Below are 43019 nucleotides of genomic sequence, written 5' to 3'. Positions count from 1 at the left end.
TCCCCTGGCTTTCGTCCATGAGCGTCAGTTATGGCCCAGCAGAGCGCCTTCGCCACTGGTGTTCTTCCCGATATCTACGCATTTCACCGCTACACCGGGAATTCCCTCTGCCCCTACCACACTCTAGTCTTGTAGTTTCCATTGCTGAAATGGAGTTAAGCTCCACGCTTTAACAACAGACTTTCAAAACCGCCTGCGGACGCTTTACGCCCAATAATTCCGGATAACGCTTGCCACTCCCGTATTACCGCGGCTGCTGGCACGGAATTAGCCGTGGCTTATTCATCAAGTACCGTCAGATCTTCTTCCTTGATAAAAGAGGTTTACAGCCCAGAGGCCTTCATCCCTCACGCGGCGTTGCTCCGTCAGGCTTTCGCCCATTGCGGAAAATTCCCCACTGCTGCCTCCCGTAGGAGTCTGGGCCGTGTCTCAGTCCCAGTGTGGCTGATCATCCTCTCAGACCAGCTACTGATCGATGCCTTGGTGAGCCCTTACCTCACCAACTAGCTAATCAGACGCGAGCTCATCCTCAGGCGAAATTCATTTCACCTCTCGGCATATGGGGTATTAGCGGCCGTTTCCAGCCGTTATCCCCCTCCTGAGGGCAGATTCTCACGCGTTACTCACCCGTCCGCCACTAACCCGAAGGTTCGTTCGACTTGCATGTGTTAAGCACGCCGCCAGCGTTCATCCTGAGCCAGGATCAAACTCTCCGTTGTAGATCAAGTCCTTTCAACTGATTTGGTAAAAACCTAAAATCAACAACTTACGTTGCTTCTTTCATCAATCTCAACTCGATTTGCTCATCACCCGTAAAAACCCACTGGCGCAGGTCTCACAGTTGGAGCCCCTTCCTCTGACAGAAGGTTTCAAAGAGTGCAAACTGAAATCTCTTTCCGTCTGACTTTCCCGAATCTCAGATCCGGTCGCGCTCGCCTCTCCCATCGGCACACCAGCTCCTGTTCCCTCGTGAGAAGGCAACAACAGCCAACCAACAGGCGCGTCACGCTTTGTTTCTTTTTGACGGGACCTCACACCTTCACTGCTCTGTTCGTCACACACCGATTGCTCGGCTCTTCCACTGGCTCCAACACCCTCCCTCTCAGGCGGTGCAGGCTCCCAGCTTCAGCATGACGCAGTGAAAGCGTCAGTTCCTAAACTTTTCGGTTGTCCAGGTGCTTCCGCTTCCTCCCCCTCTCGGGAGCTCTAGGCGGAACGTCGCCTCCCGGCGACTCAGAAAACTTACAACACCGTCGGCTCTCGCCTCCTTCTGCCATAAGCCTGCTCGCTTTCGGGTTTCCCCTTGCGCGCAGTCCAAAAACATAACACCCCCTCTGACCGCTGAGCAAGGATCAGGCCACAAGCGCCTCGGCCCACGGCATGAAACGGGCAAGGGTGTCCGGTCGATCGGCCGCCAGCACAGGGAAGTCGGCCGTTGAGAGATCGGACCCGGCGGCGATGGCCTCCGGCGATCGCACCAACCAACGGATCGGACAGCCGAGCTCGCTGAGCACCAACCAGGCGGCGGCCAGATCCCAAATCTTGGGAGTCGCCTCCAGGGCCGACACCGTCTGGCCCATGGCCACACTCACCAGATTGAGGCTGGCCACGCCGAGCAGGCGGATCTTGCCGGGGAAGCGTTGGTTGGGCAGTTTCTGCAACACCCCGATCGAGCGGCTGCACAGCGACGCACAACCGGCGGGGTGGCTCTGCCGGGACGGAGGCTGGAGCAAGCGGCAATTGCGCCAGGCTCCCTGACCACGGATGGCCACGATGCGTTGGCGCAGCGGCGGCACATCCAGCACCGCCAGCACCGGGATACCACCCTCAAAACGTGCCAGGGAGATGGCCCAATAGGGGATGCCGGCGGCAAAATTCGTGGTGCCATCGAGCGGATCCACCACCCAGTAAGCATCGCTCCCTGGCACGGTTTTGTCCCCTTCTTCGCTGAGGACTCCCTCGCCGGGATACAGCTGGGCCAATCCCTCCACCAGGGTGGCGTCACTCCAGCAGTCGCAGGCGGTGATCAGGCTGCCATCCGCTTTGAGATCGGAGGCCATGTGGCCAAAATCGGCGCGTTGGCGCTCGGCCACCCGATCGAGCAGGGCGTCCAGACCAGGACTGAGATGCGGGGCCGGGAGGGTGGTGGGATCAGCGTTCATCCGAGCTCGAGGGCCAGCACCTTGCTGAGGCTCCTCCCCGTATCCTCCCTGAACTGACGCAGGTTGACGCGGCTCAGCAACAGCAAAGCCGCAAAAGCCACAGCCGCCTCCGCACTGAACACGAGCGCGTAGGGGGCATAGGTGGAGGCTGGCAGGTCGAAGACCTGTTGCAGCGCCCGAGCCAGATCGAACAAACCACCCCCCACCACCTTGCCGAGGGCCCTGGAGAGGGCCTGGGCCAATCCCCAGACGCCCACAAAGGTGCCCGCCGCTTCCGGCAGGGTGAGATCCAGCATCAGCACCAGGGCGCTGTTGGTGCCGATGCCCGCCGCCAGACCAAACAGCAGCATCACCAGCTGAAGCACCGGCACCCGGCCCACCAGGCCCGCCAGGGCCAACAGCACGAGGCTGGCGAGAATCAGCTGACAGCCCAGCCGGGCTGTGGCCAACTTGCCAAGCCTTGGCACGATCCAGAGGCCGGCGAGCAACAGGCCCACCAGCGTGCCCATGCCCCAGAACGCATTGAGGGAGGCCGTGGCGGCTATCGGCATGCCAAACACGTCGGCGCCATAACTTTCCAGGATGGGGTCCTGGAGAAACAGCGCCAGGGTGAACAGCACCAGAAAGGAGAAAAACACCAGCACCTGACGGCTGGACGTGATCAGAGCCCAGGTCTGGGCGAGGGTGATGGCGTCATCGCGGCGCTCGCTAGCCAAACCAGACGGGTCCCTGACGCCACCGGGCTCCAGCCCCAAGGTGGCGACCACCGTGAGGGCCAGCACCACCACCACCACCTTGGCCATGAATCCCAGCAACACAGGCTCCAGAAGGGCTGGATCGGTGATGCCATCCAGCCCGCGCAGGTTGAGGCTGATGGCGATCGCGCCGATGACGATGCCTACCGTGAGCAGGCACCAGATGATGCCCACCGCCCGGGGCCGCTCCACTTCGCTGGTGCGATCGATCACCAGGGCGAGGTAGGGGGTGGTGGCCAGAGAAATGGCCAACCCATAGCAGGCAAACAGCCCGCACAGGCCAGCGATCCCAAGGCCCAACTCCGGCTGGGAGGCGCTGTCCAGCAAGCGACCCACATGAAAGATCAGAGGGATCGACAGCACGGCCAGTCCACAGAACAGCGCCGTACCCAGCCAGATGTAGGGCGTGCGATGGCGGCCCCCAACCGGATGGGCATCCGAGATCTGACCAAACAGCACCCGGGATGGGGCAACAAACTGCTCAAAAGCCAGAGCGCCTCCAACCAGCAGGCCAGGAAAGCCGAGCTCACTCAGCATCACCCGGTTCAGCAGGCCAGCAAAAACAACGGCCAAACAGCCAAGGCAGCCCTGAAACAGCCCCAGACGCAGGGTATTAGCCAGGCCCAGAGTCGGGTGCTGACCAGCCAAAGTGGCGCTCACCGGCTCAAACCGCTCCTTGGGAGGCAGCCTGACAGGCCGGGATCAAGGGAGTGGGTTCCACGGGCACATCGGAAGCACCGACTGGCTTCGCAGCAGGGAGAGACTGGGGCGTACAGCTGGCCACCTGATCGAGACCAGTTCGGCGACGCAGCTCTGCCAAGCGCTTGTTGTAGTCGGTGATGGCATTGGAGTAGCGCACCTCGGCTTGGGTGAGATCACGCTGGTTGTCCACCACCTCCCGTTGGGTGGTGACACCGGCCTGGAAGCGCAGACGGGCCAAGCGCAGCGATTCCCGGGCTGAGATCACTTCCCGGGAGGTGGTGACGATGTTGCGGTTGTTCTTTTCGAGCTCGTAGAAGCTGGTTTCCACCTCTTGACGGATGCCGTCACGGCGCTGGGCAAAGCGGAAGGTGTTCTCCTGCGCGAGCTGCTTGTTCCGCCGCGACTGGGCTACGGCGGCACCGCCGTCAAAGAGCCGCCAGCTCAGGTTGAGCCCGAGGGCCGTTTCGTAATTCGTGCCATCTGCGCCGGGCTGAGCCGTGACAACGGACTCGTTGCCGTTGAAGACATTCCCGGTGAAGCCGGCAAAAATATTGAGTAATGGCTGAACGGCTCCCAGGGCCGCATTAGCCTGGCTGTTGGCGATCGAGATGTCGAGCAGGGCCTGATCGAGCTCTTCGCGGAAGGTGTAGGCCGCGATGATGCTCTCCTGCAAGGAGGGCTGCCAGACCCCGAACACCCGGGCTGGATCCTTGGCGGTTGGGGTGACGTTCTGGGGCAGGTCCAACAGGGCCGCCAGCGTGCGGCGCGCAATCGCCTGGGCCGCCAGGGAGTTGGTGAGCAACTGCTGGTCGCGGGAGAGCTGGGTTTCGGCCTCCAGCACCTCCAACTTGGTGGCCACCCCGGCCTGGAAGCGGGCCTTAGCATCCCGCAGGCTCACGATCGAAGCCCGCACCGACTCCTGGCCGATCCGCACCTGATCATCGGCCTGCTGCAGATCGAAGTAGATGGACGCCGTCTGCAGACGCAGATCCCGCAGGGCGATCACGTATTGGAACTTGGCCTTTTCAAACTGATCACGGGCCGCCGCGATCGTGGGGACCCGCTCGGGATTGATCAGGGACCACTGGGCCGTCAGAGAGGCACCGAGGGACCAGCGATCCGTTGCTGAAATCGATGTGGTGCCAGAGGCACCATTTGAACGCGCCTGCCCCTTGGTGAAGGTCGGCAGCGAGCTCGCTTGCAAGTTGAGGTTGGGATACCACTGAGCAATTTGGGCCCGCAGGTTGCTCTGGGCCTGATCCACCTGGCTGGCGATCGCCTTGAGATTGGGATTGTTCACCTCTGCCAGATTTTCGACCTCCAGCAGACCCAGGGGCCGCAACTCGAGGATTCGCACCTGCTCCGGTTTGGCCGGCAGGGCCAAGGAGGCTGGAGCTGGAAGGTTGTCCAGACCTGGAGCCAGCTGGGTGGCTGCCGGCGTCACCAGGGTGGGATTGACTTTGGGGCGGTACCCCCGCACTTGGGTGGGGCTACCGCCCCGAGGCGTTTCAGGGGCGAGGGGCAACGGCGTGGCCGCGTTCGCCTGAGACGGGGGTGAAGCAGCTGAATCCTGGGCCTCAGCGGCAAGCGCCACCATCGGAGCCCCCAGCAGGCCGATGAGCGCGAGTCGAGAGATGGATTTGGACACGCCTGATACAGCCTGACGAGTAGATCTTAATGAGATCGAAAATTCTCATCGAAACAGGAGGCCACAAGGTCGTCTGCACCCCCCAGCTGCCGGATCGGCACCGGCAGTTGGCGCTCCAGCTCAGCAAGGGTCAAGTCGTCCAGGAAAACTGGCTCCCCCTGGCGCAGCATCACGGCCGGCAGCAGCAGGGCCTCGCCCAGATCGCGACCCGACAGGCCTGCCAGCAGATCCGAACCCGTCAACAGGCCCGTCACCACCTGCTCCTGGCCCCAATAGGGGCTGGGTAAGCCATGCAGGATCAATTCCAGGCCGTCCACAGCATTCAGCCGGGCCACCACAGGCTCGAGCGCTTCGGCCACCAACTGGCCCACCACCCAGCTGAGGCGCCGCGGCCGGGGCAAGGCCTGCGGCAGGTTTTGGGTGGCCTCATCAAGCGCTTCCAGAAAGGCGCGAATGCTGCCCACGCCGTTTTCCTGTTGGGGCAAATCCTCATACTCCGCCCGGGGCGGTAGGGGCAGGCCGGCCATCAAGTACCACTCATCCGACAACCAGGCAAAACGGCTGCCAATGTCTTGCTGGAACTGTTGCTGCAGGGGTTCCACCAGGGCGATCACCTGGCGCGCGGCGTGGCGGTTGACGGGCACCAGCGCATCCCCATCGGGACGAAAGCGGGTGAGGCCCACCGGCACCACCGCCACCGAGAGCACCGCGGGCCACTCCCCAGCGGCGAACGCGGCCAGGTCGTGCAGGGTCTGCTGCAACGCCGGGCCGTCGTTGATCCCCGGGCACACCACCACCTGGGCGTGGATCTGCAGATCCCGCTGGGCGAACCAGCCCAACTGCTCGAGCAGCAAGCCAGCCCGTGGATTCACCAGCAAGCGGCTGCGCAACTCCGGCTCGGTGGCATGCACCGAAACAAACAGGGGGGAGAGCCGCTGCTCCTCAATGCGCTGCCAGTCGGCGGCGGTGAGGTTGGTGAGCGTCAGATAGGAGCCGTAAAGAAAACTGAGGCGATAGTCGTCGTCTTTGAGGTAGAGGCTGCTGCGGCGCCCTGGCGGCTGCTGATCGATGAAACAGAAGGGGCAGGCGTTGTTGCACTGCTTGAGCCCGTCGAACAGGGCCTCGGTGAAGCCCAGGCCCAGGCCTTCGTCGAGATCCTTCTCCAGCTCCACCGTGTAGCGGGTGCCATCGGAATCTTCCACCTCGAGGGTGAGCTCCTCCTCACCCACCAGAAACTGCAGGTCGATCAGATCCCGCGGGCGTTTGCCGTTGATGCTGAGCAGCCGATCGCCGGGCTGAAAGCCGAGCTCTTCACCGATGGAGCCTGGCTCCACCGTGGCCACCACGGCTGGGGCCGGCAACCGGGGGGACGTGCCATCAAGGGCAGCCAGGGCAATCCCCGCAGAGGGCTCATTCCACACGGCGGGAGGGGGTGTGCAAAGGACTAGCCATTCACTCTGGCGCCCAACCAGATCAGGATGCCAACGCCGAACAGCAGCCGGTAGATCACAAACACCCAGGTGCTGTGGTGCTGCAGGAAACGCAGCAACCAGGCAATCGCCAGCCACGACACCACCGCCGCGGCCACGATTCCCACCAACATGGGCACCACGCCGCCGCCGGCGGGGGCACTGAAGGCCTCCTTCAACGACACCAGTCCGGCCAGGGTGATCGCCGGGATGCCTAATAAGAAGGAAAAGCGGGCCGCCGCCGGGCGCTGCCAGCTGTCGAAGAGAGCAGCGGTGAGGGTGCTGCCGGAGCGGGAGACGCCGGGTACCAGCGCCAGCGCCTGGGCTAGACCCACCCACAGACCATCACGGGGCTGCACCTCGTCGAGCTGCCGGCGGCGGCTGCCCACCCATTCAGCCCAGGCCAACAACAGGGCCATCACGATGGACACGACCGCGATCGAACCCATGCTGCGCAGCGGCGAGTTGTCGTAACCCGGCACCCAGAGCTTCAAAGCCAGACCCGCCAACACGATCGGCACGGTGCCCAGGGCGATGGCAACCCCCATGCGGGCGGAGGGATCGCTCCATTGGCCATAGCGGAAGGCCCTGGCCACCCCGCGCAGCACCTCAGCCAGGTCGGCACGGAAATAGCCGAGCACCGCCGCAATGCTGCCCAGTTGGATCACGGCAGTCACCGCCACCCCTGGATCCCCCCAGCCCAGCAGCACCGGCACCACCTTGAGATGGGCCGTGCTGCTGATCGGCAAAAACTCCGTCAGCCCCTGCACCACGCCGAGGATGAGCGATCGAAAGCAGGCTTCCCAAATCCCGATGATCGGGGCGGTCAGATCCGGAAGAACGGCAAACAGGGCCATGCGGTGCCGGGCAAACTCGGCCGACCCTATGGCCGGAGCCCCCGCTCGACCCCTTAAGGTTGGACAACTTTCTTTACATCCCTTGGTGGTCGGGGCCCGTCCCAGCGCACAGTCTCCGGCTCTGGGCCAACCGCTTGCCGCGGTGGGCAACGGGTTTTTGGCGTCGACGCCATGGGCCAGCAATGGCGCCTGGGCGTGGCTCCAGGCGCCTCACAACCCTGGACTGATCCTGATCAGCGGCGTGTTGGTCACCCTGCCGGTGTTCCTGCAGGCCCCTTGGGTGCGGCTGGCCCCCTTCAGCGCTGCGCTGTTCACCGTGCCGCTGCTGGCTTTTGCCCTGGCGCTGGCCCACCACCCCAGCCCCCGGATCCGCCGCAGCGGCGAGCTGCTGGTGGGGTTCTGCGGCAGCTGGCTGGGGGGTTGTCTGTTCTGGGGGTGGGTGCGGTTGCATCCCCTTTGGCATCTGCCCATTGAGGCCTTCGCTCTGCCGCTGGCCCTTGCGGGGCTGCAGGGACGCTGGAAGTTGGCCTGCGGCTTTTATCTGGGCTCCCTGATGGGGACGGCCTTCACAGATGCCGCCATGGCGGCCACAGGCGTGATGCCCTTTTGGCCCCAGGTGCTGAGTGCCAGCCCTGCGGATGCGCCTCTGCTGCTGCAGGCCGCCGCCCAGCAGGTGCTGGCTCCCCTGCCCCTGGCCCTGGTGTTGCTCTGCGGGGCGCTGTTGCTGCAGGCCTGCCGCTGGCTCTGGCAGCGGGGGCCGGTGGGGCGCATCACCGCCTCCGCCCTGGCCACCACCCTCGCAGTAGACGCCCTGTTTCTGCTGGCGGCCCTACTGGCGCCCAACCTGAGCGGGCTGATCTGAAGATCTGCAAAATCCTGGGGCAGCCAGCCCAGGGATCCAGGCTCAGCTCTGTAACGTTGAACTCTGGTGGCTTTGACCACCTCCCGTCCCGTAGTTCAACGGAGTGTCGTGATGAAACGGCTGGTTGCCTGGCTGATGAGTGGGGTGGTGCTGGCCGGCCTCCTGATCACGTTGTTGATTCCCCCCGCCGCCTATGCCGCCGACCGGCGCAACCTGGCCGACGACAAAATCGCCGAGCGGGCCGGCAAGGTGGACCTCAACAATTGCTCCGTCCGTCGCTTCCAGGATTATCCCGGCATGTATCCCACCCTGGCCGGCAAGATCGTCCTGGGTGGTCCCTATCAGAGCGTCGATGATGTGCTCAGCCTGGATCTGACCGACCGTCAGAAGGAACTGTTCAACAAGTACAAGGACAACTTCACCGTCACTGAGGCATCGATTGCCCTCAACGAGGGCGACGACCGCATCAACGATGGCCAATACCGCTGAGCCCTAAGCTCACTGCCACCTTGAAAGCCGTCGGGGCCTTCCGGCGGCTTTTTTAGTGCCGGTCCTTGCCGGATGCCTTCAGCCGCCATGGCAGAGCAGTTCTGGGATGTGGTGGTGGTTGGCAGCGGAGCTGCCGGCCTGATGGCCTGCCTGGAGTTGCCCAGCCATCTACGCGTTCTGCTGCTGAGCAAAGACAGCGATCCCGGTAGCACCCCCCGATCGGCCAGTCGCTGGGCCCAGGGGGGCATCGCCGCCGTGACCCGGCCCAACGACAGCTTCGCCAGCCACATCGCCGACACCCTGAGTGCCGGCGCCGGCCTGTGCGACCGGGCGGCCGTGGAACTGCTGGTGCATGAGGCTCCTGCCTGCGTGGAGCGCCTGCTCCAACTGGGGATGGCCTTTGACCGCGACGGCGATGGCCTCAGCACCACCCTCGAAGCCGCCCACAGTCACCGGCGCGTGCTGCATGCCCAGGACCGCACCGGCGGCGCCCTGGTGGATGCCCTAGAGCGGGAGGTGCTGAGGCAGCCCCTGCTCGAGCAGCGCAAGGGTGTGGTGGCGCTACAGCTCTGGATGGAGCACGGCCGCTGCGTGGGCCTGCAGGTGCTCGAAGGCAACAGGATCCACTGGCTGGGGGCGCGGGCCGTGGTGCTGGCCACCGGGGGAGGCGGCCACCTGTTTGCCCACACCACTAACCCGAACCTGGCCAGCGGCGATGGGGTGGTGATGGCCTGGCAGGCAGGAGCGGTGGTGCGCGATCTGGAATTCGTGCAATTCCATCCAACAGCCCTGATGCTGCCGGGAGCCCCCCATTTTCTGATCTCCGAAGCCGTGCGCGGTGAAGGGGCCCACCTGGTGGATGGGGCGGGCAACAGCCCTGTGGATGGCCTGCCGGGCGGTGATCTGGCCCCCCGGGACGCCGTCAGCCGAGCCCTGGCCCGGCGCATGCGGGCGCTGGGCGTGGACCATCTCTGGCTGGATTTGCGGCCCGTGGGCGTCTCCCGACTGGAGCAGCAGTTCCCCACAATCCTGGGGCGCTGCCGCGAACTGGGGCTCGACCCCACCCGCGCACCAATCCCCGTGGCGCCCGCCGCCCACTACTGGATGGGGGGCATCTGGACGGATCTGCACGCCGCCACCAGCCTGCCCGGGCTCTACGCCGTGGGGGAGGTGGCCTGCACCGGCGTACATGGCGCCAACCGCCTGGCCAGCAACTCCCTGATGGAGTGCCTGGTGTTTGCCCGGCAATTGCGAACCATCCACCTGCCGCCGGCACCAGACCAGCCCCGCCCAACCCAACACGACACCAGCGGGGAACAGGATCTGCCCGAGATGGCCGGGCTGGGCCTACCCCAGCTGGGGGCCTTGGAAGCCCAAATCAGCGCCCTACGGGACCTGTGCTGGCAGGTGGCGGGCGTCGAACGCAGTGCCCACGCCTTGGCGCCTGCCCTCTTGAACGTGCGCTGCCAGCGCCAGCAACTGGAAGCCGGCCCTGCCTGGCAGCAACTCCAGGCGCTCGCGCCTGGCCAATCCCTTCAGCTCGCCGCCGCCGAGCTGCCAGCTCTGAAAAGGTTGCAGGAGTTGCATCAGCGCCTGGTGCTGGCCGGGCTCTTGGTCGAAGCCGCCCTCTTTCGCAGCGAGAGCCGCGGCGGGCACCACCGCACCGATGCCCCCGCAGCCCAGCCCTTCTGGCAGCGCCACACCGACCAGCGACAACACCAACCGCCCTCCACATCGCCCCTGCTCTGAGCAGGGTTAGGGCACCCGCCCGGTGTATCCAGAGAGCTGGGCCAGCTGGGCCAACGACTTCACACCGGAATCGAGCTTGCCGTTGATCTCCCAGCTGGGAAAACCCTCGATGTTCTTGGTGTCGCAGAGGGCTTTCTGGCTGTTCTGACCATCAGCGGCACATTCCACCAAGGTGAGCTTGGCAGTGGCCTCCTTGCCGAAAAGCTCCTTCTGCTCGTGGCAATGGGGACACCAGTAGGCCGTGTACATCACGGCGCCGATGCGGGTGAGATGGTCGGCCAAGCCGATCGCCTCTGGGCTGCTGGCGGTCTCCACGACAGGGGGCACGCCGGCGCCCTGCACCGCCGCGGGACGATCCACCGAGGCAGCCCAGCCCAGGCCGACCATCGCCACCAGGAGGGCCACAATCACAGCCCGGAACACAACTTGGCCGCGGTCGTCCCATTCACCGCCCACCAGGCTGATCACAAACAGCGCCAGGCTCAGCGTGGCCGACAGCACGCAGAAGAAACAGAAGGCCTGGATCTTCACCACCATCAGCCCCATCAACAGCAGGCTGAACACCGCCATGCCCGTGCTGAGCAGCAGCAGCCCCCACCAGCTGCGCTGGGCCAGGGCGGCGCGGGAATCACCGCGGAGCACCAGCGGCAACACCGCCAGCACCAGCACGGCCACGTAGGCCAGGCAACCAAACAGGGAGAGGGGCTGGCCCAGCAGGCTGCCCCAGGCGCTGTTCAGCACCTTGTCGCAGCCTTCGGCCCCACCGGGACAACTCAGCGGGCCGAGCAGCCCCCAGCGCTTGAGGGTGATGGCACCGGTGTCGATGGCGCCGATGGTGGCCAGAACAGCCATGGCCACCCGGGCCCAGCGACGGGCCGGATCGCTGCGGCGCCGGGTGGAATTGAGGCGCTGGCTGAGGCGGGTGGAGGTCACGGCGACGGCTGCATTAGCAGCATTCTCGCAGCCCCATCCGCCCACGCCCCCATAGGGTGGAAGGTCGGCTGCCCGGGCCGCTGGGGTCAGATGGATCAGCAAATGATGAGCAAAAAGAACGTTGCCTTCGCCCACCTGGGCTGCGAGAAGAACCGGGTGGATACCGAGCACATGCTCGGTCTTCTGGCCGAGGCCGGCTACGGGGTGAGTGCTGATGAAACCGACGCCACCGTGGTGGTGGTGAACACCTGCAGCTTCATCCAGGAGGCGCGTGAGGAGTCGGTGCGCACCCTGGTGGAGCTGGCAGAGCAAGGCAAGGAGCTGATCATCGCCGGATGCCTGGCCCAGCACTTCCAGGAGGAGCTGCTCGAATCGCTGCCCGAGGCCAAGGCGATCGTGGGCACCGGCGACTACCAGCACATCGTTTCGGTGCTGGAGCGGGTGGAGGCTGGCGAACGGGTGAACCAGGTGAGCGCCAACCCCACCTTCGTGGGCGACGAGCACCTGCCCCGCTACCGCACCACCAGCGAGGCGGTGGCCTACCTGAAGGTGGCGGAGGGCTGCGACTACCGCTGCGCCTTCTGCATCATTCCCCACCTGCGCGGCGACCAGCGCTCCAGGCCGATCGAGAGCATCGTGGCCGAGGCCCAAGCACTGGCGGCCCAGGGAGTGCAGGAACTGGTGCTGATCAGCCAGATCACCACCAACTACGGCCTCGATCTCTACGGCAAGCCCCAGCTGGCTGAGCTGCTGCGGGCCCTGGCAGAGGTGGAGATCCCCTGGATCCGGGTGCACTACGCCTACCCCACCGGCCTCACGAGCGAGGTGCTGGCGGCCTACCGCGAGGTGCCCAACGTGCTGCCCTACCTGGATCTGCCGCTGCAGCACAGCCACCCCGAGGTGCTGCGGGCGATGAACCGCCCCTGGCAGGCCGAGGTGACCGGCGGGGTGCTGACCCGGATCCGCGAGCAGCTGCCCGAGGCGGTGCTGCGCACCACCTTCATCGTGGGCTTCCCCGGCGAAACGGAGGAACAGTTCCAGCATCTGCTGGATTTCGTGGCCGAGCAGCAGTTCGACCACGTGGGTGTGTTCACCTTCTCGGCTGAAGAGGGGACACCCGCAGCCGAGCTCCCGGATCAGGTGCCCGCCGAGGTGGCCCAGGAGCGCAAAGACCGCCTGATGGCCCTGCAGCAACCCATCGCCGCCGCACGCAATGCCGCCTGGGTGGGCCGCATCGTGGATGTGCTGATTGAGCAGGAGAACCCCAGCACCGGTGAAATGATCGGGCGCTGCGCCCGCTACGCCCCCGAGGTGGATGGCGAGGTGCGGGTGTTTCCCGGCGAAGGCGGCCTCTGTGCCTCTCCAGGCACACTCGTGCCGGTGCGGCTCACGGCCGCCGACACCTACGACCTGATCGGTGAGGTGGTGGGTGCCCGGGCGATGGTGGATGAAGCCCAGGCCTCGCTGCGGGGCGGGGCTTGAGATGGCGTAAGCATCAACGCACCACCTTTCTGGTGGCCTCAGGGCTAAGCACGGCCGGATCATTTGCCGGTCTCACCGCCAAGGGCTGGATCCTGATGGATGGCAGCGGCAACCCGATGGTGCTGGCCCTGCATTTCGCTGCCCTGGCCATGCCGACGTTGCTGGTCAGTGGCCCGGCCGGCGTGGTCACCGACCGACTGGGCTGCGAAGCCGTGCTGATCCGCTCCCAGTGGGGGCTGTTCGGGGCCGGCATGCTCGGAGCCATTGCCATTCCCCTCAGCGCTGGGGCTCTGCAGATCGGCCTGTTGCTGCTCAGCACCTTGCTGGTGGGCGTCGCCAGCGCCTACGAGCTCACCGCCCGCAACAAATACTGCGCCCTACTGGTGGACGGTCCTGGCCAATTGGCGCCCTACATCACCAGCTTTTCGGTGGTGTTCAACGTGGGCAAGCTGATGGGCCCGCCCCTGGGGGGCTGGCTGCTGGCCTGGACGGGGGCGGGACCGGCGCTGGCGATCGATGCCGCCACCTACCTGCTGCCCATCGCTTCAGTGCTGTGGCTGATCAAGCCCAACCGAACCCAGGAGCACCGCAGCGTCGCCGGTGCTGGCAGCAGCCTCAGGGCCGCCTGGACAGGCAGTGGGCCGGTTCTGCGGCACGTGTTGCGCTACACAGCGCTGGCCTGCCTGGTGGGATTTTTTCACCCAGGCCTGGCGCCGCTGATGGCCCGGGATCTCCTGGGTCCATCCCCCCAGGCCCTGGGCCTGTTCACCAGCGTGCTGGCCGCCGGCAGCATCAGCGGCGGACTCGTGCTGCAACGGCACAGCCGCTGGCTGAGTCAGCGGCCGGCCCTGCTACTGGGCAGCTGCACGGTGGTAACGGCCGCCGCCCAGCTGGCCATGGCCCGCTTCAGCGAACCAGCCACAAGCAGCCTGGGGCTGGTGGCCACCTTTGCGATCGGAGCCGGCACCGCCTGCCTGCTGTCGGGGGTGAACCTGATCAGCCAGGTGGGGGCCCCCATGGCGATCAGAGGCCGCATGGCGGGGCTGGGCCAGATCGCCTTCCTCGGCGGTGGCGGGCTGAGTGGATTGCTGGCGGCCACCCTGAGCCTCACGCTGGGACTGCGCGGCACGTTTGCCCTACTGGGAACAGCCGGGCTGGTGGTCGGCTTGATCGAACTGCGCCAGCGGGGCCGATTGCGGCTGGAACTCAGATCAGCTTGATGCCGCGCAGCACGATCGAGGCGGCGATGGCCACGGCCAAACCACCACCAACGAGGCCCAAATAGATCGCGACACCCATGGCTGCCCTGTCAAAGGTTCAGCCATTACAGCAGAAAGCGGGCACCATCAGCCCTTCCGTGAACCACCTAGGCTTAGCTCCATTCGAGACGCATCCCAGCGCAGTCCAAGCGCCCTGGTTCAGCCCCTTTCCAGCTCTGCTGCCTGTATGCGCACCCTGTTTGCCTACCCCGAGTTCCCGAAAACCTTCTGGAGCTACGAAAAAATCCTCGAGCTGATCGATCGGAAGGTCCTTCTCCCCCCGCTCGGCTTGGTAACGGTGGCGGCCCTGCTGCCCCAGAGCTGGGAGATGAAGCTGGTGGACCGCAATGTGCGCGAGGTCACCGATGCCGAGTGGGACTGGGCAGAGCTGGTGGTGATCTCCGGCATGATCGTGCAAAAGGGCGACATGGCGGTGCAGATCGCCAAGGCCAAACAGCGCGGCATCCCGGTGGCCGTGGGCGGCCCGTTTGCGAGTTCAACCCCGGATGCGCCGGAACTCGATCTGGCCGATTTCAAGATCCTCGACGAGGGCGAAATCACCCTGCCAATGTTCATTGAAGCCCTGGAGCGGGGCGAACGCCAAGGCCGATTCAGCTCCGATGGGGTCAAGCCGGACGTCACCGGAACGCCGATCCCGCGCTTCGACCTGCTCGAGCTGGACGCCTATTCGGAAATGTCGGTGCAGTTCTCCCGAGGCTGCCCCTTCCAGTGCGAGTTCTGCGACATCATCGTGCTGTATGGCCGCAAGCCACGCACCAAAGCGCCAGAGCAACTGGTTGCTGAGCTCCAGTACCTCTACGACCTGGGCTGGCGGCGCTCCGTATTTCTGGTGGATGACAACTTCATTGGCAACAAGCGCAACGTAAAGCTGTTGCTGCCGCTGCTGCGCCAGTGGCAGATCGACCACGGCTACCCCTTCAGCTTCGCGACCGAGGCCTCGGTCGACCTCGCCGCTGACGACGATCTGATGCAGATGATGGTGGAATGTCGCTTTGAGAGCGTCTTCCTCGGCATCGAAACCCCCGACGAATCCAGCCTGGAAACCGCCGGCAAACTTCAGAACACCCGCAGTTCCCTGGAGGATTCGGTCAACAAGATCACGTCCTATGGCCTGCGGGTGATGGCGGGGTTCATCATCGGATTCGATGGCGAAAAAGAAGGGGCTGGGCGCCGGATCGTTGAATTTGTGACGCGCACCGGCATTCCCCACGCGATGATGGGCATGTTGCAGGCTCTCCCCAACACAGCCCTCTGGCATCGCCTTGATAAGGAAGGGCGGCTGATCGAAGGCAAAGCCGCCGCGAAAGGTGTCAACCAGACCAACCTGCTCAACTTCATTCCCACGCGGCCGATTCGTGATATCGCCAATGAATACGTGGATGCCTTTGGCGCGCTCTACGAACCGAATGCTTTCATTGATCGCGTTTATTCGTATTTCCTGAAATTACCGCCCCAGAAATACAAGGAGCTCATCGTTCCGGGCAGCCGTCCGTCGAAGCCTCCCAGCTGGATTGATCTACGCGCTCTCGGCATCATTCTCTGGCGCCAGGGGGTGAAGCGGAACACGCGGGTGCGCTTCTGGAAAGCCCTCTATGGCATGGCGAAGCACAACCCCAAGCGCTTCACCGGTTTCCTTTCGATCCTGGCCCACAACGAGCATTTCCTCGAATACCGCGCCATCGTGCGCCGCGAAATCGAGGAGCAACTCGCCACCCTGCCGCCCGATCCGCCCAAGGCTCCGGCTGAACCCAGCCGCGAATTACAGCCGGCCTAACTGGCCTCAAGCACTCAGTCCTGCACGCGTTCAGTCCTGCACATAGTCGAGGCCCTGCTCCAGGCAGGCCTCGGCGCGCTGGAGTTCTCGGCCGAGATACAGGGCGTGATCCAGGCGGCTCAGGGGGTGGGGGCCAGATCCCTCCGTGAGGGCAATTCCCAGCTGCTTGGCGGATCGAGCCCGATACACGGCCACCGGCCGGCGGGGACCGCCGCCACGGCAGCTCAACACCTCACCGGTGTCTGGATCGGTGGCCAGCCCGCGCTCATCAATGCCATTGCCGTAGTGCTCGGCCACCAGCTCGGCCGCCTCCCGATCGATACGAATCAGGAAATAGCCGGCGGGATCCAGATCGATGAACCGCTGGGAGAGCTGCTCGTCGAGCTCTTGGCGGGTGAAGGGCACATCAGGCATGGGGTGGATCGTAGGAAGCCGTGAAGGGCAACTCGGCATTCATCGCCGCCATGGCCTCAGCCATCTCGGTATTGGCCCCTGGCAACCAGCGGCGCAGGATCCCGGCAAAGCGCGGATCACTCCAGCGGTGCAGGCTGACGCGGGGCTGGGCCACAAAGCCACGGCGGCGTTTGTGGCTGCCGCCGGCCCCGGGATCGAACCCACGGATGCCCCGTTCGATCGCCCAGGCGATCGGCGCGTAGTAGCAGACCTCGAAGTGCAGGCAGTCGATCTCCTCGTCGCTGCCCCAGTAGCGCCCCCACAGCTGATCGCCGGCATGCACGCAGAGCGACATCGCCACAGGCTGCGTCGGTTCGCCGCGGTGGGCACTGAACAGCACCAGATGCCGGCGCAGCTCAGGGTCGGTGGCCAGGACGTCAAAGAACGTCTCGCTCAGGTATTTGCTGCCCCAGGGACCCCAGCGGCTGCAGTGCTGGGCGTAGAAGTCGTGCATGCGCCGCACCAGCGCTGGGGGAATGGCATCCCCCGCCAGCGGGGTGACCGTCAGACCAGCAGCCCTCACCGCCTGGCGCTCCCGCTTGATGTTGCGGCGCTGGTTGGCATTGAAACTGGCCAGGTAGGCGTCGAAATCGCTGTGGCCGGGATTGGTCCACAGGCTCTGCTGGTTGACCCAGGCCGCACAACCGGCCGCCTCAGCCAGGGGCTGCCACTGGGGATCGACATAGAGAAAGTTGCAGCTGAGGATGCCCTGTTGACGGCAGAAGTCGTCGATCAGCTCCAGCATCAGGGCCGTGAGCGCGGCAGCATCTTCAGTGGGATCGATCAGGAAGCGGTAGCCCTGCACCGGGCTCACCGGGCTCATCCCCACCAACTTCGGGTAGTAGCGCAGGCCCAGTTGTCCGGCGAGCTGGGCGAAGCTCTGGTCGAACACAAATTCGCCGTAGCTGTGGCCCTTGAGATACAGGGGGGCCACCGCCAGCAACTCCCCACCGCGCCACAGCCCCAGATGGCAGCTCTGCCATCCCTCCCGCGGCACGATGCTGCCGCTGGCCTCGAGCTGGTGCAGCCAGCGCCAGCGGTAAAACGGTAAGCCCTGGGGGTGGGCGGCAGCCAGCAGCGCATCCAAGCGGTGCTCCGGGATCTCCGTGAGGCTCTGATGCCAGCGGGCCTGCAACTCAGCCATGGCTGCTACGACGGCCGGCAAGGGAGGAAGGGGCAAAACTAACCAGAGCTGTGCTGCCCTGGCGCCCCAACTGATGCGTGCCCCCTTCACCCAAGTGCAGCTCTTCACGCCCGTGCTGCTGACCAGCCTGCTGCTGCCGGTGCTGCAGCTGATGCGCCCCCAGCTGGAGCAGCGGCTCACAACCGTGTGCGTGGAAACGGCATCCGCCGGCAATGCCAGCCTGGCCGCCAAACTCGAGGCGCCCTGCGCCCAGTTGGCCAAGCCCACCAGCCAGTGCCTGGTGCAGGAAACCGCCTCCGGCGGCCGCAGCCTGGCGGTGTTGGGCGAACTGATCCGCGGCGACTTCGGCGCCGACAGCGAGCTGGTGGTGAAACGCTGCCTGGCGCGCATGCTGGGTCTGCCCGCCAGTAGCCTCCAGCACATCCCTCTCAAGTAGCTGGCTCAGGGCTTCGCCAAAACGCGGCGGTAACGCACCAGCAACTCATCGCCCTCCAGGCGCCGATGCTCTTCGAGACGCCAGGCGCCTGCCTGGATCGCCGCCTGCAGCGGCACCCAGCTATGGGGTCCGCCCAGCACCTGGGGGCAGAGGGTGAGCTGCAGCTCCTCGATCCAACCTTCCGCCAGCAGGCCCGCCGCCAGAGTGGCGCCGCCCAGCACCACCAGCCGCTCCAATCCGGCTGCCTGGAGGGCAGACAGGGCAGCAGACCAACTCACCAGGCCCAGATGCCGGTCACATCCCGGCAAGGGAGGCGCCACCGCCGGAGCCAGCAACCAGCGCTGCAAGGGCTGCTGCCAGAACGGCAGCTCGGCGGAAATCTGGCCGGTGCGGGTCACCACCAATGCCACCGGCTGGTCGCTGCGGCCGGCAGCGGCCCGCTGGGCCAGCAGGTCGGGGGCATGGATCAGACAGGTGCTGCCGTGGCGCCGCAGGGTTTCGGCACCGATCAAGCAGCCGTCGGCCCAGGCCAGGGCCTCCTCCAGCACCCGACGATCACCCGCACCACCAAGCTGCGCAGCCCCACCGTCTGGGGGAGCCAGGCGGCCGTCGAGGCTGACGGCCAGCACCAGACGCAGCTTTGGCACCGGCAGCGCTCAGCCGGCCACCAGGGCTTCCAGGGCAGCGGGCACCATCTCCAGCTGGGGGGTTTCAGCAAACACCTCGGCGGCGTTGTTGGGGCTCTCCTGCAGGCGCACCTTGTGGAGCCGGGCGCCGGTGGCGGCGATCGGGGCGCTCAGCAGATCAGCGATATGCAGGGCGATGTTCTCGGCTGTGGGCACGGTGGCAGCGAAATGCTCCACATCTTTGTTGAGAAAGGTGTGGTCGAAGGGCTCCACCACCAGATCGTCGACGAGCTGCTGCAGGGCCGCGAGGTCGCAGACCATGCCGGTGCGGGTATCGATCGGACCTCGCACGGTCACATCGAGCAGGTAGTTGTGGCCATGGCCGTGGGGCCGGGCGCACTTGCCGTAAATGGTCTCGTTCTCACTCTGGGAGAGCTCGGGCCGGGCCAGGCGATGGGCGGCGGCGAAGTGGGTGCGGATCGAGAGGAAAGCTTCCATGGGGGTCGGGGTGGAGCCGGGGGCGAGCAGGTCGACCCAGAGCGTGTCGGTTTCGTGCAGACGCAGCCCCACCAGGGGCAGCTTGGGGGCCAAACGGGTCCAGATGGCCTGGCAGAGGGCTTCGGTGGTGGGCAGCCGACCCTCTGGGCGGCTCAGGTCAAACTCCGGCCAAGCCTCATTGAGACAACGGAAATCGAGCTGGGCCGTGACCTCGGCGCGAATGGCGTGCTTCACCTCCGAGAGGTTGAGCACCATGCCATCGGCATCCAGGGGCCCACCCATCGCCACGATCAAGGTGTAGTTGTGGCCATGGCCCGGCGCCAGGCTGCAGGGCCCGAAGCGGGCCTGGTTGTCCTCGGGGCTGAGCTCGGGCAACCAATACCGATGACTGGCACTGAAGGTGGCCCTGCGCGTGATCACACAGGGCCGACCGCGACCATGGGCTGGGCCTTGGGCGGTTGCAGTAGCCGTCATCGCCCAGGACTGGAGGCCCTTCATCCTAGAAACGGCCAGGGCCGCGGCGTTTGTGCCATCAGAACCTCCCCATGACCACCCCCAGCCACCACGCCCTGGCCCAGCGGCTGCAGGGGCTCAACCTGTATCTGGTCGGCATGATGGGCGCCGGCAAGAGTGCGGTCGGTCGGCCCCTGGCCGAAGCGCTGGGCTACCGGTTTCTCGACGCCGACGACGCCCTCCAACAGGTGGCGGGCCGCACCATCCCGGACATCTTCGCCAGCGACGGCGAGGTTGGCTTTCGGGAGCTGGAAACGGCGGTGCTGGGCCAGATCGCTGGCTGGCATTCCCTGGTGGTGGCCACCGGCGGCGGGGTGGTGACCCGACCGGAAAACTGGGGACACATGCGCCAGGGCGTGGTGGTGTGGCTGGATGCGCCGGCACCGCTGCTGCTGAAGCGGCTGCGAGCCGATCCTACCCCCCGGCCCCTGCTCCAGGCCGACGATCCCGGCGCCCGTCTGGGTGAGCTCCTGGCCCAGCGGCAACCGCTCTACCGCCAGGCCGACCTGCAGGTGCCTCAGGGGGGCGAAGACCCCGCCCAGGTGGCCCAGCAGGTGCTGGCAGCCCTGCCAGCGATTCTCAAAGAGCCGGCCGCCGCCCCCGAAGCCCCGATCCGCCTCCAGAACGACAACGGTGAAACCACCGCGAGCCTGAACTGAGTTCAGCCGGGGGGCTCCAGTCGCACGGCGAACCACTGGATTGACAAGCCTGGGGCGAGCTCCAGTTCGCAGGCCGTTTCCAACAGCCGCTGGGCCTGCTCCGCAGGAGTGGCCAAAGCCGCCAGATCCGCCGGCACCTGCTCCAGGGCCGTGAGCTGAGCCGCCAGCCAGGCCAGGGTTTCGGCGGCAGTGAGAATCCGTTCCTCGCCGGCAGGCTCCAGCACCACGTAATGATCAAGCTCCCGCAACAGGGGATCGGACATGACTGGCGCCCTACTGGCCCCCATCCTGGCGCTGCTGCTGGCGGTCAGTCCCGGCGTGCTGGCGGAGCGGGCCGCCCACTGGCCCGAATGGCGCTTGCCCGCCCCCCTGGAGCGCCCCTCGAGCCGACCCGGGCACCAGGACCTCACCTACCCCGCCTGGATGGAGGGCGGCTGGCGGGTGCGCAGCGACGACCTCGACTACCGGGTGCAGTTCGAACGCAACGCCAACGGCGCGGTGGTGGGCGATCGGGCCTTCAACGCCACGGCGATCGGCCGGGCCCTGCTGGGCAAAGCGCTGCTGCAGGTGGCCAATGATCCGGCCAACCCCAACCGCCAAATCGCCGTGCTGGCTGGCGATCAGCGGCTGGAATCGACGGTGGTGGGGCGCCGCAGCGAACAGCCGGATGCGACCCACTTCTGGACCGACGAGCTGGCCCTGCAGGTGCTGCATGGCCCCGGCGATCCGCGGGTGAGCCGGGTGGAAACCCTGAGCCGCTACAGCGTCCGCTCCGATGGGAGCGTGGGCGCCGAACAGTGGCAGGCCAGCTACCCCTCACCGGCCCTGGGGTTGGCCGCCGCGGCCAGCAGCAGCGGCCACTACAGCTTGGAGCTGACGCCCGTTAGCCCCGTCCCGCCTCCACCGCGATCCGATCCCGCCAGCTGAACAGGGGTTCCAGCAGGGGATGGTCGGCGATGCCGCTGACCCCCAGACCCGCCAGGGGCACGCCGCTGCTGGCTGGAAACTTCAACAACCCCAGCTGGGCCGCCACCGCCAGATCGGCCAACGTCAGGCGGTCGCCCACCAAGTAGGGCTGGTCGGCCACCAACAACGCCAGCTGCTCCAGGTTGGTCTGCAGCTGTTGGCATTCGGCCGTGCCCACCACGCTGGCCACCGCCTCGCCTACGCCGGCCATCACCCCCGCCGGCAGGCTGCTCACCAGCTGGCGCAGGGGGCCCGGGGTGGAGTCCGGCAGCAGGGCACTGCGCAGCACGGCATCGCTGGCAGCGGCCTGCACCAGGGCCAACCGGCAACCCGCGGCCAGGGCCGTATCGGCCCAGTCTTCGATCAGCAGCACCCGAGCCCGCTCCGCCGGGGTCTCCGGCAGCAGGTGCGGCTCAGGATGATGCCGCTCGAGGTAGAGCGCAATCGCGGTGGAATCGGCGATCACCTCACTGCCGTCCACCAGCACCGGCACCTGGCGCTGGCCGGAAAGGCGGAACAGCTCCAACTGGCCGATGCCGGGGGTGACCTCCACCACGGTGTAGTCGAGGCGCTTGGCGGCAAGCACCAGCCGCACCTTCTCGCAGAAGGCGGAATGCCTGAACTGGTGCAGCTGCATGCGTCAAACTCCGCCTCTGGGCGGCAGAGTAGCCAGCACGCAGCAGGCACCGACCACTCCGGGCAATGAAGGACTTCTTCCTAAACGTGACGCGCTACCCGCGCTATCTGGTGGCCTTCGGCCTGGGGGTGGCCAATTCGGTGTTCGAGCCCCTCGCGGCCCGGGGCCGCAATCCAGTCACGGCGGTGGCCCTGATCGGGGCGGGCGTCAGCGGCATGCTCAGCCTGGCGCTGATCCTGCGTGCGATGGTGAACCCAGCACCGCTGGCATAGCCATGGCACAGAGCCGACGGGTGGAGCGGGTGGCCTCCCTGATCCGCCGCGAAGTGAGTGAGCTGCTGATCGGCGGCATCAAGGACGAGCGGGTCAGCCAGGGCATGGTGAGCGTCACCACCGTGGAGGTGGCCGGCGACCTGCAGCACTGCAAGATCTTCGTGAGCATTTTCGGCAGCGAGGACGATCGCAGCCAGGCCATGGAGGGTCTGCGCTCGGCGAGCGTCTACGTGAAAGGTGAGCTGGGCCGGCGGTTGAAGATGCGCCGTACCCCCGAGGTGGTGTTCGTGCTCGACCGCGGCCTTGAAAAAGGCACCTCGGTGCTGGGCCTGCTCAACCGACTCGAGGAGCAGCGGCAGGAGAAAGGTGAACCGGCCGAGGCCAGTGAGCTCTGAGGCCGCGCCTGATCCGGCCCTGCTGCGGCTGATTCACCAACTGCTGGTGGTGCGCGCCAGCGGCACCCTCGCCGACCACCAACGGGGCTACCCCCGCTGGGAACTGCCCAATGCCCAGCTCCGGGCCCTGTTGGAGGCCGGGGTGGGCGGCGTCATTCTTCTCGGCGGCAGCGCAGCGGAGGTGGCCCTGCGTTGCGCCCAGCTGCGGCGCTGGGCCGGCCAGCCACTGCTGCTCTGCGCCGATGTGGAAGAAGGGGTGGGCCAACGCTTTGACGGGGCCACCTGGTTGGTGCCGCCGCTGGCCCTGGGGCGCCTCTACCGGCAGGAACCGCAGCGGGCGGTCGCCCTGGCTGAGTGCTACGGCCGCTGCACCGGCCGGGATGCCCGGGCCCTGGGCCTCAACTGGGTGCTGGGGCCGGTGTGCGACGTCAACAACAATCCCGCCAACCCCGTGATCAACGTGCGGGCCTGGGGGGATGACCAGGCCTCAGCGGGGGCGCTGGCGGCGGCCTTCGTGAGGGGCGCCCAATCCGAAAAGGTGCTCGCCTGCGCCAAGCACTTTCCCGGCCACGGCGACACCAGCAGCGATTCCCATCTCACCCTGCCGCTGCTGCCCCACAGCCGCGAGCGGCTGGCGGCGATCGAACTGCCGCCCTTTGAGCAGGCGATCGCCGCCGGGGTGGCCTCCGTCATGACCGCCCATCTGATGCTGCCCGCCCTTGATCCGGAGCGGCCCGCCACCCTGTCGAGGCCGGTGCTCTCCGGGCTGCTGCGCCAGCAGCTGGGCTTTGGCGGGCTGGTGGTGACCGATGCCCTGGTGATGGAGGCCATCACCGGCCGCTACGGCGCCGGCGAAGCGGCGGTGCTGGCCCTGGAGGCCGGCGCCGACCTGGTGCTGATGCCCGCCGATGCCGCGGCCGCCATTGCGGCCATCGCTGAGGCCGTGCACAGCGGCCGACTCAGCCGGGACCAACTCGAGGCCAGTGCCGAGCGCCGCCGCCGGGCCCTCGCGTGCTGCGCCGAACCGGCGGCCGCCCCAGACCCCGAAGCCGCCGCCCAGCCCGACCAGGCCCTGGCCCTGGAGCTGGTGATCGCCACCCTGGAGGCCAGCCTGGAGGCAACGCCGGATGGCGGCAGGACTGCAACGGACCCAAGGGCCGGACAGCCAGGAATCAACCTGATCCGCCTGGATTCGGCCCTGGCCGCCGCCTTTCTGCCCGCCACCGCCCCAGCCCTGAGCCGCCCCGAAGCCCGGGGCTGGCGCAGCGTGCTGCTGGAGAGCCGCAGCCCCAGCCTCTGGAGTGGTGTCGCCGACGCTCCCCTGGCCCTGGAGCACCTGGGCCCGGGGCCGGTGCTGCTGCAGCTGTTTGTGCGGGGCAATCCCTTCCGCGGCAGCGCCGGCAGCGCCGAACCCTGGCCAGCTGCGCTGCGGCAACTGGTGACGGCGGGGCGGCTGGCCGGCGTGGTGGTGTATGGCTCGCCCTACCTGTGGGAGGAGCTGCAGCCGCTGCTGCCCGCCGGGATTCCGGGGGTTTACAGCCCCGGCCAGATGCCCCTGGCCCAGGCGGAAGCGCTCAACCGGCTGGGCAGGGGGCTGGGGCTGGGGGACACTGAAGCCGGCGCCGGCTTCACCGACTGACGCCCATGCTCAGCCTCTCGATGATCGTGCGCAACGAAGCCGAGCGGCTGGAGCGCTGCCTGGTCTCGGTGGCGGGGTTCGTGGATGAGATGGTGCTGCTCGACACCGGCTCCACGGATGCCACCGTCGCCGTGGCCGAGGCCTGCGGCGCCGTGGTGCACCAGCTGCCTTGGCCGGGTGATTTCGCCCCGGCCCGCAATGCGGCCCTGGAGCACGTGCGCGGCGACTGGGTGCTGGTGCTCGATGCCGATGAGTGGCTGCTGCCCGAGGCCCGCGAACCCCTGCGCCAGCTGATGGCGCAGCCGGATCTGCTGCTGATCAACCTGCTGCGCCAGGAGCGGGGGGCGGCCCAGTCGCCCTACTCCAACGTCAGCCGCTTGTTTCGCCGCCATCCGGCCATCCACTGGAGCCGGCCCTACCACTCCATGGTGGATGACAGCGTGCTGGCCCTGCTGGAGCAGGAGCCCCACTGGCGCCTGGCCGATTGCGATGTGCCGGCCATCGCCCATGACGGCTACAGGCCCGAGCTGCTGGCCAGCGGCACCAAGGCCGAGCGGCTGCGCCAGGCCATGGAAGCCGACCTGGCCGTCCACCCGGGCGACCCCTACGCCTGCGCCAAGCTCGGCAGCCTGGAGGTGAGCGAGGGCAACCGCGAACGCGGCATCGCCCTACTGGAGCAGGGGCTGGCCCACTGCCCGCCCTGCCGCCATCCCGAGCGCTATGAGCTGCTGCTGCACCTGGCCATCGCCCACGCCAGCAGCGCCCCGGCCCGCGCCGAGCAGCTCTACCGCCAGGCCCTGGCCCTACCGCTGCCGCCGCGGCTCACCCTGGCGGCCCGGCTCAACCTGGCCGGCCTGCTGCAGCAGGGGGAGGCGCAGGGGCATACCCGCCTGGAAGAGGCCTGCAGCCGCTGTCGCGAAGCCACCGCGGCTGCCCCGGAGCTGGCCCTGGGCTGGCTGCATCTGGGGCTGGTCGAGCGGCGGCGGGGCCGGCTCCCGGATGCGATCGCGGCCTATCGCGCCGCCCTGCAGCGCGATCCCAGTCTGGCCGCCGCCCAACAGAATCTGGCGGTTGCGCTGCTGCTCGGCGGTGACATCCCCGGCGCCCGTTCGGCCTTTCGCCAGGCGATCGCGCTGCTGGTGCAGCAGAACCGCGGAGACGAGGCCGAGGCGCTGCGCCGCCAGGCCGGCACGATGGTCAAGCTGGACGACTGACCCCAGGACTGCACCGCCATGACCCTGGCCCCCGAGTTGTCCCTGAGCGGCCGCACCATCGCCGTAACCCGGGCCGAGACCCAGCTGGGAGAGGCCCGGCGGCTGTTTGAGGCGGCTGGCGCCACGGTGGTCGACCTACCGGCGCTGGTGGTGACGCCCCCCGATGAATGGGGGCCCCTCGACGACGCCCTGGCCGAGCTCGACGACTTCCACTGGTTGGTGTTCTCCAGTGGCAATGGAGTGGAGGCCGTGGAGCAGCGGCTGCGCCGCCTGGGCCGGTCCCTGGCCCGGCGCCCCGCCAGCCTGAAGCTGGCCGCCGTGGGCCGCAAAACGGCAGCCCAGCTGGATGCTCTCGGCGCCAGCGCCGATTTCATCCCGCCCAGCTTCGTGGCCGACAGCCTGCTGGAACATTTCCCTGCCTCGGGATGGGGACTGCGGCTGCTGCTGCCTCGGGTGCAAAGCGGTGGCCGCACCCTCCTGGCGGAGGCCTTCGCCGAGGCCGGCGCCCGGGTGGTGGAGGTGGCGGCCTACGAAACCCGCTGCCCGGAGGGCTTGCCCAGCGCCGCCGTAGCAGCCCTGGAGCAACGGCACCTCGACGCCATCACCTTCAGCAGCGGCAAAACCGTGAGCCACACCTGCCAGATGCTGGAGGCGGCCTACGGGCCGGCCTGGCCGCGCCAGCTGGACGGGGTGGCCGTGGTGTCGATCGGCCCCCAGACCAGCGACCGCTGCCGGCAGCTGCTGGGCCGGGTGGATGGCGAAGCCGATCCACACGATCTGGCAGGCCTGGTGGAAGCCTGCAGTCGCAGCCTCAGAGCTCAGCCGTAACCGATTGCTTGCCTTGCCGCAGGGTGAGGCGCCCCTGCTGAACATCAATGCTGGCCACGCTCCAACCCGCCGGCAGCAGTGGGGTGGTGCGACCGCCGCGCTGGCCCACCCGCAAGGTGCCTGTTTCGCCCTCGAACTGCACCAGAGCCTCGGGCGTGCCGCCGGAGCGGATCACGCCATTGAAAATCAGACCCGGCGGCAGACTGAGCGGGGCCGAACTCCCCCCGGAGCCCCCCACCGGAGCGAAGGGGTCCACTCGCCCAGAGGCGATAGAAGCCACCACCTGGCTGGAACTGGGCAGGGGCGTGAGCCCAGCCGGAGGGCCCGGAGCGGCCATCGGGGGCGAGGCGGCTGGAGACGACCCAACCACGGCCGAAGGGGGCGGCGGCAGCTGGCTGGTCATCTCCGGGGGTTGCTCCCCACCACAGGAGGCCAGCAGTAGCGCAGCCCCTACAGCCACAGTGGCGAACCTAGGCATAACGGGTTTCAACCAGGTCACGGAAACGGTCCAGGTTGGCCTGGAGCTCCTTGGTGACGATCCCCCCCAGGATGCTGGGTTCCATCAGCGGTGCCAAGACCCCCGGCAACTCATAGCTGACACTCAGCTTCACCGCCGTCAGTTGGGGGGCTTGCGGATAGAAGCGCACCGCCCCTTTGGTGGGGAGGCCTCCCACCGACTCCCAGTGCAGCTGCTGGGCCTCCACCCGTTGGCTGATCCGGGCCTTCCAATGGAAGCGAAAGCCCTGAGCCGCCAGGGTCCAGTCGGTGAGATCGGGGTCGTTCGGTTCGGTCACCACCGACTCGATCCAGCGCATCCATTCGGGCATGGACTCCAGATCACTCCACACCTCCCACACCTGCTCAACCGAAGCCCGGATGTCCGTGGTGACGCTGTGCTCGAGCCAACGGCCCATGGAATCTCCTAACTAACAGAGGTATTGGTGGCCAGGGCCACGGGGCGGTCCAGGATCGCCGCAGCGGCCAGACGTCCACTCATGGTGGCGCCTTCCATCGAATCGATGTAGTCCTGTTTGGTGTAGCTACCGGCCAAAAAGAAGTTGCTCACCGGTGTGCGTTGATCCGGCCGGTAGGGCTCCATGCCGGGGGCCTCGCGATACAGCGACTGGGCCAGCTTCACCACATTGCTCCACACCAGCGTGAGGCCTGCGGCGGAGGGGAACAGCCGGCGCACCTGGGCATCGGTGGCGGCCACGATCTCCTCGGTTTTCTTGGGGATCCAGGGATCGCCAGGGGTGAGCACGCACTGCAGCAGGGAGCCCAGGCCCTGCTTGCGGTAGTCCTCTGGGCTGGCCAGGGCCAGATCGGCGAAGCAGCTGAAGTCGGCGTCGGCGGTGTAGAGGAGGTTGTTGAGGCCGGCGGGGCGGCTGAGATCGCCGCGGGCGGCCTGCGCGGCGGGGGAATCGCCCAGTTCAGTCACCCAGCCGTCGTAGCGCAGCTGCACGGTGGCCACCGGCACCGCTTCGAGCTGGTAGAGGTTGTCGAACAGGCTGTGGCTGCGCCAGGCCTCTGGGATCATCCGCTGGATGCCGGGCACATCGCAGGCGGCCAGGTAGGCATCGGCCTGCACCTGGATTTCACCCTCAGGGGTGCCCAGGGTGAGTCCGGTGACACGGGTGTCGGCGCTGGGGGTGGCGCCAGCCTCTTCGTAGTGGATCTCGGTGACCCGGTGGCGCAGGTGCAGCCGGCCGCCGCGCTGCTGGATGTAGTCGAAGATCGGGCCGGTGAGCCAGCGGTGGGGCGAACCCTTGAGCAGATTGAGCTTGGAGGCCTCGGTTTTGGATGCAAACATCATGAAGATGGTGAGCATGCAGCGGGCCGAGATCGCCTCGCAATCGATGAAGCCCAGGGCATAGGCGATCGGATTCCACATCCGCTCGATGCTCTGTTGACTGCCGCCATGGCCAACAAACCACTCCTGGAAGCTGATGCGATCCAGCGCGCGGATCGTCTTCATGGCGCCCTCGTAGTCGACCAGGCCGCGCACGATCGGGCTGGTGCCCAGGGCCAGGGCGTTGCGCAGCTTGTCAACCCAGTCGAGCTGGGGTGTGGTGAAGAAGGCCTTCAGGCCGTTGAAGGGAGCGCCGAGGGCGAAGCGGAAATCCAGCTCGCGCAGGTCGCCGCCCGTGTTCACGAACAGGTGGGTGTGATCCTTGGGCAGCAGGTTGTCGATCGCACCCACCTTGCGCAGCAGGGCGAAAAGGTTGGCGTAGTTGAAGAAAAACACATGCAACCCCATCTCGATGTGGTTGCCGCCCTCATCCACCCAGCTGCCCACCTTGCCGCCCATGAAGGGCCGCGCCTCGTAGAGATCCACCTGGTGGCCGGCATCCACCAGATCCACCGCCGCCGACAAGCCGGCCAGTCCTGAACCCACGATGGCGACGCGCACCCTGCTGCTCCTTGAGTGGGAACGACTCTATGGAGCGGGCCAGCCCGGCAGCGACTGGGCGGGCTCCATACGATGGGTGGAACAGGCCCAATCCCCCGATCACCCCGCCCATGATGAGCAGCGAGATCGCCGAAGCCCAGGCCGCCACCGACGCGGTACCCCAGGCCACCTTCACCGCCAGAGACGGCAAGGGCATCCAGATCACCGAGCCGGCCATGAAGCAGCTCGCCGCCCTGATGCAGCAGCAGGGCCCAGACAAGGTGTTGCGGGTGGGCGTGCGCTCGGGAGGCTGCAGCGGCATGAGCTACACGATGGATTTCATCGCTCCGACCGAGATCCGCAGCGACGACGAGCGCTACACCTATGAGCCAGCTGGGGCGCCCAGCTTCGAGGTGGTGTGCGACCCGAAAAGCCTCCTCTACATCTACGGGATGCAGCTGGATTTCTCCAGTGCCCTGATCGGCGGCGGCTTTAATTTCACCAACCCCAACGCCACCCAGACCTGCGGCTGCGGCAGTTCGTTTGCGGTGTAGGCCATGGCCAAGCTCCTCAGCGCAGACCTCCCCGCTGATCGTGGAGCTGGCCGACAAGGTGGCAATCTGAGTCCACGATCAGGCCTGTCGACGCCCCATGACCTCCCCCGAAGCCACCACCCAGGAAGCCCCCTCCCTGTTTGACCAGGCCATGGAGCGCTACCAGCAAGGGACCGCGCCGGCAGAGCTGATCGACAGCTTCCTCACCATCACCGAACAGGCCCCCGGACAGTCGGCTGGCTGGACCTGCCTGGCCTGGCTGCAGCTGCTCGACGACCAGCCCCAGGCAGCCCTGCGCTCCGCCAAGACGGCCGTTCGCCTCAATCCCCAGGACCCGCAGGCCCGCATCAATCTGAGCCTGGCCATGCTCGAGACCGGCGCCAAGGGTGTGCGGGAGCACATCGAAATCGTGCAGCGTGTGATGGCGATGGCGCCGGAGATGGCTGAAGAACTGCAGGAGTCGATTGCCGATGGCCTCCAGCGCAAACCTGGCTGGAAGGCGATGGACAAGGTGAAGGCCTGGCTGGCGGGTTGAAACCGGTTCTGCTGCTCAGCAACGGCCACGGGGAGGACCTCAGCGGCGCCCTGGTGGCTGCCCAGCTGATCCAGCAAGGCATTTCCGTGGCAGCCCTGCCCCTGGTGGGTCATGGCAACCCCTATCGCCAGCTGGGGGTGCCGGTGCTGGGGCGCACCCGCAGCTGCAGCACCGGCGGCCTGGGCTACACCAGCCTGGCCGGACGCCTCAGCGAGCTGATGGAAGGCCAGCTGCTCTACGTGCTGGGCCGGCTGCTGCTGCTGCGCCGCCACCGGCGGCACTACGGGCTGGTGGTGGCCGTGGGCGATGTGCTGGCGGTGCTGGGGGGCTGGCTGTCGGGGCTACCCACCGCCGTGTATCTGGTGGCCTACTCGAGCCACTACGAGGGCCGCCTGCGGCTGTCCTGGCCCTGCGGCTGGCTGCTGGGTCGGCCCAGCATCCGGGCGATCTGGAGCCGCGATTCCCTCACCGCCACCGACCTCGCGCAGCAACTGGCGCGGCCGGTGCACTTTCTGGGCAATCCCTTCCTCGATGTGGTGAACGCGGCCAACCCCCACGGGCAGCAGCAGCAGCCAGAAGCGGTGGCGGCGGGCCTGGAACTGGCGCTGGTGCCGGGCAGCCGCCTGCCGGAAGCAGCCCGCAACCTGGGCCTGATGCTGCAGGTGTTGGCGCTGTTGCCGGACAACTGGATGCAAGTCCAGGGGCTGCGGCTACGGGCCGCCCTGGTGCCCGACCTGGACCGCCGCCGCATCGCCCAACTGGGGCAGACCCTCGGCTGGCGGCTGGAGGGGGAGGATCGCCTGGTGCGCGGCCCGCTGCTGCTGGAGCTGGGCTGGGGGCAGTTCACCGAGATCCTGCGCGGCGCGGCGCTGGTGCTGTGCACCGCCGGCACGGCCGCCGAACAGGCGGTGGGGCTGGGCAAGCCGGTGTTGCAGCTGGCGGGGCGGGGCCCTCAGTTCACGGCGGGCTTTGCCGAAGCCCAGCGCCGGCTGCTGGGCCCCGGCGTGCACTGCGCCCCCGGCCCCAGTGGCCAGGCCCGCACCCTGGCCACCTCGGCCCACCTGGTGCAGATCCTGCTGGATCAGCAGCGCGATCCCCACCACGGCCCCCGATTGCAGCGAGAGCTGGCGGCCATCGGCCTGGAGCGGATCGGCAGGCCGGGCGGCAGTGCCGCGATGGCCTCGGCGATCATGGAGCTTCTGGCGGATCCTGCCGCCCTCACCTCCCCGAATCGGCCATGACGGCGCCCGACTCTTCTCCAGGCCTGCTGCGGCAGCTCAAAGGCGCCATGGACACGGTGCTGGTGGTGGATGTGTTTGTGGTGATCGCCGGGGCCCTCTGGTTTGCCACGGCGGTGGTGTTGCACAGCCAGAAGGTGGAAGCCCCATTGGAGTTGTTTCAGCGGCTATGGGAGCCGCTGTTCACCCCGGCGATCGGGCTGCTGATGGGGGCCGCCCTGCTCAGTGGGGTGCTGGGCTGGTGGCAGCAGCGAGGGCAGCGTTGAGCTGGGGGTATTGGTAGGCAAAGCCCTGGGCCTGTAAACGTTCAGGCAGCACCTGCTGACCCTCGAGCACCACCTGGGCACCGTCACCGAGCAGCAGTTGCAGGAGCGGCCCAGGCACGGGCAACAGGCTGGGCCGGCCCAGGGCCTGCCCCAGGGCAAGGGCGAAGCTGCCCATGGTGGTGGGCTCCGGGCTCACGGCGTTGTAGACCCCGCTGAACGAGACGTCCTCCAGGGCGGTGGCGATCAGGCGGCAGAGGTCGTGGCGGTGAATCCAGCTCATCCACTGGCGACCGGAACCCACCGGTCCGCCGAAGCCCATCCGAAACACCGGCAGCATCTTGCCGAGAGCACCGCCATCGGGGCCGAGCACGATGCCGATGCGCAGCTTCACAACCCGACAACCAGCGGGGGCTTGATCGGCGGCGTCTTCCCAGCGCTGGCAGATTTCGGCCAGAAAGTCGTTGCCGGCCGGGCTGGTTTCCTGGAAGCGGGCCTCCAGGCTGGTGCCGTAGAAGCCCACGGCCGATCCGCTCACCAGCACCGCCGGGGGCGTCTCGAGCCGTGCCATGGACGCCACCAGCAACTCGGTGGTGCGCACGCGGCTCTGTAGCAACACGTCCCGGTGGGCCGGCGTCCAGCGGCGATCGGCGATCGGCTCGCCAGCCAGGTTCACCACGCCGTCGGACTGGGACACGGCCACGTCGAGGCCGTTGTGGGCCCAGCTGGCGTGATCGGCAGGATCGAGATGGAGGCAGGCGAGACGCTTGCCCACCAGGGCCGGGAAGGGCTGGGCCTGTCGGCTCACCAGGGTCACTTCGTGACCGAGCTCGAGCAGAAAGGGAACAAGCTCCCGGCCGACGAACCCCGAGCAACCCAGCAGCAGCAGGCGCATTCTTCCTCTCTCGCGTTCAGGGAGGATAGGCATCGAAGCCTGGCCTGCGCCGCCGGCCTTAGCCTGTGGCCAACTGGACTTCTTGCCATGGCTGATGCCCCCACCGCTCCTCCCAGCCAACCGGCACTGAAGAAAGGCAGCCTGGTGCGGGTCAACAGTGCGGCCTACGCCGGCAGCCTGGAGGCGCGCGCCAGCGATGGCCTGCCGGGCTATGTGATCGAGGGGCCCGGCGAGATCCTGGCAATCAAGGGCGACTACGCACAGATGCGTTGGCGGAGGCCGGTGCCGGATGTGTGGCTGCGGCTGGATCAGCTGGAAGCGTTTCCTATGGCATGAGAACACCTGGCAAGGCGGGAATCAAGCTCTATTGAAGAGCTCGATTAAGCGTTATCGATTCGTGATCGCCAGTATCCTGGCCGTCTAGAGAGATGTGCGAACGCAAAGATGACGATTTCATCCTTGTGGCAACGATAGACAACGGCAAACGGAAAATCCCTGACGAGCAATCGCCGGGTATTTCCCCTGTACTGCGAACCAGTCAGGGGGTAGATAAGAGCACGCAACACCGCTTCTTGAACTGAAGCCAGAAACCGGGAGCCCAATCCAGCTTCCTTACTTTCAAAGTATTCTACTTCCGCAATCAGCTCAAGCTTGGCTGCATCCGCAATCCGAGCGGTTCTCACCGAAGGATCGCACTCGCTTCGGCAAATACATCATCAGCGCTATGGGTTGGCATCAATCCACGATCAACAGCGTCTAGACGGTGCGCAACCTCGTCCTGCCAGGCAGAATCAATTTCATTTGTTGAAGAATGCAAAGATTCCAGCATCACCTCAGCAAGTCTTGCTCTGTCCTCAGGGCAGAGAGTTCGAGCTTGCTCTTCGAGTCGCTTCAGCAGGGGCGTCATGCGTCGATGGCGGAAGTTGATTCACAATTCTAGCCCCGGCAACTTCGGCTGCCTTGGCTAAAGCTGAGGGATCGTCCCATTTAACCGTCCCCACCGCCTCCTCAGACACCAACGCCGTCGTCGGCTCCAACAGCTGCCGGTTGCTGCCGGGGTCAGCAATGGCTGCGGAGAGCCCACCCTCGCCCGGATAGACGGTTGCCGTGAGCAAAGGAGGCTGTAGTCATGTCACCCAACATTGATCATCAAACGGTAGAAGATGGGATCCGGATCACATGCCATAGATCTGCTGGCAGGTGGCTGCAATCTCACGAGCAATGATCGGATTACGCACCGCACCAGCCATCACCAAGTCCACCTCAGCACCAAGCAAATGGTGAAGCGCATCACGCATGCCGAAAAAGGCATGGGCCTTGCGAACAGGCGGCATCGGCTGGAAATCAACCAGGAAGTCGAGATCACTCAGACCCGGTTGATAGTCAGGCCGAAGCACTGAACCAAACACAAAAAGCCGATCAACACCGTGCTGGCGGCAGAGCTCATTCTGCCGAACGCACGCCCTCAACGCCGCAGCTGACGCGAATCGGCCAGCAACTGGCTGCGGCGAGCCTTGGCCTGGCGCAACAGCTCACGGGCATCGCGCAGATAGGAATCCACGTAGCCGAGCGTGTAACGCTCGAGATCAGCGAAAGCATCCTTCACCAGGCTGAGGCAGTGGTAGAGGGCGAGGCTGAAGCTCTCTACCCCTGCTGGACAGGAGCGGGAGCGGTAGAGGGCTTCCACCTTGACCAGGCGCGCCTGGCTGACCTCCAGAAAACGGCAAAACGCCTCCATCAAGGCGTCGTCGTAGGGATCGGCGGCCAAAGACTTGAGTTGGCCCGGGAAGGAGTTGATCACCTGAGCGAGAAACCGATCGCACGGAGCCACCACGAGCTGCAGCCAAGCAAGCAGATCCTGCTCAGTGGCCGTTGCCGTAGGGGGAGCAGCAGACTTGTCTGGCGCCTTGCCCCTTTGACGGGTCGTGGTGGTGCGGCAGGCGTGGTCGTGGCGCCGGCGGCGGTCGGCGTCGCCGAGCACCTCCCAGGCGGCATTGAGGGCCAGGATCGTGCTGTTGTCGCCACCAGCATCGGGGTGGTGCTGCTTCACCAGGGCGCGGTAGGCGGCCTTGATTTCGGCAGCCGTGGCAGCAGGCGACACGCCCAGCACGCGATAGGGATCGGCAGCAGCCAGGGCAATGCCTCGAAAGGCCAACAATAAAAAACCCCAGCTTTCGCCGGGGTTGATCGAGGTGTGTGTTGAGAAGTGGAAGACGAAGGGCCGGAAGTGTGAGGGATCCGGCCCAGTGGTGTTCTGAGGATCAGAACTTGAAGGTGGTCTTCAGCACGACGCCGTAGGTGTCCTCGTTGCGAGGACCGCCTGTAGCGGAAAGGTCTACACCACCGCCATCAATCCAGAAGAAGCCAGGAGTCACGCTGATGTTGTCAGTGACCTGGAACTTGTACCACACCTCAATGCCGAACTTCTCTTGGAGAGTATCAGCAACCGCGCTGTTGTTGATGGTGCCAGCGATATTGGTGGGGGCGTGACCCAAACCGATCCCGAAGGCGTTGCCCTTCATGAAGGCATCATCCCACTGAAGGCCAACCATCCACGACCAGGAGTCGTCGTTGGGGTTGGAACCATTCCACTGGGAGGCACCGAAGCCGGCGCTGATGGAAGGGATCAAACCGGACTCTTCAGGCTGCCAGTAGGCACTGAAGCCGTAGTTGTTAGAACCAACTGCTGAGTAAGTACCGCCCGCGTTTGCGATGTTGGCAGCTTCAATGTAGTTGTAAACAATCGCAGCGCCCCAGTTGTTGGCGGAATAGCCAACCTGAATCGTGGTGGTGCTGCCATCACCGAAACCGCCGCCGTTGGTTGTACCAGCAGTTGTACCAACTCCGTTATTGGTACCAACTTCAGCCGAGGCTTCGTTGGACACGTAGTTGGCACTGAGGCTAAAGCCGTCCTTCTCATACCAGAGGCCAACACCAGCGCCAAGGTTCAGGCTGTAGGCGTTGTTGGCACCGCCGTAGGTGAAGCGATCGAGGATCGAATCAGCCGGATACACGCTCGGCCACATGGCCAGCATGTCGTCTTGGCGCACCTTGCCGCCGAAGGTAGCAGTGAAGTTTTCGCCGATCGGGAACTGATAGAAGAGGCGGTCGATCGAAACCACATCAGGACCAGCTTCCTCCTGGAAAGCCACTTCCATCAGGGTGTTGCCACCGCCGAAGGCGGACTCACCGAAGTTGCCAGCACGCAGGGTGGTGCGCAGCAGATCCTTGCCGGTGAAGCTGGTGTCGAGGATCAGGCGAACGTCATAGTTAAACGACACCTGCTCGGCTTGCTCGGTGACGGTATCTGGATTCACCGCAGCGGATGCACCGCCGACCACGAAGGTGGCGATACCCTTCAGCTTGGTGGTGGTGGAGAACTGGTTGGCTTCCAGTTCGCCCACTTTGGCCTCAAGACCGTCCACGCGGCCCTTGAGGATGGCGAGTTCCTTCTCGAACTCGGCCATCAGCTTCTTGAGCTCGTCGGTCACTTCGGTGACGCGGTCGAGGCAAGCGTTGAGAAGAGCAGCTGCTTCGAAGCGGGTCATGGCCCGGCCACCCTTGTAGGTGCCGTCGGGGTAACCAGCGACGCAGCCGTAGCGCTCGATCAGGTTGGATAGAGCCTGGTAAGCCCAGTCGGTGGGCTTGACGTCAGAGAACTGGGAGATGCTGGTGACTTGCTCCTCGGAGGCGTACTTGTTGACGCCGTCCAGGTTGAGCTCAGCTGCGGTAGCGGCCACGGGGGCCAGCAGACCGAGGGCTGCAGGTGCAACCAGGAGTTGCTTAAAGAGTTTCATGGGTTCCTCACACGAGATGGCGCAATGCGCCGCATACATAATCGCCGGATAACACAGCAGCGGCGTCTGCTCCTGTGCCAGTGCGCACAATGGCCTGTGCCACTGCGCACAATGGCCTGTGCTGCAAAAACGATGCCCCCGACGGGCACAGGGCTCGCCGGGGGCTCTCGCCGGGCTGCATCAGCCGCGAAACCAACTAGAGGGCGTTCTCCGCGATCAGCAGACCCTGGGTGAAACAACTGGAACTCACGGGCACCTCCTCCTCTGGGGATTGGGGCCAGCCGGCGATGCCTTCGGCACCACCTGAGCCCAAGGGCCAGGACGGCGCCACACCACTGCTGACAGAACTCTGTAAATGTAGCCAAGAAAAAAGCGCCCCCGTGGGAGCGCTTCTTGGTCGGCAAAAACCGTTGAACCCTTGAATCAAAGAGCGTTGCCGCGGGGCAGAACCTCTTCAGGGAAGACGAAGTTTTCGTGCGGCTGGTCAGCCGGTGCCATCCAGGCACGCAGACCTTCATTCAGAAGAATGTTCTTCGTGTAGAAGGTTTCAAATTCGGGGTCCTCAGCGGCGCGGATTTCCTGCGACACGAAGTCGTAGGCGCGCAGGTTGAGAGCCAGGCCGATGATGCCGATGCTGCTGGTCCACAGACCCATCACCGGCACGAACAGCATGAAGAAGTGCAGCCAGCGCTTGTTGGAGAAGGCGATCCCGAAGATCTGACTCCAGAAGCGGTTGGCGGTGACCATCGAGTAGGTCTCCTCTTCCTGGGTGGGCTCGAACGCCTTGAAGGTGTTCGACTGATCGGAATCTTCGAACAGGGTGTTCTCCACCGTGGCGCCGTGGATGGCGCACAGCAGAGCACCGCCGAGGATGCCGGCCACGCCCATCATGTGGAACGGGTTCAGCGTCCAGTTGTGGAAGCCCTGCAGGAACAGCAGGAAGCGGAAGATCGCCGCCACCCCGAAGGACGGAGCGAAGAACCAGCTGCTCTGACCGAGCGGGTACATCAGGAAGACACTGACGAACACCGCAATCGGGCCGGAGAAGGCGATGGCGTTGTAGGGGCGGATGCCCACCAGACGGGCGATCTCGAACTGACGCAGCATGAAGCCGATCAGGGCGAAGGCGCCGTGCAGGGCCACGAAGGGCCAAAGACCACCGAGCTGGCACCAGCGCACGAAGTCGCCCTGGGCCTCAGGGCCCCAGAGCAGCAGCAGGCTGTGACCCATGGCGTCAGCGGGGGTGCTGACGGCGGCGGTGAGGAAGTTGCAGCCCTCCAGATAGGAGCTGGCAATGCCGTGGGTGTACCAGGAGGTGACAAAGGTGGTGCCGGTCAGCCAGCCACCCAGTGCCAGATAGGCGGTGGGGAACAGGAGCAGACCCGACCAACCCACAAATACGAAGCGGTCGCGCTTGAGCCAGTCATCGAGGATGTCGAACCATCCCCGCTGCGGCGCGCGACCTAAAGCGATCGTCATGAGAGCGGCTTCATGAAGCGTTACATCAGGACTCTACGGGTCGCGGCCCTCGAAACGCGCATGCCCGACCGAAGCTGAGCACTTCTACTTAGCGCTCCAGCGCCCGGCGACGCGCGAACGCCAAGCGAGTCCCGATTCGCCACAGTGGGGCGAGTCCATTCCGGTTTCATGTACGTCGTCGAGCTCTCCCTCAAGCTCAGCCCCATGCCCGTTGCCGTGCAGCGCAAAGAGCTGGCCGACGCCCAGGCCCTCTATGACCAAGTGCGCCAGGCACTGGATGGCACTGGACCGCGGCTACTCGAGTTGACCTGCGAGAAGGAGGAGGAGAAGCGGATCAGCCTGCTGACCAGTGAAGTGGTGGCGGTGCAGCTGTATGAAAAGTCGGCGATGGGCAGCGGCGGCAAGCGCCCCGGCTTCAGCTTCGAGGGCTGAACCCCCGCCGAGCGATTTGGAGCCACTCCCGCCATGACTCCTCCCCTGACGGTGGAGCGGCTCAGCTTCGCCTGGCCCAACGGTCGCCCGGCGCTGCGCCATTGCACGTTGCAGATCCCGCGGCCGGGGCTGTGGATGCTGGTGGGCAGCAACGGCAGCGGCAAAAGCACCCTGCTGCGCCTGATCGCAGGGCTGCTGGAGCCCCGCAGCGGCCGCATCCACGCCCCCGGCAAGGCCGCCCTGGTGTTCCAGAACCCCGATCACCAGTTGCTGCTGCCGAGCTGCGCCAGCGATCTGCAATTGGGCCTACCGGCCGACCTCAGCGACGCGCAACGGCACCAAAGGGTGGAACAGGCCCTTGACCAGGTCAGCCTCCATGGGTTTGCAGAGCGACCAATCCACACCCTCAGCGGCGGCCAGAAACAACGCCTAGCCATCGCCGGCGCCCTGGCCAGCTCCGCCGACCTGGTGCTGCTTGATGAGCCCACCGCCCTGCTCGATCCCGACAGCCAGCACGAGGTGTTGCAGCTGCTCTGGCAGCTCACCCACCGCGCCGACGCCCCACTCACGGCCCTGTGGATCACCCATCGGCTCGAGGAGCTGCAGCGTTGTGACGGCGCCGCGCTGATGGAGCACGGGGCCGTCGGGCGCTGGCAGGACGGCCCCGTGCTGGCCCAGCAGCTGGACCCCTTGCAGGCCGGCAGGCCTGAGGGGTAAGTTCTTCGAACCGGTTTCGACCGGCGCATTCCTCGGTAGCTCAGCGGTAGAGCGATCGACTGTTAATCGATTGGTCGCAGGTTCGAATCCCGCCCGGGGAGCTTTTTTAATCAACCGCAACCCACAGGTTGCGGTTTTTTTATGGCCGGTAGAGCGCCAGGGGCTGGGCAACTGACCCCAGCGCCCACCTGCTACAACAAAGAACTACGAAGAAATCCTTAAGATCCACCGGCTTGACTCGTCCCCCGGGACGCGGCAAACCCTGGCCAGTCGCGCCCTGAAGGCTCTTCGCCATGGGCCCTCGCCCACGCCAGGGTCCAATCCACGGCGCTCCACACGCAACGGGCCCTCGCCCAGGCAGCAAAACCGTAGAAAATGCCTGCAACTTCGCTGCAGCGGTAGCGATTGATTCACTCCCCGCCGCTCCCCGCCTGATCCCATGAAGCCCTGCATCCTGCTGATCGAAGACGACAGCGATATGCGCGAGCTGGTGGCAGGCCACCTCGAACATGGCGGCTTCGACGTGCAGCGGGCTGATGACGGCATCAAGGGGCAGGCCCTGGCCCTGCAGTACAGCCCCGATCTGATCCTGCTGGATCTGATGCTGCCGAAGGTGGACGGGCTCACCCTCTGCCAGCGGCTGCGGCGGGATGAGCGCACCGCCAAGATTCCAATCCTGATGCTCACCGCCCTAGGCAGCATCAAAGACAAGGTGAGCGGCTTCAACTCCGGTGCTGACGACTATCTCGCCAAACCGTTTGACCTCGAAGAGCTGATGGTGCGGGTCAAGGCGCTGCTGCGCCGCAGCGACCATGCCCCCCTCTCCGCCAAGCACAACGAAATCCTCAGCTACGGCTGTCTCACCCTGGTGCCGGAGCGGTTTGAAGCCATCTGGTTTGATGTGGCGGTGCGGCTCACCCACCTGGAATTCGAGCTGCTGCACTGCCTGCTGCAGCGCCACGGCCAAACCGTTGCACCCTCGCTGATCCTCAAGGAGGTGTGGGGCTACGAACCCGACGACGACATCGAGACGATCCGGGTGCATGTGCGCCACCTGCGCACCAAGCTCGAACCCGATCCGCGCAAGCCCCGCTTCATCAAGACGGTGTACGGCGCCGGCTACTGCCTGGAACTGCCCAGCGACGACCAACTGACCGACCTTGTGCCCCTGATCCACCAGGCCCGCCAGGCCCAGGCCAGTTGAACTGAGCCCGCCAAGAACTCAAAGGCCGGCCAGCTCGAGCAGGGCCACTTCCCAGGCAAGCCGGGGCTGCACGTAAGCCCGCAGCTGGCTACGCAGGCGCTCGAGGCGCTGCAGCTGGGCCACCGGGGCCTGGCGGCGCCAGAGGGCCAACTGCCACCAGTTGAGCAACCACAGCTGCTGCTCCCCATCCAGGGCCTCGGCCAGATCCCGGGCCAGCGCCAGGGCCTGCACAGAATCCGCGGCCTTGGCCAAATCCAGGAGCCGCTCAACCAAACCCTCCGGCAGGGCGGCCCAGCTCTGGCGGCAGCGCAGCAACGCCCCCGGCGAGCCCGCCGCCAGCTCCAGCAGCTCCGGCGGATCGTGACTGGGGGCCGGCTGACCACACCGCTCCAGCACCGCCGCCAGCTGCTCGGAGCTGAGCCGGGCGAAGGGGATCTGCTGGCAGCGGGAGCGGATCGTACTGAGCAGCTGATCCGGAGCCGCCGCGATCAGCAGGACCAAGCCATCGCCGGGCTCCTCGAGGGTTTTGAGCAGGGCATTGGCCGCCCCTTCCGCCATCGCCTCAGCCCCCTCCAGCACCACCAGACACCCCTTGGCCTCCACGGCCCGGCGGGAGAGAAACCGCGAGACCTCGCGGATCTGGTCGAGCCGCAGCTGGGGTGCCGCCCGCCGCGCCAGCCCCAGCTCCTCGGCCTTGGAGGCGGGCACCAACTGGCCCTTGTCCTGATAGGTGGGCTCGACCCAGAGCAGGTCGGGATGGTTGCCCTCCTGCAGCCGCCGCCGGATGCCGGCATCGCCCATCGGCCCCGCCAACACTCCCTCGAGAAAGCGCAACGCCGCCAGCCGGCGGCCCACGCCATCCGGGCCGGCAAACAGATAGGCCGGCGCCAGGCGCCCTTGGGCCAGGGAGGCCTCCAGCAGGGCCACGGCGCGCGGCTGACCCAGCAGATCCTCAAACAGAGCCGTCACGAAACCGAGCCAGCCGCCAGGCCGGCCAATTGGCTGCGGCAGGACGCCGCCACCTGCTCCGGCAACTGGGTGGCATCAACGCGCCGCCAACCACGCTCGCGGGCCAGGGCCGCAAAGCCATCCGCCACCCGCTGCAGAAAGGCCTCCCCACTGGCCTCAATGCGGTCGGCGGAGCGGGCGCCCCGGCGGCGCAGCGATTCGGCCAGGGGCAACTCCAGCCACAGGGTGAGATCCGGCTCCAGACCGCCGGTGGCCAACTGCTCCAACTGGGCGATGGTGGGCAGGTCGAGGCCGCGGCCATAGCCCTGGTAGGCGGCCGTGGAGCCGCTGAAGCGATCGCTCAGCACCCAGTGACCCGCCGCCAGGGCCGGGCGGATCACCTGCTCCAGATGCTGGGCCCGGTCGGCGGCATAGAGCAGCAGCTCCGCCATCGGCTCCGGCGCCGCCTCCCCGGGCGGATGCAACAGCAGCTGCCGCAGGGCGGAGCCCAGGGCTGTACCCCCCGGCTCCCGGGTGACGATCAGCTGGGCACCCGGCGCCAGCAGGCCACTGCTGGGCAACCAGGTGCGCAGGGCTTCCAACTGGGTGGTTTTGCCGCAGCCGTCGATGCCCTCAAGCACCACGAACCGACCGCGGGGAGCCACTGCCGGTTCTGCCACCTGGAGATCAACGGGAATCAGAGAACCCATCCTGCAGCAGCAGGGCGTTGACCACCACCGTGATCGAGCTCAAGGCCATCAGCAGGGCCGCCAAGGGCGGGGTGAGCAGCACCCCGAATCCGGGCAGCAGCACGCCGGCGGCCAGCGGCAACACGATCAGGTTGTAGCCGAAGGCCCAGGCGAGGTTTTGACGCACTTTGGCCATGGCGCGCCGGGCCAACAGCAAGGCCCGCACAATGCCCTCCAGGCGATCGCCCATCACCACCAGATCCGCCGTGTCCTGGGCGATCTGAGTGCCGGTGCCCACGGCGATGCCCAGATCCGCCGCCGCCAGGGCCGGGGCGTCGTTGATGCCATCGCCCACCATCGCCAGGGCGCCGCGGGCCGGGTGCTGCAGGATCCGCTCCAGCTTCTGCTCGGGCCGCAGCTCCCAGGCCAGCTCCGCCGGCGCCAACCCCAGCCGGGCTCCGAGCTGCTGCACCGGCTCCCGCCGGTCGCCACTCAACAGACCCAGCTGCAGCCCAAGGCCCCGCAAGGCCTCCAGCACCGAAGCGGCATCGGGGCGGGGCTGGTCGTCCACCGCCACCAACCCCAGCAGGCCCTGCTGATCGGCCACCGCCAGCACGCTGGCGCCGTGGCACTCCAGCAGCGCCTGCCTGGCCAGCAACTCCGGCGTGGGGCAGGGATCCACCCAGGCCAACCGTCCCACCCGCAAGCTGTGGTCGGCGATGCAGCCGCTGACGCCCTGGCCAGCCACGCTGTGGCCCTCCACCACCTCCAGCAGCTCCAGACCGCGCCGCTGGGCCTCCTGCAGCAAGGCAAAACCAAAGGGATGGCGGCTGCCCGCCTCCAGGCTGGCGGCCAGCTGCACCAAGCGATCGGGAGGCAGATCCCCCAGGGGTTCCACCGCCGCCACCAAGGGCCGCCCCAGGGTGAGGGTGCCGGTTTTATCAAACAGCAGGGCTTCGATTCCGGCCGCGGTTTCAATCGCATCGCCGCCTCGAAACAGAAGGCCGGCGCGGGCGGCGCGACCGGTGGCCACCGTGATCGCCACGGGAGTGGCCAGCCCGAGGGCACAGGGGCAGGCCACCACCAGCACGGCAATCGCCAGCTGCAGGGCTAGGGCAAACGGGGTGTCGGCACCAGCCCCCAGCACCCCATGGCTGCCATGGTGCCCACCCATCACGCCAGACGCGTGAGCTGGGCTGAGCACCTGGGGCCACAGCTGGGTGCCCAGCAGCCACCAGAACAGCAAGGTGGCGACGGCCAGGGCCAGCACCACCAGGGTGAAGCGGCCCGCCACCCGGTCGACCAACCCCTGGATCGGCGCCTTGCGGGCCTGGGCCCGCTCCACCAGGTGGATGATCCGGGCGATGGCGCTGTCGGCCCCGCGGCGGCGCACCTCCAGCACCAGCGGGGCCTCCAGATTGAGGCTGCCCGCGGCCA

Annotated in this window: 48 protein-coding genes, 1 tRNA gene and 1 rRNA gene (1 of these 50 running past the window's edge); 23 read left to right on the top strand and 27 right to left on the bottom strand. The window is 66.4% G+C overall.

All coding sequences use genetic code 11. The features are described from left to right. The 6 genes from KBY65_RS07870 to KBY65_RS07845 form a co-directional block, all read right to left on the bottom strand. Positions 1-719: ribosomal RNA gene (locus KBY65_RS07870) — 16S ribosomal RNA — on the bottom strand; the annotation flags it as partial. Between the two features lie 633 nt (positions 720-1352). Further along, on the bottom strand, positions 1353-2162 hold the full coding sequence (locus KBY65_RS07865; RefSeq protein ID WP_255001130.1) for an inositol monophosphatase family protein: 810 nt from the start codon (positions 2160-2162) through the stop codon (positions 1353-1355). Further along, positions 2159-3577 carry a BCD family MFS transporter gene (locus KBY65_RS07860; RefSeq protein WP_233128763.1) on the bottom strand — a complete coding sequence of 473 codons (1419 nt, stop codon included), beginning with the start codon at positions 3575-3577 and terminating at the stop codon, positions 2159-2161. The genes KBY65_RS07865 and KBY65_RS07860 overlap by 4 nt, the downstream gene beginning before the upstream one ends. A 4-nt stretch (positions 3578-3581) precedes the next feature. Then, entirely contained in the window at positions 3582-5216 is a 1635-nt protein-coding gene (locus tag KBY65_RS07855) for a TolC family protein (RefSeq protein WP_315860056.1), read from the bottom strand. Positions 5217-5293: 77 nt separating this feature from the next. Next, positions 5294-6688, bottom strand: coding sequence for a TIGR03279 family radical SAM protein (locus KBY65_RS07850; protein ID WP_255001126.1), 1395 nt, complete (start codon positions 6686-6688; stop codon positions 5294-5296). 23 nt (positions 6689-6711) lie between these two features. Then, positions 6712-7593 carry an undecaprenyl-diphosphate phosphatase gene (locus KBY65_RS07845; RefSeq protein ID WP_255001124.1) on the bottom strand — a complete coding sequence of 294 codons (882 nt, stop codon included), beginning with the start codon at positions 7591-7593 and terminating at the stop codon, positions 6712-6714. Between the two features lie 85 nt (positions 7594-7678). On the opposite strand from KBY65_RS07845, the gene KBY65_RS07840 reads away from it, so the two are divergent. The 3 genes from KBY65_RS07840 to nadB all read left to right on the top strand — a co-directional run bounded on the left by KBY65_RS07840 (position 7679) and on the right by nadB (position 10693). After that, positions 7679-8455: a DUF3120 domain-containing protein gene (locus KBY65_RS07840; RefSeq protein WP_315860055.1), complete on the top strand. Its 777-nt coding sequence runs from the start codon at positions 7679-7681 to the stop codon at positions 8453-8455. Positions 8456-8566: 111 nt separating this feature from the next. After that, positions 8567-8944: a photosystem II complex extrinsic protein PsbU gene (gene psbU / locus KBY65_RS07835; protein ID WP_094561507.1), complete on the top strand. Its 378-nt coding sequence runs from the start codon at positions 8567-8569 to the stop codon at positions 8942-8944. A gap of 87 nt (positions 8945-9031) precedes the next feature. Then, the gene (gene nadB, locus KBY65_RS07830; RefSeq protein WP_254988779.1) at positions 9032-10693 is read left to right on the top strand and encodes an L-aspartate oxidase; all 1662 of its coding nucleotides are present in this window, start codon (positions 9032-9034) and stop codon (positions 10691-10693) included. A 6-nt stretch (positions 10694-10699) separates the two neighbouring features. On the opposite strand, the gene KBY65_RS07825 is transcribed toward nadB, so the two are convergent. After that, positions 10700-11626, bottom strand: coding sequence for a vitamin K epoxide reductase family protein (locus KBY65_RS07825; protein WP_255001122.1), 927 nt, complete (start codon positions 11624-11626; stop codon positions 10700-10702). Positions 11627-11731: 105 nt separating this feature from the next. Here KBY65_RS07825 and rimO point away from each other — a divergent pair, with 105 nt between their 5' ends. Both rimO and KBY65_RS07815 read left to right on the top strand, forming a co-directional pair. After that, positions 11732-13108: a 30S ribosomal protein S12 methylthiotransferase RimO gene (rimO, locus tag KBY65_RS07820; RefSeq protein WP_255001120.1), complete on the top strand. Its 1377-nt coding sequence runs from the start codon at positions 11732-11734 to the stop codon at positions 13106-13108. Further along, positions 13105-14328, top strand: a complete 1224-nt coding sequence (locus KBY65_RS07815; RefSeq protein WP_255001104.1) for an MFS transporter — start codon at positions 13105-13107, stop codon at positions 14326-14328. The genes rimO and KBY65_RS07815 overlap by 4 nt, the downstream gene beginning before the upstream one ends. On the opposite strand, the gene KBY65_RS07810 is transcribed toward KBY65_RS07815, so the two are convergent. Continuing rightward, positions 14315-14407: a cytochrome B6 gene (locus tag KBY65_RS07810; RefSeq protein ID WP_094561510.1), complete on the bottom strand. Its 93-nt coding sequence runs from the start codon at positions 14405-14407 to the stop codon at positions 14315-14317. The two genes, KBY65_RS07815 and KBY65_RS07810, sit on opposite strands and share 14 nt — an antisense overlap. Positions 14408-14554: 147 nt before the next feature. Between KBY65_RS07810 and KBY65_RS07805 the strand changes: the two genes are divergently transcribed. Beyond that, entirely contained in the window at positions 14555-16162 is a 1608-nt protein-coding gene (locus tag KBY65_RS07805) for a B12-binding domain-containing radical SAM protein (protein ID WP_255001102.1), read from the top strand. Positions 16163-16192: 30 nt separating this feature from the next. Here the strand turns inward: KBY65_RS07805 and KBY65_RS07800 are convergent, their stop codons facing one another. Both KBY65_RS07800 and KBY65_RS07795 read right to left on the bottom strand, forming a co-directional pair. Continuing rightward, a complete protein-coding gene (locus KBY65_RS07800; RefSeq protein ID WP_255001100.1) occupies positions 16193-16576 on the bottom strand; it encodes a DUF4346 domain-containing protein in 384 nt (127 codons plus the stop codon). Then, entirely contained in the window at positions 16569-17759 is a 1191-nt protein-coding gene (locus KBY65_RS07795) for a GNAT family N-acetyltransferase (protein ID WP_255001098.1), read from the bottom strand. The genes KBY65_RS07800 and KBY65_RS07795 overlap by 8 nt, the downstream gene beginning before the upstream one ends. On the opposite strand from KBY65_RS07795, the gene KBY65_RS07790 reads away from it, so the two are divergent. Further along, positions 17758-18195 (top strand): hypothetical protein, encoded by a 438-nt coding sequence (locus KBY65_RS07790; RefSeq protein WP_255001097.1) that lies wholly within the window; start codon positions 17758-17760, stop codon positions 18193-18195. The genes KBY65_RS07795 and KBY65_RS07790 overlap by 2 nt on opposite strands. Positions 18196-18200: 5 nt before the next feature. Here the strand turns inward: KBY65_RS07790 and KBY65_RS07785 are convergent, their stop codons facing one another. Then, a complete protein-coding gene (locus KBY65_RS07785; RefSeq protein ID WP_255001150.1) occupies positions 18201-18848 on the bottom strand; it encodes a RibD family protein in 648 nt (215 codons plus the stop codon). Positions 18849-18851: 3 nt separating this feature from the next. Continuing rightward, a complete protein-coding gene (locus KBY65_RS07780; RefSeq protein WP_255001095.1) occupies positions 18852-19793 on the bottom strand; it encodes a 6-pyruvoyl trahydropterin synthase family protein in 942 nt (313 codons plus the stop codon). Positions 19794-19864: 71 nt separating this feature from the next. On the opposite strand from KBY65_RS07780, the gene KBY65_RS07775 reads away from it, so the two are divergent. After that, on the top strand, positions 19865-20491 hold the full coding sequence (locus KBY65_RS07775; RefSeq protein ID WP_094561515.1) for a shikimate kinase: 627 nt from the start codon (positions 19865-19867) through the stop codon (positions 20489-20491). Positions 20492-20493: 2 nt separating this feature from the next. On the opposite strand, the gene KBY65_RS07770 is transcribed toward KBY65_RS07775, so the two are convergent. Then, on the bottom strand, positions 20494-20754 hold the full coding sequence (locus KBY65_RS07770) for a chlororespiratory reduction protein 7 (RefSeq protein ID WP_094561516.1): 261 nt from the start codon (positions 20752-20754) through the stop codon (positions 20494-20496). Between KBY65_RS07770 and KBY65_RS07765 the strand changes: the two genes are divergently transcribed. Next, positions 20753-21418 (top strand): DUF6816 family protein, encoded by a 666-nt coding sequence (locus KBY65_RS07765; protein WP_094561517.1) that lies wholly within the window; start codon positions 20753-20755, stop codon positions 21416-21418. The two genes, KBY65_RS07770 and KBY65_RS07765, sit on opposite strands and share 2 nt — an antisense overlap. Here the strand turns inward: KBY65_RS07765 and KBY65_RS07760 are convergent. After that, positions 21375-22094 carry a glutathione S-transferase family protein gene (locus tag KBY65_RS07760; protein WP_255001093.1) on the bottom strand — a complete coding sequence of 240 codons (720 nt, stop codon included), beginning with the start codon at positions 22092-22094 and terminating at the stop codon, positions 21375-21377. The two genes, KBY65_RS07765 and KBY65_RS07760, sit on opposite strands and share 44 nt — an antisense overlap. A gap of 65 nt (positions 22095-22159) precedes the next feature. On the opposite strand from KBY65_RS07760, the gene KBY65_RS07755 reads away from it, so the two are divergent. From KBY65_RS07755 to KBY65_RS07735, 5 genes are read left to right on the top strand one after another with little or no spacing between them, the layout of a single operon-like run. Beyond that, complete coding sequence (locus KBY65_RS07755; RefSeq protein ID WP_094561519.1) at positions 22160-22366, top strand: DUF751 family protein; 207 nt, start codon at positions 22160-22162, stop codon at positions 22364-22366. A gap of 2 nt (positions 22367-22368) precedes the next feature. Continuing rightward, positions 22369-22761: a 30S ribosome-binding factor RbfA gene (gene rbfA, locus KBY65_RS07750; RefSeq protein WP_094561520.1), complete on the top strand. Its 393-nt coding sequence runs from the start codon at positions 22369-22371 to the stop codon at positions 22759-22761. Next, complete coding sequence (locus KBY65_RS07745; protein WP_255001090.1) at positions 22751-24400, top strand: glycoside hydrolase family 3 N-terminal domain-containing protein; 1650 nt, start codon at positions 22751-22753, stop codon at positions 24398-24400. Before rbfA ends, KBY65_RS07745 begins: the two co-directional genes overlap by 11 nt. A 5-nt stretch (positions 24401-24405) precedes the next feature. After that, a complete protein-coding gene (locus tag KBY65_RS07740; protein WP_255001088.1) occupies positions 24406-25614 on the top strand; it encodes a TPR domain-containing glycosyltransferase in 1209 nt (402 codons plus the stop codon). Positions 25615-25632: 18 nt separating this feature from the next. Further along, positions 25633-26442 (top strand): uroporphyrinogen-III synthase, encoded by an 810-nt coding sequence (locus KBY65_RS07735; protein WP_094561523.1) that lies wholly within the window; start codon positions 25633-25635, stop codon positions 26440-26442. Here KBY65_RS07735 and KBY65_RS07730 read toward each other — a convergent pair. The 3 genes from KBY65_RS07730 to zds form a co-directional block, all read right to left on the bottom strand. Next, entirely contained in the window at positions 26426-26845 is a 420-nt protein-coding gene (locus KBY65_RS07730; protein WP_143592919.1) for a hypothetical protein, read from the bottom strand. The two genes, KBY65_RS07735 and KBY65_RS07730, sit on opposite strands and share 17 nt — an antisense overlap. Before the next feature lie 67 nt (positions 26846-26912). Further along, a complete protein-coding gene (locus KBY65_RS07725; protein ID WP_094561525.1) occupies positions 26913-27356 on the bottom strand; it encodes an SRPBCC family protein in 444 nt (147 codons plus the stop codon). A gap of 8 nt (positions 27357-27364) precedes the next feature. Beyond that, on the bottom strand, positions 27365-28852 hold the full coding sequence (zds, locus tag KBY65_RS07720) for a 9,9'-di-cis-zeta-carotene desaturase (protein ID WP_094561526.1): 1488 nt from the start codon (positions 28850-28852) through the stop codon (positions 27365-27367). 113 nt (positions 28853-28965) lie between these two features. On the opposite strand from zds, the gene KBY65_RS07715 reads away from it, so the two are divergent. From KBY65_RS07715 to KBY65_RS07700, 4 genes are all read left to right on the top strand, one after another. After that, on the top strand, positions 28966-29385 hold the full coding sequence (locus KBY65_RS07715) for a HesB/IscA family protein (RefSeq protein ID WP_094561542.1): 420 nt from the start codon (positions 28966-28968) through the stop codon (positions 29383-29385). Between the two features lie 97 nt (positions 29386-29482). Continuing rightward, positions 29483-29920: a tetratricopeptide repeat protein gene (locus tag KBY65_RS07710; RefSeq protein WP_094561527.1), complete on the top strand. Its 438-nt coding sequence runs from the start codon at positions 29483-29485 to the stop codon at positions 29918-29920. After that, positions 29917-31161, top strand: coding sequence for a lipid-A-disaccharide synthase-related protein (locus tag KBY65_RS07705; RefSeq protein WP_094561528.1), 1245 nt, complete (start codon positions 29917-29919; stop codon positions 31159-31161). Before KBY65_RS07710 ends, KBY65_RS07705 begins: the two co-directional genes overlap by 4 nt. Continuing rightward, positions 31158-31424 (top strand): hypothetical protein, encoded by a 267-nt coding sequence (locus KBY65_RS07700; RefSeq protein WP_094561529.1) that lies wholly within the window; start codon positions 31158-31160, stop codon positions 31422-31424. Before KBY65_RS07705 ends, KBY65_RS07700 begins: the two co-directional genes overlap by 4 nt. On the opposite strand, the gene KBY65_RS07695 is transcribed toward KBY65_RS07700, so the two are convergent. Continuing rightward, complete coding sequence (locus KBY65_RS07695) at positions 31381-32316, bottom strand: TIGR01777 family oxidoreductase (protein ID WP_094561530.1); 936 nt, start codon at positions 32314-32316, stop codon at positions 31381-31383. The two genes, KBY65_RS07700 and KBY65_RS07695, sit on opposite strands and share 44 nt — an antisense overlap. An 87-nt stretch (positions 32317-32403) precedes the next feature. Between KBY65_RS07695 and ndhO the strand changes: the two genes are divergently transcribed. Then, complete coding sequence (gene ndhO / locus KBY65_RS07690; protein WP_255001086.1) at positions 32404-32652, top strand: NAD(P)H-quinone oxidoreductase subunit O; 249 nt, start codon at positions 32404-32406, stop codon at positions 32650-32652. Between the two features lie 343 nt (positions 32653-32995). Here ndhO and KBY65_RS07685 read toward each other — a convergent pair whose 3' ends face one another. The 6 genes from KBY65_RS07685 to psbD form a co-directional block, all read right to left on the bottom strand. Beyond that, a complete protein-coding gene (locus tag KBY65_RS07685) occupies positions 32996-33223 on the bottom strand; it encodes an addiction module protein (protein WP_094561533.1) in 228 nt (75 codons plus the stop codon). A gap of 268 nt (positions 33224-33491) precedes the next feature. After that, on the bottom strand, positions 33492-33785 hold the full coding sequence (locus KBY65_RS07680) for a nucleotidyltransferase family protein (RefSeq protein WP_255001085.1): 294 nt from the start codon (positions 33783-33785) through the stop codon (positions 33492-33494). Next, positions 33782-34471 (bottom strand): DnaJ domain-containing protein, encoded by a 690-nt coding sequence (locus KBY65_RS07675; RefSeq protein WP_255001084.1) that lies wholly within the window; start codon positions 34469-34471, stop codon positions 33782-33784. The genes KBY65_RS07680 and KBY65_RS07675 overlap by 4 nt, the downstream gene beginning before the upstream one ends. Positions 34472-34577: 106 nt before the next feature. Next, on the bottom strand, positions 34578-36113 hold the full coding sequence (locus KBY65_RS07670; protein WP_255001083.1) for an iron uptake porin: 1536 nt from the start codon (positions 36111-36113) through the stop codon (positions 34578-34580). A gap of 196 nt (positions 36114-36309) precedes the next feature. After that, complete coding sequence (locus tag KBY65_RS07665; RefSeq protein ID WP_255001082.1) at positions 36310-36444, bottom strand: hypothetical protein; 135 nt, start codon at positions 36442-36444, stop codon at positions 36310-36312. Positions 36445-36536: 92 nt separating this feature from the next. Further along, positions 36537-37592: a photosystem II D2 protein (photosystem q(a) protein) gene (gene psbD / locus KBY65_RS07660; RefSeq protein ID WP_254960822.1), complete on the bottom strand. Its 1056-nt coding sequence runs from the start codon at positions 37590-37592 to the stop codon at positions 36537-36539. Positions 37593-37760: 168 nt separating this feature from the next. Here psbD and KBY65_RS07655 point away from each other — a divergent pair, with 168 nt between their 5' ends. From KBY65_RS07655 to KBY65_RS07640, 4 genes are all read left to right on the top strand, one after another. Continuing rightward, on the top strand, positions 37761-38024 hold the full coding sequence (locus tag KBY65_RS07655; protein WP_094560692.1) for a hypothetical protein: 264 nt from the start codon (positions 37761-37763) through the stop codon (positions 38022-38024). Positions 38025-38057: 33 nt separating this feature from the next. After that, positions 38058-38741 (top strand): ABC transporter ATP-binding protein, encoded by a 684-nt coding sequence (locus KBY65_RS07650; protein ID WP_094560694.1) that lies wholly within the window; start codon positions 38058-38060, stop codon positions 38739-38741. 29 nt (positions 38742-38770) lie between these two features. Beyond that, positions 38771-38842, top strand: a tRNA-Asn gene (locus KBY65_RS07645). A gap of 338 nt (positions 38843-39180) precedes the next feature. Then, complete coding sequence (locus tag KBY65_RS07640) at positions 39181-39945, top strand: response regulator transcription factor (RefSeq protein ID WP_094560696.1); 765 nt, start codon at positions 39181-39183, stop codon at positions 39943-39945. Positions 39946-39963: 18 nt separating this feature from the next. Here KBY65_RS07640 and KBY65_RS07635 read toward each other — a convergent pair whose 3' ends face one another. The 3 genes in view from KBY65_RS07635 to KBY65_RS07625 are tightly spaced (each overlapping or abutting the next) and all read right to left on the bottom strand, a layout consistent with a single transcriptional unit that may run on beyond the window. Then, positions 39964-40914, bottom strand: coding sequence for a DNA polymerase III subunit delta' (locus KBY65_RS07635; protein ID WP_255001080.1), 951 nt, complete (start codon positions 40912-40914; stop codon positions 39964-39966). Beyond that, positions 40911-41603, bottom strand: coding sequence for a dTMP kinase (tmk, locus tag KBY65_RS07630; RefSeq protein ID WP_254988147.1), 693 nt, complete (start codon positions 41601-41603; stop codon positions 40911-40913). Before tmk ends, KBY65_RS07635 begins: the two co-directional genes overlap by 4 nt. Then, positions 41581-43019, bottom strand: the 3' portion of a protein-coding gene (locus KBY65_RS07625; protein WP_409996634.1) for a heavy metal translocating P-type ATPase. It continues 892 nt past the right edge of the window; only the last 1439 of its 2331 coding nucleotides appear in the window; its start codon lies off the right edge, out of view; it ends in the stop codon at positions 41581-41583. The genes tmk and KBY65_RS07625 overlap by 23 nt, the downstream gene beginning before the upstream one ends.

This window comes from Cyanobium sp. Alchichica 3B3-8F6 (genome assembly GCF_024346435.1).
Lineage (GTDB): Bacteria > Cyanobacteriota > Cyanobacteriia > PCC-6307 > Cyanobiaceae > Cyanobium_A.
Note: the sequence above shows the minus strand (reverse complement) of the source record. Positions and strands in the feature narration are given on the sequence as shown.

Coding starts and splice junctions, on each gene's coding strand:
- psbD (WP_254960822.1), bottom strand. CDS start 37,592: ATGACGATCGCTTTAGGTCGCGCGCCGCAGCGGGGATGGTTCGACATC.
- KBY65_RS07640 (WP_094560696.1), top strand. CDS start 39,181: ATGAAGCCCTGCATCCTGCTGATCGAAGACGACAGCGATATGCGCGAG.
- KBY65_RS07755 (WP_094561519.1), top strand. CDS start 22,160: ATGAAGGACTTCTTCCTAAACGTGACGCGCTACCCGCGCTATCTGGTG.
- ndhO (WP_255001086.1), top strand. CDS start 32,404: ATGGCTGATGCCCCCACCGCTCCTCCCAGCCAACCGGCACTGAAGAAA.
- KBY65_RS07655 (WP_094560692.1), top strand. CDS start 37,761: ATGTACGTCGTCGAGCTCTCCCTCAAGCTCAGCCCCATGCCCGTTGCC.
- rimO (WP_255001120.1), top strand. CDS start 11,732: ATGAGCAAAAAGAACGTTGCCTTCGCCCACCTGGGCTGCGAGAAGAAC.
- KBY65_RS07725 (WP_094561525.1), bottom strand. CDS start 27,356: ATGGGCCGTTGGCTCGAGCACAGCGTCACCACGGACATCCGGGCTTCG.
- KBY65_RS07795 (WP_255001098.1), bottom strand. CDS start 17,759: ATGGCTGAGTTGCAGGCCCGCTGGCATCAGAGCCTCACGGAGATCCCG.
- nadB (WP_254988779.1), top strand. CDS start 9,032: ATGGCAGAGCAGTTCTGGGATGTGGTGGTGGTTGGCAGCGGAGCTGCC.
- KBY65_RS07695 (WP_094561530.1), bottom strand. CDS start 32,316: ATGCGCCTGCTGCTGCTGGGTTGCTCGGGGTTCGTCGGCCGGGAGCTT.
- KBY65_RS07865 (WP_255001130.1), bottom strand. CDS start 2,162: ATGAACGCTGATCCCACCACCCTCCCGGCCCCGCATCTCAGTCCTGGT.
- KBY65_RS07650 (WP_094560694.1), top strand. CDS start 38,058: ATGACTCCTCCCCTGACGGTGGAGCGGCTCAGCTTCGCCTGGCCCAAC.
- KBY65_RS07760 (WP_255001093.1), bottom strand. CDS start 22,094: ATGCAGCTGCACCAGTTCAGGCATTCCGCCTTCTGCGAGAAGGTGCGG.
- KBY65_RS07775 (WP_094561515.1), top strand. CDS start 19,865: ATGACCACCCCCAGCCACCACGCCCTGGCCCAGCGGCTGCAGGGGCTC.
- KBY65_RS07790 (WP_255001097.1), top strand. CDS start 17,758: ATGGCTGCTACGACGGCCGGCAAGGGAGGAAGGGGCAAAACTAACCAG.
- KBY65_RS07685 (WP_094561533.1), bottom strand. CDS start 33,223: ATGACGCCCCTGCTGAAGCGACTCGAAGAGCAAGCTCGAACTCTCTGC.
- KBY65_RS07710 (WP_094561527.1), top strand. CDS start 29,483: ATGACCTCCCCCGAAGCCACCACCCAGGAAGCCCCCTCCCTGTTTGAC.
- rbfA (WP_094561520.1), top strand. CDS start 22,369: ATGGCACAGAGCCGACGGGTGGAGCGGGTGGCCTCCCTGATCCGCCGC.
- psbU (WP_094561507.1), top strand. CDS start 8,567: ATGAAACGGCTGGTTGCCTGGCTGATGAGTGGGGTGGTGCTGGCCGGC.
- KBY65_RS07735 (WP_094561523.1), top strand. CDS start 25,633: ATGACCCTGGCCCCCGAGTTGTCCCTGAGCGGCCGCACCATCGCCGTA.
- KBY65_RS07700 (WP_094561529.1), top strand. CDS start 31,158: ATGACGGCGCCCGACTCTTCTCCAGGCCTGCTGCGGCAGCTCAAAGGC.
- tmk (WP_254988147.1), bottom strand. CDS start 41,603: ATGGGTTCTCTGATTCCCGTTGATCTCCAGGTGGCAGAACCGGCAGTG.
- KBY65_RS07780 (WP_255001095.1), bottom strand. CDS start 19,793: ATGACGGCTACTGCAACCGCCCAAGGCCCAGCCCATGGTCGCGGTCGG.
- KBY65_RS07855 (WP_315860056.1), bottom strand. CDS start 5,216: ATGGTGGCGCTTGCCGCTGAGGCCCAGGATTCAGCTGCTTCACCCCCG.
- KBY65_RS07805 (WP_255001102.1), top strand. CDS start 14,555: ATGCGCACCCTGTTTGCCTACCCCGAGTTCCCGAAAACCTTCTGGAGC.
- KBY65_RS07765 (WP_094561517.1), top strand. CDS start 20,753: ATGACTGGCGCCCTACTGGCCCCCATCCTGGCGCTGCTGCTGGCGGTC.
- KBY65_RS07740 (WP_255001088.1), top strand. CDS start 24,406: ATGCTCAGCCTCTCGATGATCGTGCGCAACGAAGCCGAGCGGCTGGAG.
- KBY65_RS07800 (WP_255001100.1), bottom strand. CDS start 16,576: ATGCCTGATGTGCCCTTCACCCGCCAAGAGCTCGACGAGCAGCTCTCC.
- KBY65_RS07670 (WP_255001083.1), bottom strand. CDS start 36,113: ATGAAACTCTTTAAGCAACTCCTGGTTGCACCTGCAGCCCTCGGTCTG.
- KBY65_RS07715 (WP_094561542.1), top strand. CDS start 28,966: ATGAGCAGCGAGATCGCCGAAGCCCAGGCCGCCACCGACGCGGTACCC.
- KBY65_RS07845 (WP_255001124.1), bottom strand. CDS start 7,593: ATGGCCCTGTTTGCCGTTCTTCCGGATCTGACCGCCCCGATCATCGGG.
- KBY65_RS07730 (WP_143592919.1), bottom strand. CDS start 26,845: ATGACCAGCCAGCTGCCGCCGCCCCCTTCGGCCGTGGTTGGGTCGTCT.
- KBY65_RS07810 (WP_094561510.1), bottom strand. CDS start 14,407: ATGGGTGTCGCGATCTATTTGGGCCTCGTTGGTGGTGGTTTGGCCGTG.
- KBY65_RS07770 (WP_094561516.1), bottom strand. CDS start 20,754: ATGTCCGATCCCCTGTTGCGGGAGCTTGATCATTACGTGGTGCTGGAG.